Source organism: Pseudomonas sp. B21_DOA, assembly GCA_030544685.1.
GTDB classification, from domain to species: Bacteria; Pseudomonadota; Gammaproteobacteria; order Pseudomonadales; family Pseudomonadaceae; genus Aquipseudomonas; species Aquipseudomonas fluorescens_AO.
On record CP086683.1, the window covers coordinates 4,892,756 to 4,950,426 of the forward strand.

44 protein-coding genes and 7 pseudogenes (2 of these 51 running past the window's edge) are annotated in these 57,671 nt (G+C 58.5%); 21 read left to right on the forward strand and 30 right to left on the reverse strand.

Annotated elements, in window-relative coordinates:
- The 3 genes from LJU32_22615 to LJU32_22625 form a co-directional block, all read right to left on the reverse strand.
- On the reverse strand, nt 1-696 hold the 5' portion of the coding sequence (locus tag LJU32_22615) for a DUF4435 domain-containing protein (protein WKV88247.1). 363 nt of this gene lie to the left of the window's left edge; 696 of the gene's 1,059 nt are visible here — the first part of the coding sequence; it begins with the start codon at nt 694-696; its stop codon lies beyond the left edge, outside the window.
- A gap of 25 nt (nt 697-721) precedes the next feature.
- Nucleotides 722-2,128 (reverse strand): ATP-binding protein, encoded by a 1,407-nt coding sequence (locus LJU32_22620; protein WKV88248.1) that lies wholly within the window; start codon nt 2,126-2,128, stop codon nt 722-724.
- Between the two features lie 115 nt (nt 2,129-2,243).
- Nucleotides 2,244-3,332 (reverse strand): site-specific integrase, encoded by a 1,089-nt coding sequence (locus tag LJU32_22625; GenBank protein ID WKV88249.1) that lies wholly within the window; start codon nt 3,330-3,332, stop codon nt 2,244-2,246.
- A gap of 102 nt (nt 3,333-3,434) precedes the next feature.
- Here LJU32_22625 and dusA point away from each other — a divergent pair, with 102 nt between their 5' ends.
- Both dusA and LJU32_22635 read left to right on the forward strand, forming a co-directional pair.
- Entirely contained in the window at nt 3,435-4,454 is a 1,020-nt protein-coding gene (gene dusA / locus LJU32_22630) for a tRNA dihydrouridine(20/20a) synthase DusA (protein WKV88250.1), read from the forward strand.
- A 27-nt stretch (nt 4,455-4,481) separates the two neighbouring features.
- A complete protein-coding gene (locus LJU32_22635; GenBank protein WKV88251.1) occupies nt 4,482-4,901 on the forward strand; it encodes a DUF2388 domain-containing protein in 420 nt (139 codons plus the stop codon).
- Here LJU32_22635 and LJU32_22640 read toward each other — a convergent pair whose 3' ends face one another.
- Nucleotides 4,902-5,735, reverse strand: a complete 834-nt coding sequence (locus LJU32_22640; protein WKV88252.1) for an undecaprenyl-diphosphate phosphatase — start codon at nt 5,733-5,735, stop codon at nt 4,902-4,904.
- Nucleotides 5,736-6,225: 490 nt separating this feature from the next.
- On the opposite strand from LJU32_22640, the gene LJU32_22645 reads away from it, so the two are divergent.
- The 3 genes from LJU32_22645 (at nt 6,226) to LJU32_22655 (ending at nt 9,684) form a co-directional block, all read left to right on the forward strand.
- Nucleotides 6,226-6,966, forward strand: coding sequence for a winged helix-turn-helix domain-containing protein (locus LJU32_22645; GenBank protein WKV88253.1), 741 nt, complete (start codon nt 6,226-6,228; stop codon nt 6,964-6,966).
- 276 nt (nt 6,967-7,242) lie between these two features.
- Entirely contained in the window at nt 7,243-7,902 is a 660-nt protein-coding gene (locus LJU32_22650) for a helix-turn-helix domain-containing protein (protein WKV88254.1), read from the forward strand.
- 387 nt (nt 7,903-8,289) lie between these two features.
- Nucleotides 8,290-9,684 (forward strand): undecaprenyl-phosphate glucose phosphotransferase, encoded by a 1,395-nt coding sequence (locus tag LJU32_22655; GenBank protein WKV88255.1) that lies wholly within the window; start codon nt 8,290-8,292, stop codon nt 9,682-9,684.
- 525 nt (nt 9,685-10,209) lie between these two features.
- Here LJU32_22655 and LJU32_22660 read toward each other — a convergent pair.
- From LJU32_22660 to galE, 6 genes are all read right to left on the reverse strand, one after another.
- Nucleotides 10,210-12,288 (reverse strand): YjbH domain-containing protein, encoded by a 2,079-nt coding sequence (locus LJU32_22660; GenBank protein WKV88256.1) that lies wholly within the window; start codon nt 12,286-12,288, stop codon nt 10,210-10,212.
- Nucleotides 12,285-13,046, reverse strand: coding sequence for a capsule biosynthesis GfcC family protein (locus LJU32_22665; GenBank protein WKV88257.1), 762 nt, complete (start codon nt 13,044-13,046; stop codon nt 12,285-12,287). The genes LJU32_22660 and LJU32_22665 overlap by 4 nt, the downstream gene beginning before the upstream one ends.
- Nucleotides 13,043-13,708 (reverse strand): YjbF family lipoprotein, encoded by a 666-nt coding sequence (locus tag LJU32_22670; GenBank protein ID WKV88258.1) that lies wholly within the window; start codon nt 13,706-13,708, stop codon nt 13,043-13,045. The genes LJU32_22665 and LJU32_22670 overlap by 4 nt, the downstream gene beginning before the upstream one ends.
- A 12-nt stretch (nt 13,709-13,720) precedes the next feature.
- Nucleotides 13,721-14,785 (reverse strand): polysaccharide biosynthesis/export family protein, encoded by a 1,065-nt coding sequence (locus tag LJU32_22675; GenBank protein WKV88259.1) that lies wholly within the window; start codon nt 14,783-14,785, stop codon nt 13,721-13,723.
- Nucleotides 14,786-14,925: 140 nt separating this feature from the next.
- Nucleotides 14,926-15,162: a hypothetical protein gene (locus LJU32_22680; protein WKV88260.1), complete on the reverse strand. Its 237-nt coding sequence runs from the start codon at nt 15,160-15,162 to the stop codon at nt 14,926-14,928.
- A gap of 230 nt (nt 15,163-15,392) precedes the next feature.
- Nucleotides 15,393-16,409: a UDP-glucose 4-epimerase GalE gene (gene galE / locus LJU32_22685; protein WKV88261.1), complete on the reverse strand. Its 1,017-nt coding sequence runs from the start codon at nt 16,407-16,409 to the stop codon at nt 15,393-15,395.
- Nucleotides 16,410-16,796: 387 nt separating this feature from the next.
- Here galE and galU point away from each other — a divergent pair, with 387 nt between their 5' ends.
- Both galU and LJU32_22695 read left to right on the forward strand, forming a co-directional pair.
- Nucleotides 16,797-17,630, forward strand: coding sequence for a UTP--glucose-1-phosphate uridylyltransferase GalU (gene galU / locus LJU32_22690; protein WKV88262.1), 834 nt, complete (start codon nt 16,797-16,799; stop codon nt 17,628-17,630).
- A 31-nt stretch (nt 17,631-17,661) separates the two neighbouring features.
- Nucleotides 17,662-18,075, forward strand: coding sequence for a mannose-1-phosphate guanylyltransferase (locus tag LJU32_22695; protein ID WKV88263.1), 414 nt, complete (start codon nt 17,662-17,664; stop codon nt 18,073-18,075).
- Between the two features lie 103 nt (nt 18,076-18,178).
- Here LJU32_22695 and LJU32_22700 read toward each other — a convergent pair whose 3' ends face one another.
- From LJU32_22700 to LJU32_22735, 8 genes and pseudogenes are all read right to left on the reverse strand, one after another.
- Nucleotides 18,179-19,309 (reverse strand): GDSL-type esterase/lipase family protein, encoded by a 1,131-nt coding sequence (locus tag LJU32_22700; GenBank protein WKV88264.1) that lies wholly within the window; start codon nt 19,307-19,309, stop codon nt 18,179-18,181.
- Nucleotides 19,310-19,532: 223 nt separating this feature from the next.
- A complete protein-coding gene (locus tag LJU32_22705) occupies nt 19,533-20,579 on the reverse strand; it encodes an acyltransferase (protein ID WKV88265.1) in 1,047 nt (348 codons plus the stop codon).
- A 12-nt stretch (nt 20,580-20,591) separates the two neighbouring features.
- Entirely contained in the window at nt 20,592-21,695 is a 1,104-nt protein-coding gene (locus tag LJU32_22710) for a hypothetical protein (protein ID WKV88266.1), read from the reverse strand.
- Nucleotides 21,686-22,885: a phosphoribosylaminoimidazole carboxylase gene (locus LJU32_22715; GenBank protein WKV88267.1), complete on the reverse strand. Its 1,200-nt coding sequence runs from the start codon at nt 22,883-22,885 to the stop codon at nt 21,686-21,688. Before LJU32_22715 ends, LJU32_22710 begins: the two co-directional genes overlap by 10 nt.
- Nucleotides 22,886-22,914: 29 nt before the next feature.
- A complete protein-coding gene (locus LJU32_22720; protein WKV88268.1) occupies nt 22,915-24,027 on the reverse strand; it encodes a polysaccharide pyruvyl transferase family protein in 1,113 nt (370 codons plus the stop codon).
- Between the two features lie 15 nt (nt 24,028-24,042).
- Nucleotides 24,043-25,053, reverse strand: coding sequence for a glycosyltransferase (locus LJU32_22725; GenBank protein ID WKV91177.1), 1,011 nt, complete (start codon nt 25,051-25,053; stop codon nt 24,043-24,045).
- 110 nt (nt 25,054-25,163) lie between these two features.
- Nucleotides 25,164-27,385, reverse strand: a pseudogene (locus LJU32_22730) (polysaccharide biosynthesis tyrosine autokinase).
- A 39-nt stretch (nt 27,386-27,424) separates the two neighbouring features.
- Nucleotides 27,425-27,864: pseudogene (locus tag LJU32_22735) on the reverse strand (low molecular weight phosphotyrosine protein phosphatase).
- 289 nt (nt 27,865-28,153) lie between these two features.
- Here LJU32_22735 and LJU32_22740 point away from each other — a divergent pair.
- Nucleotides 28,154-29,109, forward strand: a pseudogene (locus LJU32_22740) (cellulase family glycosylhydrolase).
- Nucleotides 29,110-29,311: 202 nt separating this feature from the next.
- Nucleotides 29,312-30,238, forward strand: a complete 927-nt coding sequence (tal, locus tag LJU32_22745) for a transaldolase (GenBank protein WKV88269.1) — start codon at nt 29,312-29,314, stop codon at nt 30,236-30,238.
- A gap of 129 nt (nt 30,239-30,367) precedes the next feature.
- Here the strand turns inward: tal and LJU32_22750 are convergent, their stop codons facing one another.
- The 3 genes and pseudogenes from LJU32_22750 to LJU32_22760 all read right to left on the reverse strand — a co-directional run bounded on the left by LJU32_22750 (nt 30,368) and on the right by LJU32_22760 (nt 33,064).
- Nucleotides 30,368-30,850, reverse strand: a complete 483-nt coding sequence (locus LJU32_22750) for an STAS domain-containing protein (GenBank protein WKV88270.1) — start codon at nt 30,848-30,850, stop codon at nt 30,368-30,370.
- Nucleotides 30,847-32,029 (reverse strand): annotated as a pseudogene (locus LJU32_22755) (SpoIIE family protein phosphatase). Before LJU32_22755 ends, LJU32_22750 begins: the two are co-directional and overlap by 4 nt.
- A gap of 345 nt (nt 32,030-32,374) precedes the next feature.
- The gene (locus LJU32_22760) at nt 32,375-33,064 is read right to left on the reverse strand and encodes a VacJ family lipoprotein (protein ID WKV88271.1); all 690 of its coding nucleotides are present in this window, start codon (nt 33,062-33,064) and stop codon (nt 32,375-32,377) included.
- A 198-nt stretch (nt 33,065-33,262) separates the two neighbouring features.
- On the opposite strand from LJU32_22760, the gene LJU32_22765 reads away from it, so the two are divergent.
- The 3 genes and pseudogenes from LJU32_22765 (at nt 33,263) to LJU32_22775 (ending at nt 34,415) form a co-directional block, all read left to right on the forward strand.
- The gene (locus LJU32_22765) at nt 33,263-33,883 is read left to right on the forward strand and encodes an HAD family phosphatase (protein WKV88272.1); all 621 of its coding nucleotides are present in this window, start codon (nt 33,263-33,265) and stop codon (nt 33,881-33,883) included.
- A 108-nt stretch (nt 33,884-33,991) separates the two neighbouring features.
- Nucleotides 33,992-34,255 (forward strand): DUF4404 family protein, encoded by a 264-nt coding sequence (locus LJU32_22770; protein ID WKV88273.1) that lies wholly within the window; start codon nt 33,992-33,994, stop codon nt 34,253-34,255.
- A 55-nt stretch (nt 34,256-34,310) separates the two neighbouring features.
- Nucleotides 34,311-34,415, forward strand: a pseudogene (locus LJU32_22775) (metal ABC transporter ATP-binding protein).
- 25 nt (nt 34,416-34,440) lie between these two features.
- Here the strand turns inward: LJU32_22775 and queF are convergent.
- Together queF and LJU32_22785 are read right to left on the reverse strand one after the other, a co-directional pair.
- Complete coding sequence (gene queF / locus LJU32_22780; GenBank protein ID WKV88274.1) at nt 34,441-35,271, reverse strand: NADPH-dependent 7-cyano-7-deazaguanine reductase QueF; 831 nt, start codon at nt 35,269-35,271, stop codon at nt 34,441-34,443.
- A gap of 61 nt (nt 35,272-35,332) precedes the next feature.
- Entirely contained in the window at nt 35,333-35,866 is a 534-nt protein-coding gene (locus tag LJU32_22785) for a cupredoxin family protein (protein WKV88275.1), read from the reverse strand.
- A gap of 166 nt (nt 35,867-36,032) precedes the next feature.
- Between LJU32_22785 and LJU32_22790 the strand changes: the two genes are divergently transcribed.
- Nucleotides 36,033-36,713, forward strand: a complete 681-nt coding sequence (locus tag LJU32_22790; GenBank protein ID WKV88276.1) for a heavy metal response regulator transcription factor — start codon at nt 36,033-36,035, stop codon at nt 36,711-36,713.
- On the forward strand, nt 36,713-38,059 hold the full coding sequence (locus LJU32_22795; protein ID WKV88277.1) for a heavy metal sensor histidine kinase: 1,347 nt from the start codon (nt 36,713-36,715) through the stop codon (nt 38,057-38,059). The genes LJU32_22790 and LJU32_22795 overlap by 1 nt, the downstream gene beginning before the upstream one ends.
- A gap of 119 nt (nt 38,060-38,178) precedes the next feature.
- On the opposite strand, the gene LJU32_22800 is transcribed toward LJU32_22795, so the two are convergent.
- The 3 genes from LJU32_22800 to LJU32_22810 all read right to left on the reverse strand — a co-directional run bounded on the left by LJU32_22800 (nt 38,179) and on the right by LJU32_22810 (nt 41,428).
- Nucleotides 38,179-39,423, reverse strand: a complete 1,245-nt coding sequence (locus tag LJU32_22800) for a lipoprotein-releasing ABC transporter permease subunit (protein ID WKV88278.1) — start codon at nt 39,421-39,423, stop codon at nt 38,179-38,181.
- 63 nt (nt 39,424-39,486) lie between these two features.
- A complete protein-coding gene (lolD, locus tag LJU32_22805) occupies nt 39,487-40,170 on the reverse strand; it encodes a lipoprotein-releasing ABC transporter ATP-binding protein LolD (protein ID WKV88279.1) in 684 nt (227 codons plus the stop codon).
- A gap of 7 nt (nt 40,171-40,177) precedes the next feature.
- On the reverse strand, nt 40,178-41,428 hold the full coding sequence (locus tag LJU32_22810; protein WKV88280.1) for a lipoprotein-releasing ABC transporter permease subunit: 1,251 nt from the start codon (nt 41,426-41,428) through the stop codon (nt 40,178-40,180).
- Between the two features lie 94 nt (nt 41,429-41,522).
- Here LJU32_22810 and LJU32_22815 point away from each other — a divergent pair, with 94 nt between their 5' ends.
- Both LJU32_22815 and LJU32_22820 read left to right on the forward strand, forming a co-directional pair.
- Nucleotides 41,523-42,104 carry a PilZ domain-containing protein gene (locus LJU32_22815; protein WKV88281.1) on the forward strand — a complete coding sequence of 194 codons (582 nt, stop codon included), beginning with the start codon at nt 41,523-41,525 and terminating at the stop codon, nt 42,102-42,104.
- Between the two features lie 14 nt (nt 42,105-42,118).
- Nucleotides 42,119-42,841, forward strand: coding sequence for a glycerophosphodiester phosphodiesterase (locus LJU32_22820; GenBank protein ID WKV88282.1), 723 nt, complete (start codon nt 42,119-42,121; stop codon nt 42,839-42,841).
- 42 nt (nt 42,842-42,883) lie between these two features.
- Here the strand turns inward: LJU32_22820 and sthA are convergent, their stop codons facing one another.
- Both sthA and LJU32_22830 read right to left on the reverse strand, forming a co-directional pair.
- Nucleotides 42,884-44,278, reverse strand: coding sequence for a Si-specific NAD(P)(+) transhydrogenase (sthA, locus tag LJU32_22825; protein WKV88283.1), 1,395 nt, complete (start codon nt 44,276-44,278; stop codon nt 42,884-42,886).
- Between the two features lie 200 nt (nt 44,279-44,478).
- A pseudogene (locus LJU32_22830) lies at nt 44,479-45,395 on the reverse strand (FAD:protein FMN transferase).
- On the opposite strand from LJU32_22830, the gene LJU32_22835 reads away from it, so the two are divergent.
- Complete coding sequence (locus tag LJU32_22835) at nt 45,373-45,582, forward strand: hypothetical protein (GenBank protein WKV91226.1); 210 nt, start codon at nt 45,373-45,375, stop codon at nt 45,580-45,582. The pseudogene LJU32_22830 and the gene LJU32_22835 overlap by 23 nt on opposite strands.
- A 16-nt stretch (nt 45,583-45,598) precedes the next feature.
- Nucleotides 45,599-46,898: pseudogene (locus LJU32_22840) on the forward strand (MFS transporter).
- 180 nt (nt 46,899-47,078) lie between these two features.
- Here LJU32_22840 and LJU32_22845 read toward each other — a convergent pair.
- Entirely contained in the window at nt 47,079-48,542 is a 1,464-nt protein-coding gene (locus LJU32_22845; protein ID WKV88284.1) for a glyceraldehyde-3-phosphate dehydrogenase, read from the reverse strand.
- Nucleotides 48,543-48,895: 353 nt separating this feature from the next.
- On the opposite strand from LJU32_22845, the gene mfd reads away from it, so the two are divergent.
- From mfd to LJU32_22860, 3 genes are read left to right on the forward strand one after another with little or no spacing between them, the layout of a single operon-like run.
- Nucleotides 48,896-52,345, forward strand: coding sequence for a transcription-repair coupling factor (gene mfd / locus LJU32_22850; protein ID WKV88285.1), 3,450 nt, complete (start codon nt 48,896-48,898; stop codon nt 52,343-52,345).
- A 10-nt stretch (nt 52,346-52,355) separates the two neighbouring features.
- Nucleotides 52,356-52,922, forward strand: a complete 567-nt coding sequence (locus LJU32_22855) for a peptidoglycan binding protein CsiV (protein WKV88286.1) — start codon at nt 52,356-52,358, stop codon at nt 52,920-52,922.
- 11 nt (nt 52,923-52,933) lie between these two features.
- The gene (locus tag LJU32_22860) at nt 52,934-55,624 is read left to right on the forward strand and encodes a DEAD/DEAH box helicase (protein ID WKV88287.1); all 2,691 of its coding nucleotides are present in this window, start codon (nt 52,934-52,936) and stop codon (nt 55,622-55,624) included.
- Between the two features lie 148 nt (nt 55,625-55,772).
- On the opposite strand, the gene LJU32_22865 is transcribed toward LJU32_22860, so the two are convergent.
- Nucleotides 55,773-57,671: the 3' portion of a DEAD/DEAH box helicase gene (locus LJU32_22865; protein WKV88288.1), read on the reverse strand. 1,395 nt of this gene lie beyond the right edge of the window; the window shows 1,899 of its 3,294 coding nt (coding positions 1,396-3,294); its start codon lies off the right edge, out of view; it ends in the stop codon at nt 55,773-55,775.

Here is a 57,671-nt window from a genome sequence, read left to right on the forward strand (position 1 = left end):
GTCATAAAAGTCAATTAATGAATAATCAATAGATTCAGGCCACCCTACTAGCTCATAAATATTATTATCTTTAGCGACAATAGAGTCACCTTCAAACCTTAAGTACTTGCGAATTTTATTTTCAATCCCAGAAAGAGGGATTTTATTTTTGCGCGCATAATATATTATATTATTAACTGGTCGCATCACATCAACAAACTCGTTGAGTCTAGCCTCATAGTGATGCACTATCGCATCTATACACTCAGCATCATTGCTCGACTCGCACTTATACTCCGACGCCAACAATTCACGAAGGACGTCAGTACCGACCATTTGATTTTCTATTGAGTATCCATCGGTACAATATATATCTTCGCCTTCGGGGTAACCTTTATAACCATCAAAGTCCCGATCTATGAAGTATGCAATATGGGGATCGTCCTCCGCTCTCTTCGTAAGCAATTGCCTGAAGGCGAGAAGCTGTTCTTTACCTTTAGATAGAATTGGCGCAAACGCATGATCATTAGCAACAATCTTAAATACAGTTCCATAATACGGAAGATCATCATTACCTTCGAAAACACAAATTAACGATTCTTTCCCCTTGCTTCTAATACTACTATACTGCTGCAAAACTACTTGAGGAATCTCTCGAGCCTTACGCATTGAATCAATTAAGCCAGCCCCGTTTGTCTGGTTGGGTAGTTCGACCACGCTCATTCCTGCGGCCTCTCATATTTCACCAACAACGGTTCTGCAAAAGGATCCAGATCGTTATCAAATATAAAGGGGAGTGCGTGATCGCAATCAGCTGAGCACAACTTGGCGCAGAGAGGATATCCATCAAAAAAAGCCGCTGCCACGCCAACGACAGAGAAAGCTCTGGCTCATCAATCAAAACTATGTATCGGTTGCCTCGACTCAAGTGCAACCTAGCAAAAATAGATACAATCTGTTTTTCACCTGAAGACAAATCGTTCAAGCTCAATGGATCTGGACTATAAGGAATTCTTACATCGACCGACAGCGCCAACTTATCAAATACCACTTTCTTTTCAGGTTTGGAGTTCGTCTCAAACGCAGATGTTTCCCAGTAGTTATTAATAACTTGTGCGAAGCCTTCAATAGACTGCTCATCAGCTTGGGTTTGCGTATAAATATCTAGCATTTGAAACAAGTAAGACCGAAGACTATCATAGTTAGCATTATTAATCTCACCACTCTTAATCAAACTCCAGAGCTTTTCAGCGGTAGCTCCTTGCGCCTCCCCTAAGCGAGTAAGAACCAGAGTCAACTGCGTATGGAGAACTCTATCCTCAAAAGCAATTGGAGGTGGCGATTTAGTAGTGGGAGACAATAGATCCTCAAGCGACTTAACACTCAGACGCGAATATGCATCAAAAGTTTGAGCCTTAATTCTCTCCCTGATAACTTCGAGACGCTCCTCAACATCTGCCATACCGAACCAGATCAAAGTGTCATCGTTTTTTGATTCACTTTCGAATAGTATTGGCAACCTATTCCTTCGACTCTTCCGGAAATTAAACTCAGAAAACTCTGCTTCAATGCGCCTAAATGTGGGCAGATATAAAACTTCAACACCATCTAACCCACGATCCACATAAGAAACCAATGTTTGATACGCAGCGTTATTCTCTATTCTAGGCATTGCTCGTAGAAACAGATCTTCCGTATCATCCGGATCATATGGACCATTTATGTAAACTTTATTATAAGCCTCCTCCGCGCGAAGGCCATCATAATCGGCATGAGTATATTTAGAAAAAATGTAGTTTATATCTTGAGGAGTAAGCCCCCATTCAACCAGCTCATCAACTGCGGAGCTTTCCTGGCTCTTTAGGCTGGAACTGAATAATTCCTTTTTTGAAACGACAAGCACACCAAGATTCTGAAACTTGATAACGAGCTCTGAAAAATCTATTAAAGACAATTTTGTAAGCTTCTTGGAGAGCACGGCATACAGCGCGTTAAGCAATGTGGTTTTGCCAGTTCCATTCTCCGCCGCTACAATTTTTATTGAGCTAGTTATTCCCAATGTCAATTGCTTATATTTATTGACCCCTCGAAGCTCAAAATATTCAAGTAGAGGATGAGGAAGATCATTTACATCTAACTTTATGCGCATTTTGCATCTCCATTTGCATTGAATAATTCAGTCGTCTTAGAGACTGCGGGGGCTTAGAATTCATAAATCTCAAATATAGCACCCATTTCCCCAGCTTCACTCATCATCTCTTATATCATACCAGCCGCCTCACCCACTCCAGACCTTTGTAGGAGTCGCCCCGCCCTTTCAAATGCGTATAACGCCTCAATGAATTCCAATCTCTGTGACCGGAAACACTCGACACTCTAGGGATATCCCAGTCCATCTCAAACAGCCGGCTCACACCCTCATGCCGCAGATCGTGGAAATGCAGATCCTCAATACCGAGCATCGGGCAAGCTCGGGTAAACGAGGCGGACACCGACCTGGCGTTGTAAGGGAAGATCTCCCTCTCGATCCGCGGCATGCTTTGTAGTATCGCCCAGGCCTCGTCCGGCAAATAACACCACACGTCATTGCCGATCTTCTGCCCGGGGTTTTTCATATCGCGCACCAGGACAGCATGCCGCGACTCGTCGAGATCAGCCCAGCGAATCCGCGTAATTTCTTCCTGCCGGCGAGTTGAGAAAAGCGCAAAGGCGATCACCTTCGGCATGTGGATCTGAGCCTTGCCACGTTCCTGCATTTCGAAGAAATGCGCCATGAGCTTGTCCAACTCCTCGAGCGTCGGCCGGCGGTTACGCTCTTTGCTCTTGCTCACCATGCCTAACTTGCGCAAAACCTTTCTAGCATCAGGCATGGCCAGCGGATCTACCTCATAACCCCACGCTGGACGCGCCACGGACAACACCGCTCCCAAGTGCGAGAGGTCATTGCCAACCGTCTGCGCCTGAACGCCGCCGCCCTCTTTACTCATCCGCCACTGTGCGAATTCTACGAGCTTCTGACTGGTCAGCGCCGAGTCATCGAGATCACCTAACCAGGTGTCCTTGATCGCATTGAGTGTGGCGTTCTTTGTCTTACCCAACGGCCGGATCTTTTCGTACTCGTCCAGGTACTGCTCGATCATCTTTCTGATCGTTACACCTTTACGGTTCGCTCGCTCAATCGCACCAGGCTCGGCCAGCTCCGTCTCACGCCGCTTGATCCACGCCTGAGCGACCTGCTTGCGGTCGAAGGTTTGGCTTTCCTGATAAACTGTGCGCCCATCCCGATTGATCCGTATCTGCGCCGTGTAGGCCGTCGAGTTGTCCTTGCGCTTACGTGATGTAATCGTGCCCATTTCCAGTTGCTACATTGCTAAATTCGCTTGCTACATTGTAGCAACCGACTTCAGAAAACAAGGAAAAATGGGTAAAAACCGCTGTATAAAAGATCAGTATCAATGAATTTCGAAGAACCTGAAGCGCCCGTAAACACTAGCCACGCCCGCTCCGAGCCGTCTCGCCGCTTCAGTGTAGCGCCGATGATGGATTGGACGGACCGCCACTGCCGATACTTCCTGCGCCTGCTGTCCAAGCACGCCCTGCTCTACACCGAAATGGTCACCACCGGCGCGCTGCTCAACGGCGATCACGAACGTTTCCTGCGTCACAACGAAGCCGAGCACCCGCTGGCGTTGCAGCTCGGCGGTAGTGTTCCGCTCGATCTCGCCGCCTGCGCGCGCATGGCTCAGGAGCACGGCTACGACGAGGTGAACCTCAACGTCGGCTGCCCAAGCGATCGTGTCCAGAACAACATGATCGGTGCGTGCCTGATGGGACATCCGCAGTTGGTGGCTGATTGTGTGAAGGCGATGCGTGATGCGGTGTCGATTCCGGTAACGGTGAAGCATCGCATCGGCATCAACGGTCGGGACAGTTACGCGGAGCTATGCGATTTCGTCGGCACAGTCCGCGATGCCGGCTGCACGAGTTTTACCGTGCATGCGCGGATTGCGATTCTCGAGGGGTTGTCGCCGAAGGAGAATCGCGACATTCCGCCGTTGCGCTATGACGTGGCGGCGCAGTTGAAGGCGGATTTTCCGGAGCTGGAGATTGTGCTGAACGGCGGGATCAAGACCATGGAGGCCTGCCATGAGCATCTGCAGACGTTCGATGGCGTGATGTTGGGGCGTGAGGCTTATCACAATCCTTATCTGCTAGCGGAGGTCGATCAGCAACTGTTCGGCAGTACCGCTCCGGTGATCAGTCGGGCTGAGGCGTTGGCGCAGTTGCGGCCTTATATCGCCGAGCATTTGCTGGCCGGTGGTGCGATGCATCACATCACTCGGCATGTGCTGGGCCTGGGCACAGGGTTCCCCGGGGCGCGCAAGTTTCGTCAGTTGTTGTCGGTGGATATTCACAAGGCCAAGGATCCGCTGGCGTTGCTGGATCAGGCGGCTGAGTTGCTTGAAGGGCGTTGATTGATGGTTTGAGTGTGCGGGCGGCGCATGAGCGTTGCCCGGTATTTTGATGTACTGACAGGATGTCTTTTGTTTATGCCCGCGTTTACTTTTTCAGGTTTCAAGCGTTTCACCCTCCTCGCTTTGTTCAGCTTCACTTCCAACGTTTATGCGCACTGCGATGGCTTTTGCATGGGCCGTACCGATACGCCGTGGGAGGTGACGCAGCTTTCCGGCTTCACTTTGGTGTCTTTAATCCTCGCACCTATTTCGTCTAGCCAGGAAACGACCGACAGTCACAAACGTGTTTACTCTGCCGAGGAGCAAGAAGACGCGCGACTCTATCTGGCCAGCGACGGCATGCTGCAAGCCGCGTATTTCACCTCAGCCTTGCAGCGCTTTCGGCAGCAGTCGGCGGATTCGACGTTAAACGATCTCGCCGTGGCGGCGTTGATCAGCGCGCAGTGATCAAGCGGCCGCAGCCGCGGTCCAGTTCACCCAGCCAAACAGCCAGGTTGCCAGAATCAACAAACCAAAACCGATCCGGTACCACGCGAACGCGGCGTAGCTGTGGTTGGCGATAAATTTCAGCAGACCACGCACGGCGATCATGGCGAAGATGAATGCGGTGACGAAGCCGAGGGCGAAGACTGGCAGGTCGTTGGGTTGGAACAGGTCGCGGTATTTGTAGCCGGAATAAACGGCGGCGCCGACCATGGTCGGCATGGCGAGGAAGAACGAGAACTCGGTGGCGGCTTTGCGCGAAAGGCCGAAGAGCAGACCGCCGATGATGGTCGAGCCGGAGCGCGAGGTGCCGGGAATCATCGCCAGGCACTGTACGAAACCGACCTTCAACGCGTGGGACCAGCGCATGTCGTCGACATGTTCGACGCTGACTACATGGCTACGCTGTTCGGCCCACAACATGACGATGCCGCCAACAACGAGGGCCACCGCAACGGTGATCGGGTTGAACAGGTATTCATGAATCGCGTCGGCGAATAACACGCCGAGGATAACGGCCGGGAAAAACGCGATCAGCAGATTGAGGGTGAAACGTTGCGCGTTGCGCTCGGTGGGCAGGCCTTTGACAATTTCGAAGATCTTCGGACGAAATTCCCAGACCACAGCAAGAATGGCCCCCAGTTGAATAATGATGTTGAACGCCATGGCGCGCTCACCGCCAAACTCGAGCAGGTCGGCGACAATAATCTGGTGACCGGTACTTGAAATGGGCAAGAACTCGGTCAAGCCTTCTACCGCGCCTAATATCAACACCTGGAAAGCGGTCCAGAAATCCATTAATCCTCCGTCAGAGCACTCAGGGTGAGCGACCGGTTCAATAACACTCAGGGGTTGAGTATCTGAAGTATGCATACAGCGATTCGCCGATCCGGAAGAATAGGGTTTATGCAGAGTTAGACTCAAGGACTGTTAGTAATCGTCGGCCGACGAACTAAACGGAAAAAATTTACATCTATTACAACAAATATTTCAGTTCAGATATGAAGTGTGATCAACCTCACACATTGTTGACATGGCCAATCAGTGGCAAAAGGACATAGACAAAGCCATCGCCACAAGCTCAAAATAGTGGCACCATTGCATATAGCCATCACCTACGCATTAGTTCACAAGCCCGAGAAAATCAACTAAAAGCCTGAAAAGCTTAGTTATTGTTAGAAAACTCGGGAGACACGTCTAAAATCCGCGCAAATGTTACCAATTGTCAGTCACAGATGAGAACCGGTGCTTTAACATCCCGATGTCAGCACCTAATTCGAGTCAACGCATGATGCTCTCAGGGAACTTGGCGACTAGAAGTCCGCGCCCGACAAATGATGAATCCGGTGTTCTTGCTCTGGGTCGTACAATGGGTGTGGCTGATCATTTCAGATCGCTGATCGCAAAGCACGTGCAGCCCGATATGACCCTGGAAACAGGTGCTTTCACTAGTTCATATAAACAGCGCGGCTACATAGGTTCCTACCGCGCCATTTTCGTCATCATCGATAGTCCACAAGCCATCGAAGAAAATCTGGCCCTGGTGCAGACCCTGCGCGATGACAACTTGAAGCCACTTATTTGCGCTGTCGTTACCGGCCGCGGTGCCGTCAACAAGATCAAATATTTCCTCGCCGGGGCGGATGCCTGTATCAAGCTCAACACATTGAGCGATGACAGCGAAGACTTGCTGGCGGAATTCTTCAACAGCGAAGACTGGCAACGAGATATCAACCTCACGCTTGATCCGACGCGGATCTGCCTGATGGACAGTCGGCGCAAACTGGATATCTCTTTCGCCGAAATGAAGATCCTCGAGGCCTTTGCGCACACAGGCAATCACATTCTGAGTCATGATGAAATCGCCGGCATCATGGGCCTCAACGCCAATTTCTACGACCCTCGGGCACTGGAAAAATCAATCAGTCGCTTGCGTGGAAAAATCAAGGACATGTATGGTACAAACGCGATTCAGAGCATCCGCGGCTACGGCTATCGCCTGATGCGGGGCCTGATATCGACTGCCTGAGTCTCGGGCAGTCTTCCCTTTGCATACGTACGAAGGATCGTCTGATGCAGCCATATCGTTTCAATAGCGCCTCATACTTATTAAAACTCAAGCACTTGAATGAGCACGGCATCACGCCACATAACAATAAAACTCCATAACATAGCAGCAGATCGAGTGGAATTTATCGATGGCCATTTTCGGCCAGAACCCTGCCTACGATTACTTCCGAGGAAGTCATTGCTCGCCTGCCGATTTATCTTTTAGCCAATTTTGGTGTGTATTTAGGAGAGAGACATGGAAACGAGTACAACCCTCCCCAGAAAATATTTTGTTGTTGTGACGCACAGCACAACGTCGCAACGTGAACTGGAAAGCATCTTGTCCAGTGAGCGTTTCAATTCGTTTGGCACGTCGCAGGCACAAATGTTTGTTGAAGGTGTTGCTTCGCCCTCTTCCGCCCCGATGGTCATGGAGTTCAGTTACCCAAGCCTCAGCCGAAAGAATGTTGCGCGCAGTATCGAACATGATACCCAACGCATACTGGCCACTCTTGAAAATGAATGGCGAGCCGCGCAAACAGACAATCCGTTTCAAAGCTTCCCGACCCGCAGTGCAGAACGCGCTCATATCTCCAATGTCACCGAGAGCACTGAGCCTTGCAGTGACACCTGGCATCTTGACGATGAACAAGGCGTGCTGCTCAAGGACAATGTTGCGATCAGCCTGACTGGTCTGGAAACCGCTCTGGTCAGAAAAATGCTGAGCCATGATGAGCGTGTGGTCAGTCGTGATGACCTGATCATCAGCATTGGTCGGGAACCCGAGCAATACCGTGGCCTGGAAATGTGCCTGAGCCGATTGCAGGACAAGTTCAAGAGTGCGAGTAATGGCGAGCGATTGTTCCGAGCCGTAAGAAATCGCGGATATTGCCTGATCCAGGAAGTCGTTGCGTAAGCGAAGACGACTTAAAACCAAGACAAACAGATATAAAGTGCGACTACAACAACAAGAAGAGCACTCTGTTTGGTTTTCCTCCCTGATTCGATAAAAGCTCCCTGCCTCCACCCTTCAACAGTAACAAATACGCCCTCGCTTTTTCATCCCCCTCTCTACGACCTTTTCTAACAGCTATCTATTTAATTATTAAAAAGTTGGCACTGTGCCATCTTGTTAGAACTCGTCAGACACCATTCCCGGCAATAACTTAGTCTATTGGCTGACGACAGTTCGGCTCTCGATGTTGTTACCTCAAGACACTCGCTAAAACAAAAACAACAAGTCTGCATAACAACTCGGCTTTCAACTGTTGAAACCTGAATGGACGTCTTTTGGGGATATCGTATGGATCTTTCTCTCAGTATTAATCGAAGCACGGGCCTCAAGGGACTGACCTTTTGGGGCCAATGGGCGCTGGCACAGGCTTTCGTTGTGACGTTGCTGTTCATTCTTGCTGAACAGCACACCGGCACCGTCGCGTTCTACTACCGAATGTGCGCCACCCTCGCCGTCCTGGCCTCGGTGCCCGCTTACACATTCACGGGTGTTTATCGCAAACGCGACAACTACCTGACTGGCCTCGGCCGCCTGTTCATGGGCTGGTCGATGACCATGGCCGCGCTGGCGTGCATTGCGTTTGTCTGCCAGGCCGATGAGCTGTTTTCCCGTCAGGTGATCTTGAGTTGGGCGGTATACGGCTTCCTCGGTCAGGCATTCCTCTATGCGCCGTTGCACGCGTTTTCCAAGTACTACCAGCGCTCGCGTAAAAGCGAACACCGGACGCTGATTGTCGGCACTGGCGAACTGGCGTTGGGCCTGGCGAAGAAACTCAGCCAACTGGAAAACCTGCCGCTGATTGGCCTGGTCAGCAACGGTGACAAACCGGTCCTCGCTTCCGACGCACCGCGTGTCGTTGGCGCTCAGGACGAGTTGCTTGAGCTGATCGAGGCCCACGACATCCGTCGTTTGTACATCACCCTGCCGCTATGCGAAGCCGCGAAAATCGAAGCGATGTATGTCGATTTGCTCGGGGCCAACGTCGACGTGGTGTGGGTACCGGATTTGAACAGCCTGACCTTGCTCAACCATTCGGTGAAAGTCGTGGATGGCCTGCCGGCGATCTACTTGAACGAAAGCCCGCTGACCAGCCGCCCGACCGCTGCCCTGAGCAAGAGTCTGGTTGAGAAAACCGTGGCATTCCTGGCGATCATCGCCCTCAGTCCGCTGCTGTTGATCATCGCTCTGGCGGTAAAACTCAACTCGCCCGGCCCGGTGTTTTTCAAGCAGGACCGCCATGGCTGGAACGGCAAGGTGATCAAGGTCTGGAAATTCCGTTCGATGCGTGTCCACGATGACCGCGAGGTGAAACAGGCCAGCCGCAATGACTCGCGTATCACCGCAGTAGGTCGTTTTATCCGCCGTACTTCGCTGGACGAACTGCCGCAGTTGTTCAACGTATTGCAGGGGCACATGGCGCTGGTGGGGCCACGGCCGCATGCGGTGGCGCACAACAATTACTACTCGGGCAAGATCCTCGCTTACATGGCGCGTCACCGAATCAAACCGGGCATCACTGGCCTGGCACAGATCAGCGGCTGCCGCGGTGAGACCGATACCATCGACAAGATGCAAAAGCGTGTCGAGATCGACCTGCAGTACATCAACAGCTGGTCGTTGTGGCTGGATCTGAAGATCCTGGTGAAGACGCCGTTTACGTTGTTGTCGAAGGATATTTACTGAGGCTCAGCGCTTCAAATCACAAGGGGACGAAAGTCCCCTTTTTGTGAGCGGGATTTGGGTAATCAGTATCGACTACAGGTGCGCCCCGTGGGAGCGAGCCTGCTCGCGAAAGCGGTGTGTCAGGCGATGGAGATGTTGGATGTGCCGGACCATTCGCGAGCAGGCTCGCTCCCACAGGGATTAGGGTTTGGGTCGAAAATTGTGGTGTAACACAACCCCTGTGGGAGTGAGCTTGCTCACGAAAGCGGTAGGTCAGGCGATGAAGATGTTGGATGTGCCGGCGCCTTCGCGGGCAAGCTCGCTCCAACGGGAATTAGGGTTTGGGTCGAAAATTGTGGTGTAACACAACCCCGGTGGGAGTGGGCTTGCTCACGAAAGCGGTAGGTCAGGCGATGAATATGTTGGATGTGCCGGCGCCTTCGCGGGCAAGCCCGCTCCCACAGGGGGTTGGGTTATGGCCGGGATGTGTGACGTGACGCAGGCTCACGCCTACACAGGATTTGTTTCGGCTCGGGAGACCAGCGCTTACTCGGTAATCTTTTCGAAATTGCGATAGAACATGTCCCCTTCCCGGCTATCGGTCATCGAGTGCAGTTGATAGCTGCGGCTCAGTCTGGCGCCGCCATCTCGGGTCAGTGGTGCCCAGACCAGGTTGGCACGGCGCATGGTCGACATGCTCATCATTTCGTCGAACGGGATCGACAGGTACAGGCCCTTGTCGAAACTACCTTCGCCATATTCGGCGCTGCTGGCCGTGGTGATGGTCGCCCAGGCACCGACGCGCACACCGTTGAAAAACTCGCGCGAGATGTCCACGGTGGTGCCCCAGTCCCCGGCCAGATAACGACCGACACTGACCGCCGCCAGCGTATCGAACGGCAGATCGGTATAGCCGGTGATATGCCCGGTCACTACCGAGTAATCGCGCAAGGCAAAACCCTGATCGAAATCACGTTGGCGCACCCAGTTCAGATCCGCGCCCAGCGACCAGCGCTCGCCGGTCGGGCGGAACAACACTTCCGCGCCGACACCGGCAAACATCGATTCCAGGTAACCGCCGTACACCATGCCATACAGATCCTTGTCCAACTGCTCGGCATGGCTGAGCTGGAACAACGGCATGGTCGTGTTTGACGTGGTCAGGTACTGGCGCAAATCCGTGCGCACGCGGGGCAATCCGCTCGGCGCGTCGTAGACGAATTTGTCGAAGTTGTTGACCAGGTTGGCGCTGAGCAAACCGCTCCACCAGGTGTTGCGGTTGAAGCGGTATTCCGCGTCGGCGTCAGCACTGAACTGATAGAGCAAACCATCCGGGCCGCCGACGTTCTGCTTGAAGCCCAATCCTACGCCGTAACTGAAATGCTGCGGCGCTTCGCTGTAGAGGGTTTTCTCGTTGTGCGGCATCGCCGGGTTGATTTCGGTGGTGCGGTGCAGCGCCTCCAACGGCTCTTCGTTGTTGATCACTTCGCGAAAGGTCTGGCGCGGCAGGCTGGTTTCTTCCAGCGGCAAGTCATAACGCTTGTTGACCACGGTGAACCAGTCGATGTCGTCGTTGACGCTGTTGTCGAGAATCCGGCTCGCGCGGCCAACGGCTTTGGACGAATGGAAATACCGCTGCTGCTCGCCATAGACGATCAGTTCGGAATCGCGCTGGCTGATGCGCTCGACCTTGTACCCGGCATTCTGCTGCAAACGCCGCGACACATCGGCCCAGTTGACCTGTTCCATCGAGGTCGTCGGCGCCTTCGCCGGCAGCGGTTCGGGAGTCGGATCGTAAGTCTTGGCCGGCGCTTTGCGGCTGACGAAATTGGTGTGAAAGGTCACGCCGAACATCGCCGTATTGCCGCGTTCCCACGCGGCGCTGAGATCGATCGAATCGGTCACCTTGAACACCGCGCCAAGGTTGATCGGCGAGTCCTGTTTGATCTCGTTGTCCTTCGGCTCGTTCTTGTAGTCGTTGCCTTCGAATTCAAGCTTCAGACTGAGGCGGTCCCAAGGCGTCTGGTAGCTCACGCCGCCGAACAGCGAAGGCTTGCCGCGGAAGTACGCGCCGGAGTTGACGTCGCCGGTGCCTTCTAGCGCCGGGCGGGTATCGAAGCGACTGCTGGCATACCCCAGAGGGTTGTCGAAGTCGCCGCGATTACCGATGTAACCCCAGGCAATGCCGGCGCTGAAGTCGAAATTGTCGAAGCGCTTGTTGGCGACGAAGAATTCGCTGGAGAACAAACCGGTACCACCGATATCTCGGAAGCCCAGCGCCACTTCCGGCGCCCAGTGGCTTTCCTGCCACAGGCGCACTTTGGCGTCGACCGCCTTGTCCTTGTAGCTTTGACTGCCGCTGAGGGCCTCCGAGCCGTACGGCCGGTTGGTGATCGCGGTGTAGCGGAACGAACCTTCGAGCCAGTCCAGCGGTTGCAACGACACGCTGTAGCGGCTGTACGGGTCGGTGCGGTTGGCGTTGACGCTCAGCTCGCCGGCCGGGGCCATCCGTGCCGTCGGCGTCTGCAAAAGACCGGCGCCACCGAAGTCATTCTGGGTGATGCGCGGCTCGGCGTGAGCCAGGCCGCAGGGCAACAACAACACAGCTGCAAAACGTAACTTCAACGAACCACCTCGGCCAGCTGCGTGGCAATGAATTCGGCCAACTGCTGATTCAATTCAGGAAGAGGCGGATCAAGATCATCATTTTTTATCGGCACCAGAATCCGGCTGCCGGCCACCGGAAACTGCCCGGACTCGCGATTCCAGTGCGCGATGCCGACGCGCCGCGACACGCCGTTGGGCTGGATCAACCACAGGTAATCGGCCTCGGCATCGTCGAGAATCGAGCAGCCTTCGAGGTATTCGCGGGCCTCCTGCAATGGCTGGTACGGCAAGTGGCACGGCTCGGTGACTGCGCCCAACACCTGCACTTCATCAACCCGTTTCGGATAGATCAGCCGATCGCCGTCATCCAGACGAATGTTGCGCGCGAAGCCGACTTCCACCGCTACCGGATCGAGGTCAGCGATCTGCCGTCCGGTCACTGGCATTTGTCGGACTTCTTCAGCAACGCGCTGTGCCAGTGCCGCGCGGCTTGGCCGATCAAACAGCGTCGCCATGCGTTGCAGCACCTCGAGATCGAACAACACGCCGACCTTGAGCCGCGTCTGTTCCGCGACCAGCGACTGGCGCAACAAGCCGCCTGCCAGCCAGTAGCCTTCGGCATTCGGCACGGCCTCGCTGATCACATCGAGCAGGCGCCCGCCCGGCGGCAATGCGATCGGACCGGGATTGGCGACGTCGCCGGACACAGTGACGGCGGCCTGACTCGCCCCAGCGATCAGCAAAAGACCCGCCGCGATAAGGCCCAGGCGCTTCACGGCAGATGCCTGCGATCAGGAGTCAATTGCACCAGCTTGACGCGCAGTTGCGAGGTCAGTTGTTGCTCACTTTGCAGAATGAAACCGTCACGTGGGTCGACCCAGTAACGGTTGGTCGCGCTGAGGCCGATCGCTGGCGCGTCGATCTGTTCATCGACGCGCAGCACCGAGTAAGCCTTGTCGAGAATTTCCAGGGTTTCGGTGGAACGGCGCGAGAAGCGGCTGTTGACGATCACGCCGACTTCCTGGCCCTTGTACAGATCGATCCAGCGCCGTGTGGTGAAACCGTCGGCGACGTGATGCAGACCCTGTTTGAACGGCGAATCATCGGCCAGCCGCGTGCCATCCAGATCACCTTGCAGGCCGAGGCCGATGCTGCGCACGGCGAGGCCATCGCGCAGCAGCAAAACCTGTTTGCCGGAGGCGACCCAGAACTGCAGATCTTCGCGCTCGCGCACCAGCGCCAGCACGCCTGAGCCGGACGGCGTAGTCAGTTTCAGTTGCGGGTAATTGACCCCGGCGACTTCGGCCGCCGAAACGTCAACCTCGTCGGGGCCGACGACGGCGGCCTTGAGATTGTTCAGCGATGCACTCATTAGCGGATTGCAGCCGCACAGCAACGAGGCCGCCATCAGGCAGACGCCCACTTTCAATAGATTCACAGTCGGGCGGCCTTATTTGCTGTTGTTGCTGTATTCGCTCCAGTTCTTCGCTGCCGAAGCTCCGGTGCCGACAATCGACGCCGACGGCACCAACTGGCTGATGAAACGGTTCCAGCGAGTAACGTTGGCCGGGCCGACGTAGACGACATCCTGCGGCCGCACCTGGAAGTGCGAAGCCAGCGCCATGGCGGTCGGCGATTCGGCTTCGAGCTGATAGATCTTCGCCGGCTCGACGTCGAGATTTTCCACGCCGCGAATCACGTACACCGCGTTACCGTTGGAACTGGTCTGACTCAGGCCACCGACCGAACCGAGCACGTCGGACAGGTTCATGGTTGCGGTCTTGAAGCTCAGCGCGCGCGGCTGGTTGACTTCGCCCATGACGTAGATGCGCTTGTTGTCGTTGTACGGCAGATACAGCTGATCGCCGCCCTTGAGGTAGACGTTCTGCAGTTCGGAATCCTGCTGATTGAGCGAGTCGAGATTGAGCGGATAGACCCGCCCGTTGCGCGTCAGCAACAGCCCGGACAAGTCAGCATTGTTGGTGTCGATGCCAGCGGAACCGAGGGCCTCGACCACGCTCAGCGGATTGGTCGAAATCGCTTGCGGGCCGGCTTTCGTAACGGCGCCGGTGACCACGACTTTCTGGCTGGCGAAGCGCAGCACCGCGACATCGACCTGCGGCTCGGCGATGAATGCCGATAAGCGCTGTTCGATGTCCGCGCGCAGTTGCTGGATGGTCCGGCCGGCGGCCTGGACTTCCTTGATGAACGGGTAATACAGCGTGCCATCGGAGCGCACCAGACGGCCGTTGGCATCGATCTGTTGTTGCGCGCCGGACGGCGCGGTCAGCTCCAGGTGATCCCAGACGGTGATGTACAGCACGTCATTGTTGCCGATGCGATATTCCGCCGGCGTCACCAGCAGCTCCGCCGGCAGCGACTCACGCTTCTGCGTGGCGCGGTTCATGGCGATCAGCTTCGGGGTGATCGGAATCAGCTCGACCCGACTGCTTTCGCTGGCACCCTGGCGGGTGATATCGCTGGTGCTCAGGTACTGGCCGGGGAAAACATGCAACCTTGCAAAGCGAGACTTGCCAACATTAAAAGATAAACACTACGAGTCATAATGGCACTACGCTATTCAAGGGCGAATCCAAAAACAAAGTCACCCGACTTGCGTCGGGCGACTCTGTACTGCACTAACAAATGTTCCTGTTAGTTATGCGTGCCGGTTGTACCGGTGGTACCCGTCGTACCGGTGGTACCACCGTTGGCACTGCCACCGCTGTTGGACGCCGCTACAGCACTGGCAACCATTGCAGTACTGGCCGCGGGCGCTTGCGAAGCCGCCACACTGCCACCTACATTGGTTACCGCTGTCAACGGCGCTTCAGCGGCGGCAGCCCAGTTGCTCAACATCGTCAACAGGGCAACTGCCATCACTTTTTTCATAACAACTCCTTTCTAACATTCGAACTGTTAAAAAACAGGTCTGTGTCAGAGCTGGTAGCTTTCAAGTCCGCAAAGAGCGCGAACAAGATCCGTTGTTCTTTCACAGCGCTACGTAACTGCTAAAGTCGAACGGCAGGTTTATATCTACGGATTTGCAAATGGCATTGCCAGTGTAATTTCCCGACGTTATCTAACAACCTGACTGAAACTAACATCGGACTAAATGGCCATCATCGCGAATAACCATTGGGATGATTCGATTGCCAGCGCCAAGTATCGGCGACCATGTCCTGCAAGTTGCGTGTGGCTTTCCAGCCGAGTTCTTTCGCCGCTTTCGAAGCATCGGCGAAACTCTCGGCGATATCACCGGCGCGGCGCGGCATCATCCGGTACGGCACCGGCCGCCCGCACGCCTGTTCGAAGGCATGCAGCACTTGCAGCACGCTGTAGCCATCGCCGGTGCCGAGGTTCCAGGTGTGGATGCCGGTGCATTCGCTGATCGACTGCAACGCTTTCAAATGCCCATCCGCCAGGTCAACGACATGGATGTAATCGCGCACGCCGGTGCCATCGGCGGTCGGGTAATCGTTACCGAAGATCGACAACTCGCGCAGGCTGCCGACCGCAACCTGGCTGATATAAGGCACCAGATTGTTCGGGATGCCGTTGGGGTCTTCGCCCATATGCCCGCTGGCGTGGGCGCCGATCGGGTTGAAGTAGCGCAGCAGCGCGATGCTCCAGCGCGGCTCGGCGAGGCTCAGGTCACGCAGCACGTTCTCGACGATCAGCTTGGACTGGCCGTAGGGATTGGTCGGATTGCCCGTCGGAAAATCCTCGCGAATAGGCATCTCTTCAGGCTCGCCGTACACCGTCGCCGAGGAACTGAACACCAGCCGGAACACCCCCGCCGCTGCCATCGCCTGACACAGGGTGATGCTGCCGCCGACGTTGGTTTCGTAGTATTCGAGCGGCTTGCGCACACTCTCGCCCACGGCTTTGAGCCCGGCGAAATGCAGCACGGCGTCGATCTGATGCTCGCGGAAAATCCGGTCGAGCAACGGCCGATCGCAGACGTCGCCGCGAATCATCCATGCACTTTTGCCGCAAATGGCTTCAACGGCGTGGAGTGCTGCGTCGCTGCTGTTACAAAGATTATCCAGAACGACAACTTCATAACCTGCTTCAAGCAATGCAAGTGTGGTATGCGAGCCGATATAGCCGGCGCCACCCGTTACCAGAATCTTCATAGCGCGGTCCGTCATTGAATAAATACCCGGTAGCGTGTCAAGCCATGCCTGGTGGAGATGCGGAGCAATTCACACAAACAGGGCGACAACAACCTCAAACAAATTTAGTTCAACCACTGGCAATAATTATTTTTGCCGGTCAAACTGTTTGACGGGTACTTATTAGCACTCCTTGGATACTTATCACTATCGACAGATACCGACTAAAAATAACTTATAACCAAGTAGTCGACATCTCATAACATTAGCGCTTTTTAACAGCTCAACTAATTGCCAGCAACAACCTGACTCGGGTATTAAAGTAAGCCTTCAATAATCATTGAAACTTGCCGCCACTTTGTGGCGCGCAACCGTCGCCTGTGTTCCATGACTGTCCAGGATACTTTTATGATTCGTAAATGTTTGTTCCCCGCTGCCGGCTACGGCACGCGTTTCTTGCCGGCCACCAAAGCCATGCCGAAAGAGATGCTGCCGATCGTCAACAAGCCGTTGATCGAATACGCCGTTGAAGAAGCCCGGGACGCCGGCCTGCAACACATGGCCATCGTCACCGGCCGGGGCAAGCGCGCGCTGGAAGACCACTTCGACATCAGCTACGAACTCGAGCACCAGATCCGTGGCACCGAGAAAGAGAAATTCCTCGCCGGCACCCGCGAGCTGATCGACACCTGCACCTTTTCCTACACCCGTCAGGTGGAAATGAAAGGCCTGGGCCACGCCATTCTCAGTGGTCGCCCATTGATCGGCGACGAGCCGTTTGCCGTGGTGCTGGCCGACGACCTGTGTCTGAACCTCGAAGGCGACGGTGTGCTGTCGCAGATGATCCAGCTGTACAGGAAATTCCGTTGCTCGATCGTCGCCATTCAAGAAGTCCCGGCCGACCAGACTCACAAGTACGGGGTGATTGCCGGTGAGCTGATTTCCGAGGGCATCTACCGGGTCAACAACATGGTGGAGAAACCGGCGCCGCAGGACGCGCCGTCGAACCTGGCGATCATCGGGCGCTACATCCTCACCCCGGACATCTTCGACCTGATCGCCGACACCGAACCGGGCAAGGGCGGCGAAATCCAGATCACCGACGCACTGATGAAACAGGCGCAGAACGGCTGCGTGCTGGCCTACAAATTCAAAGGCCTGCGCTTTGATTGCGGCGATGCCGAGGGTTACTTGCAGGCGACCAACTTCTGCTACGACAACGTGTACCTCAAGGGCCGCTGAGACGGCTCCCCACCACCAGAGGCAGGCAACCATGAACATTGCACAACATTCGACAAAGATTGAACGTGAGGTGGGCAACCTCGGGGTGATGAGCTGGTTGTCGCGCCATCAACCGCTGCCCAGCGCCAACGAGACCTGGCTGGGCACGATTCTGCTGGTGGAGCGAATCGGCGTGTTCCCTGCGTCCGGCGATATTCGCCGACCGATGCGCGATCCCTATCCGCTGCTCGCGCACCTGAAAGCGTTGTATGGCGAACAGGCGCTGGAAATGGATGACCGCGATGGCCTGAAGGTGATCTTCAGCGACTGGCGTTTTCGCGTGCGCATCTGCTGCAACGATCCGGCGATCATCATTAATGTGGAGACACGTTGTGATGCGCGGTTGATGCCGCGCAAACTTGACGAACTGCTGGGGCTCATCGACGCCTTCAAGCGCGACGCCTGATCACCCGGGCTTCACGCCGATCCATTGTGGGAGCGAGCCTGCTCGCGAAAGCGGCGGCACAGTCAGCATTGATCGTCTTCCCACGCGGAGCGTGGGAAGACGATCATGGTGGCGAGTCGTCGCAACCGGTACTCGTACCCGTTATCCAGCCATAAAAATAATCGGCAATCACCTTCCCGCCCGTGGCCGGTAACGGATGAATTTTGTCCGGGCCGATCATCGCGCTGGCGTAGCGTTTGACGTCGGGGCCGAATGCGCATTGCAGGTTGGCGAAACCGAGCTGCTGTTCACGCGCCCACGGTTCGAGCACCTGCGCGTAGGCCGACATCGGATAAGCGCTGGAGCGCGTGGTGTCCTGACGCATGATCAGGTTGATGCTCGCCGCTGGCTGAATCTCGCGCAGCATGCTCACCAGGCCCTGAACGTTTTGCAGGTACTGCGCAGGTTTGACGCCGAAGCCCTGATCGTTGCCGCCGAGCATGATCAGGTAAACGTCGGCCGGGATCTTCGCCACCACAGCTTTCCATTGCGTCTGCCACTGTGGATCCGTGTGATAAAAATCGGCCGATGCCGCGCCGGAGGCCGCCAGTTTCGACACTCGCACGCCTTGCTGAGCGTTGCCCAGCCACAGGCCGAACAGTGTCGGCGCGCCCTTCACCACTTCCAGTTTGAATGACCAGTCTGCGGCTGATGGAGAGCTGGGTAGCGCGACTTCCTGAACGCCTGAGCCTGCCAGTTTCAACGGTTGCCAGTCTTGCGCGGGCGACCAGCGATAGCGCAGCTCATCGGATTCGCCGTTGCCCAGATACAACAGTTTCGCCTGAGTCACCGCGGTATCGATGCGCGGCGAAGGACTGGCATCCACTTGCAACCACGCGCCCGGTTTGCCGCTGATCGTGCGACTGTCCGGGCTGGCCTGGCCCAGCTCGGAAACCTTCCAGCCGCCGCCGAAGTATTTGTCGCTGCTGCGGGTGTATTTGAAATGCGTGCCGCCCAGCGCCGCGCCGTGGTTGAAACCAACGTAACCGGGGCCGGCGAAACCCACCTCGGCGGCCACTCGCTGCACCAGTTTGTTCAGGTAGAAATCCTGCCCGGCGGTGTAGCTGTCGCCAATCACCGAAACCGCCAGCACCTTGCCGGCCTTGCCTTCGCGCCATTGCGCAAAGCGCTGGCGGGCATCGTCTACCTGAACCACCGACGCTGCTACGGGTTGAGCGTCATCCACTGCCAGCATGCAAAATTTCCTTCATCTGTAATAACCCTTCCCGAGCAGGCTCGGCCCCACGGGGTTTATGGTCCTCCGCCAAATCTCTGCACATCGAAACACCTGTGGGAGCTGGCTTGCCAGCGATGGCGGTGGGTCAGTCAATATGACTGCGTCTGACCTGCCCCAATCGCTGGCAAGCCAGCTCCCACAGGGATTGTGTGATTTTGCAGCGAGCCTGCTCGCGAAGCTTTCAGCTGTTCTGCGTCTGCACCACCGGAGCCACAATCACCGGCGCTTTCTTCTTCGCCGCCCGCTCGCCAAGGAACAGCACCGAGGTGAAATCGAACCGGCTGAACACCATCGCCAGCAGCACCGGCCCGAGCAATCCACAGCTCAGACCACCGAGCACCAGCAAGCTCTCATCCTTCACGCCGAGGCGCCCGAGGACAAACCGCGAGGTCGCTGCGAACAGCACATGAAAGAGGAAAATCGCATAGGAATATCCGCCCAGCCAGGTCAGCGCTTTCGAGCGCATGTCACTCGAAAGCAACGCGATGCAAGACACGCACCCCACGGCCAAACCAATCAGGCTGCGGCGATCGACAATCAGCTCACGATCAATCGCCGCGACGTACAGCAGCGTCAGCGAGATCAGCACAAACAACAGCGGTCCGATCACTTTGAAACGCTGCTTGAAAACATCGACATTTTCCTGACCGATCATCCCCGCGACGAAAAACGGCAGCAGGTAGATCGCGCCGTTGATACCGAACGCATCCAGCGGCAACGGCGGCAGCAGGAACAACACCGCGGCAAACGCAAACAAGCCATACAGCCGCGTCGCCGAACGCAGCAGGCCGCGCCATTCCAGCAAGCCGACGAAAATGAAAATGCTGAACACCGCCTGCAGAAACCAGAAGTGGTTGATCGGCACCCAGAACGACAACAACGCATCGATCACGCCGACGTCCTTGTTCACTCCCGGCCCTACCGCTTGCAACACTGAAAACGGCACGCCGACGCAGAACAGTGGCACGATCAACCGACGCACCTTGCCGGCGAAGAAGGCGGAAAAGTCATTGCCGCGAATCTTGTAGATCGAATAGATGTAGCCGGAGATGAACGTGAACAGCGGCATGCGCACATACACCATCGAGTCGGCGATGACCCGGAACGGCGAGCCGATGTCGATCTTCAAGCCGCCGCCCAGCGGGCCGATGACGTGATAGAGCACCAGCAGCAGGCACGCCAGGCCGCGCAGGGTTTCGATTTCCAGGGATTTGTTCTTGCTCGACATAGAGCACCTGCCTTAAGTGAGAATTCTTGATTCGACCTGCACCGGTTTGTTCGCGCGCAGCATCAAGCCCAAGCCGACGAACAACACCGGCACCACCATCGAGAAGTGCCGGGCGAAGGAGCCGAAGTCCGGCTCGAACAAGCCTTGCACCAACAGAAACGCCAGCGGAATCGCGATCAGTTCCTTGGGTTTGGTCTGGATCGGCGCGCCCTTGTAGTCGGTCGAAGTGATCACTTTGAACAGCAGCAACGCGGTCATGATCATCAGCGCAACGAAGATCACCTGCCCCGGTCCGGACAGCAGAATCAGCTCAACCGGAAACGACAGGCGGAAGAAAATGATCATCGAATCCAGTGCCTGGGAGACGAAGTCACTGCCGCTGAGCCACGAGACGATCAGCGATTTCGAGCCCTCCTCGCCCGCCGTGCGCAGCTCGTTGTTGCTCGCGCGGATCGATGACACCGGAAAGCCCAGCGCCAGCTGAATGGCCATGGCCACCGCCAGATAAAACAGGAACAGCATCAGAAAGAAGGTGAAGCGCGAGACGTACTTTTTCATCACGCAGACGCCGACCCACGACAGCGAAAACAGGATCCAGTACGGCCGGATCAACACGCCGTAAATCACCGCTGAGAGGAAAAAACCGCCGCGATATTTGCGCGTCAATGCGCTGAGCAGAATGCTCAACACCGCCACCGACACGATGATTTCCTTGGTCAGGTTCTCAAGGAAAAACGAGCGCACGATGCCCCACAGGCACAGGGTGCCGAAAATGGTCAACGGCATGCGCCGGAACACCACTACCGGAATTGCGGTGAGGAAGAAATTGCAGAACATGCCGTAGGCCCAGGCGTTGGTCAGGTTGATCCCGGTGGGCCGCAGCAGGAACGCCGAACACTCGTAGGACGAGCGATCCGGCGAGAACGGGTTCCAGAAATTGCAGTTGTCGGCGCGCGCATACGACGACCACAACGTCATCGCATCCGGACCCGGATCACGCGGCACCAGCAACGGCATCGCCACTGACAGAAACAGCCCAGTGAACAGGATCAGAAAGGAAATCGACGAATCGAACTTGCGCCCACGAAACTCGATGCGCGGCAGTTTCAGGCCCATGACAGCGCAGCCTTTTTCGCGCCGCTGACACGGGTCAACACTGCAATCACACTGAGCTGCACGACGATGGCGAAAACGTTGCCCCACGCCGCGCCGTAGATCGAGTAATGCTTGATCAGCACATAGCTGACCGGCACTGAAATCAGCAGGCAGAGCGCCGCGCTGGCCAGCGACACCCGGCTGTTTTTCGAGGCAATCAAACCGCCCCAGACGATGTCGCCAATCGCCCGCAAGGCAAAGGAAAAAATCAGCACCGCGAGGAGCGCGTTATCGGGACGCGGCACGCTGGCGGCGACGTAATCGAGCAGCACATTGAAAAACACATAGATCGCCACGGCCACAACCGCAGAAACCACCAGCGAGCGCATCACCCATTTGTTGACGAACAGTTGCCTGACCGTGAACGCCTGTTGATCGGCCTGGAAACGCTTGGCCAGCACCGGAATGCCGACCACTGCCACCACCGCATACGACAACGCCTGCAAGGTGTTGGCCGCCGACCACGCGTACACGTATTTGCCGAGGCTGGCGTAAGGCTCGAGGTCGATGATCAGAAAGCGCTCGGCGTACTGACTCAGCGCGATCAGACCGGTGCCGAGATAGAACGGCAAGCCGGCCTTCCACACCGTCGCGGTGTTCAGCGGCGCGACTTCGCGGCCCTTGTGCACGCTCACCACGATCAAATAACCTGCGACGATCACCAGCACGTTGGCGGCGACCCACAGCCACAACACACTGGCGATGCCCGCGACCCAGCCGAGCACCATGCCGCCCACCGCCAACACCGCCCACAGGCCGGTCTTGATGAAGAACAGCAGAGCACCGGCGGTGGCTTTCTGCGCGGAAAACACGAAGGAATTGATTTCGAACGACAGGTGCTCGGTGAGCAGCACCAGGGTCACGCAAAGGATCAGCGTGACGGTCGCTTCCACCGATTGGAACAGCGAATAGATCAGTACCGTCAGTATCGACAACAACAGCCCCACCGCCAGATACAGCAGCAGAACCTTGTCGACCACCCGCCGCGAACTGCCGCCGACGCTGATCAGTCGGTTGATTTCGGAACTGAAGCCGACGCTGTAGAACTTCGACGCGATCAACGACGCCGCGACCACCACACCGTAAAAACCCAGCGCCTCGTATCCGAGGTAATGGGTGATGGCCAACACCAGCAAGAACTTCGCGCCCAAGGCTCCGCCGCGAAGCAACAGCCGAAATATCATCGAACGACACCCTTGATGATTTCGTCCATGGCCACCGTTTTCGCTTCGATTTCGCGGCAAGTGTCGGTCAGGCGCTTGCCGAAATCCGTCAGCGCATTGGGTGCGTAAACGGTGTTGATGATGGTGTCGACGTCGATGTCGCCGCCGTTGATCACCCAGTCCTCGACGCCCATGTCCTGATAGGCGCCAAAGCCTTTGCGCTCGTAGCTGATGTGATACGCCGGCACGCCGGAGAGCAGCGATTCGATGGCGCCATGCAGACGCACCGAGATCACCAGGTCCGGTTGGTACTTGGCAATGGTTGCCTTCAGCGACAGCAGGTCTTCGTTGATGCCCAGTTCGCGGTAGAACGCGCCGTCATCGTTGCCACGTACGGCGCTTTGCACGGCGCAGACCACTTTGCTTTTGTTCTTCAGACGCTGCAGCAGCAGTTTCAGATTGGCCACGTAAGCGACCTTCTTCTCTTTGCTCCACTCCGGCGGCTTGCGCAGCACCACGCAGACCGTCGCCGGCGAGGCGGCGCAGCGGGTGAATTTCGGTTGCTGCAGAATCTTGCTCGCCAGCGACTGCACGGCCAGATCCGGCGCGCGGTAGACGTTTTCGCAAGCATCAAAAATCGCCGAGGAACGGTTGTCACGCACGAACACCGCATCGGCGCTGGCGTAGTGCTCGACAATCTTGCTGCTCTCGCCGTGGAACGGGCCGATGCTCTGCGGCAGGTACACCGACGGCACTTGGCTGAGGATCGCGGTTTCCAGTTGCTTGGCGTGGCCAAGCTTAAGCTTGATGTGCTCGAAGGCGCTTTTCGAGCGCATGTAACCGCCGCCGACACCGACGATCAGATCGGTTTTCTTCAGCAGATCGGCGAGCCCGGCGTAGGACTGATTGAGAAACACCGCTTGCTTGACCCGCCCCAGACCCTTGGCCGCCATCACCGGCGCATCGAAACGCGGGTGCGGCAAGTAGTTGAACGACTCGGGATCGGACGCCACCACACTGATCGCGGTGTCGTCACCGAAGTTACGCTGCACCAGAGCAATGGCCAGATCGACGAGCAGACCGTCACCGGAGTTGGACGCACTGTAGCCATGCAAAATCGTTACGTTCATAAGCTTGAGTTCTACTTAATAAGTGGGAGCGTGATACAGGTCGTAGGTCTGGCGGATCATCAACGCGGCGCTGAAGCGTTCGCGGACAATGCTCCGGCCTTCGTTGCCAAGGTCGAGCAGGCGCGGCTTCTGGATGATCGTCAACACGTCGGCCAGCGCCTGGTGATCGCCGGACGGAAAGACGTAGCCGGACACCTCGTTGGTGACCAGTTCCGGCAGTGAAGTGCAGTTGCTGGCAATCACCGGCAGCCCCATGGCCATGCCTTCCAGCGGCACCATGGCAAAGCCTTCCCAGCGACTCGGCACGATCAGCGCATCGGCTTTCTGATACAGCGCCTGCACTTCACTCGGCGTCACCCAGGGCAGGTACTCGACCGAATCCATCGGCGGGCACTCGACCGAATCCTCGTTGACCGCGCTGCCGACCACGGTGAGTTTCAAGTCGTTGCGGTTGACCTTGGCGTAGGCCTTTAGCAGCACGTCGAAGCCTTTCTGGTAATCCAGACGCCCGACGAACAACAGATGAATCGGCTCGGCGCCAGCGCTTTTCGGCGCGTCATCCTTGTGATGAATGCCGTTGTAGATCAGCTTCATGCGCTTGCGCTCGATGCCGAAACGCGCGGCTTTATCCAGCTCGTACTGGCTGACGCAGATGATCACGTCGGTGACTTTCTGCAGCACCCGCTCGATCCACGCATAGACCTTCTGCTTGGTCGGCGAGCTTTCCATCAGGAACGAAAACGCATGGGGGCAGTAGACGATTTTCGGCTTGCGCCATGGTCGCAACAGCACGCACACAACACGGCCGATCACGCCGGAAAAGGTGCTGTGCAAATGCACCACGTCGGGTTTTTCCTTGAGCAGCACCTGGCTCAGACGCCAGGCGAAACGCAGCAGAGACGGCACGTTGCGGCCGCTGCGCGGGAAGGTGCGCACCTGCTGCGGGGCGATACCGTGCAGCTCTTTGGCCTGATCCTCGGGCACCAGATAGACCAGTTGATAATTCGCCGCGTCATCTTCGGGGATGCCGAGATCGTGCGGATCACCGTCGCCACGCCACCTTTGATCGTCTCTGCCACGTGCAGTATTTTTTCACAACTCACCCACTTCAAACAGGAAAGAACAATCGGCAACCATCAGGATTTGTCGGACGCGTATTCGTAGTTGTAATAGCCAGTGCCGCCGTAATAGCTGGCCGCACGCTTCTCGACGCCGTTGAACACCGCGCCTTTCAACTCGATGCCGTTCTGGGCGAAGCGGCGAATGGTCAGTTCGATCTCTTTGGCCGGGTTCACCCCGAAGCGGGTGACGATCAGGCTAATCCCAGCCTCGCGACCGACGATGGCGGCATCGGTCACCGCCAGCAGCGGCGGCGTGTCGATGATCACCAGGTCGTAGCGCTCGCTGAGTTGCGCAAGCAGCTCACGGAAGTTGGCGTGCATCAGCAATTCGGAAGGATTGGGCGGCACTTGCCCCCGGCTGATGAAATGCAGGTTGTCGACTTCGACTTTGTTGATCGCCTGCTCAAGGGTGCAGCGCTTGACCAGCAGGTCGGACAAACCATTGCTGATCGGCGTGTTGAGGGTTTTGTGCAGGTGCCCTTTGCGCATGTCGGCATCGATCAGCACCACGCGCTGGCCGCTGAGGGCCATGACCGCCGCAAGGTTGGACGAAACGAAGGTCTTGCCGACCTGCGGGCTCGGGCCGGAAATCATGATGCGGTTGTTGGTCGAGTCGAGCCCGGCAAAGTGCAGGCAGGTGCGCAGGCTGCGGATCGATTCGATCGACAGATCGGTCGGGTTGCGCAGCGCCAACAGATACGCTGGTTTGTCGACGCCATCGCGGGCGCGGCCCTTTTGTTGTCCTCTTCCTCCTGCAAGGCGCTGTAGGGAATCGACGCATACACCGGCAGGCCCAACTGCTCGATGCCTTCTGGACCTTCAAGGCCTCGGCTGAGGGATTTGCGCAGCAGCACCAGCGCCACGCCGACAAACGCGCCGAGCAATGTCGCGATCAGCACGATCAGTGGTTTCTTCGGTTTGATCGGATTGGTCAGGTCGACATCGGCAGTGTCGATCAGGCGCACATTGCCAACGGCCCCGGCGCGGACGATGTCCAGTTCCTGAGATTTGTTAAGCAACTGCGTGTAGATCTGCGAAGCCACCTCGACGTCGCGGGTCAGGTTGAGCAATTCCTGCTGGGTGGCAGGCAGGTCTTGAACCTTGCCTTCGAGGGATTTCTGCTGCTGGGTCAATTCGCCGATCTGCGTCATCAAGGCGCGATAGGCCGGGTGCTGTTTGGTGAACTTGCGATCGAGCTCGGCCTGCTGCATTTTCAGTTCGGAGATGCGCGTTTCCAGCGCTACCGACTGGCCCAGCACCGACTGGGTTTCCAGCGAGATATTCACGGTCTTGCCGTGGGTCTGGTAGGCATTCAAGGCGTCGCTGGCCTTGGCCAGATCACGCTTGACCTGCGGCAACTGGCTTTGCAGGAAGGCCAGGCTCTGCGCGGCTTCCGCCGAAGTGCGGCGTACGTTCTGTTCGACGTAGAGCGAGGCGATCTTGTTGAGGATCTTCACCGCCTCGGCCGCGTCGGAGCTGGCCAGCGCCAGACGAATGATCCCCGACTCCTTGCCCTGTTCGGAGATATCCAGCGCGTCCTGATAGCCCTGAATGGTCACGATGCGTGGATTGCGCACCACTTGAAAACGCGTGCCGGGGTTGGCTGCCAGTTGCGCGATCTGCCCTTCTACGCCGTCGTTGGCAAACGCTTCGCCAGCCACACCTTCGGCGAGCAGATTGTCGTTTTCATCAAACAGCTGGAAGCGCTGCTGCTCGCCGGCGATCAGGGTGAGTTTCTTGCCGAGCAGATCTTTCGGCAACTCCAGCCGAGAGAACTCCAAGCGCTCACCGCCCCAGGCATAACTGTTAAAACCGAAACGCGGCGGCGCAACGCTGGTTTCGCTGTCACCGCGATAGCGCCGCGAAAGGAAGCCGCCGATCACTGGGAAAGTGTTGGGGGTGACGTCGATATCCAGGCGCAGGTCGTCAACGGTTTTGCCGATCACTGCGCGGGATTTGATAATGCCGATTTCGGTCACCGACGGCGATTGCCCGCCGAGCATGCTGTTGAGGTCGGAGAAACCGAGCATGTCGTTCTTTTTCGGTTCGACCTGCACCAGCGCGTTCGCCAGGTACACCGGCGTTGCCAGCACCGCATAGGCGACGCCGGTGACCATGAAGGCACCGGTCAGCGCACCGATCAGCCACTTCTGGTCGATCAGGCTGCCGAAGATGCCGAGCAGATCAATACTGTCTTGATCATTGTCGCGGGTGCCGATTACGGACGGTAACTGCATAAGTCTGTTCTTACCATTTACTGTTCTGAAGAAGATTCATCAATTCGCGAGACGCTTCGCCCATGAACTAACCGCATCTTCAATCAATGCGTGGGCATGAATAAACGCGGCTTTGCCTTGACGATACGGATCATGTATTTCGCGCTCGCTCTGCCATTTACCGAGCAGAAACACTTTGCCTCTGGCGTGTGAGGCAATCTTCAGCACTTGATTAATGTGGGCCTTTTCCATGACGAGGATCAGGTCCGAGTCATTGACGATATCCGACGTCAACTGCCGCGCCTTGAAGGCCTCGGCACAATGCCCGTGTTCTTCGAGAACCTGCCGCGCTGAGGCCTCGACCCCTCGCCCACGCGCGCGGACAGGCCAGCGGAGGACACAGTGATGGCGGCAGGGGCCAGCGCGTTGCGCAGCAGCAGTTCAGCCGTCGGACTTCGGCATATATTGCCCACGCAGACAACGAGGATCTTTTTGAACAAGTCTTGCATTCCTGTGTAATATCAAACAGCCAACATGCCGTGAAAGTTAATGAACCCTCACGACTTTCCTGCACTCAGAAATAGCTTCGCCCTGTTAGTACAGGAACATTAAGTACCACAGCGTTTTAAGCCGCCCCAACCACAATTAGCGGACTAAAAATAACTGTGATTTTCAGTTGCTGTTTTCCTGACAAAAAATAACATTCACGCACTTAGTGCCATCATCGTTATCGGAAATTGAGTAACGGGATAAACATTCGTAGTTGTCATTCTCTTCAGGAGAGCAGACATGAAAACAGCACAGCGCAATAAACTCGCCGCCTTAGCCCTGATGGCGCTCGGTGCCACCAGTCAGGTTCACGCCAGTGAGCTGTTCCCCAACCTTCCAGCGAAAACCATCGGCGTTCAGGTGAAGATCCAGAGCTTCACCGCTGCCGATGCCGCGCAAATCAAGGCAGCAGGCTTCAGCTTTGTGCGCTTCGGCGTGTGGAGCGACAGCCTCACCGCCAAGACTTATCAAAAACAGGTCAGCGACGCCTTCGCCGCCGCCGCTTCCGCCGGGCTTCCGGTGCTGCTGACAGTGCGCGCAATCAAGGCACTGCCGGCCACATCGCCCGAGGAGCTGAACGCCGCCGGCGGTAAGTTCGCCAACGCCGTGACCGGGCTGGAAAAATCCTGGAGTTCGCAATTGGTGGCGATCGAAATCTGGAACGAACCCGACCTGGAAACCTATTGGCCGACGCGCAATTTCGACACCACTTTCGTGCCGTTCATGGCTGGCATGTGCAAGGCCTTCGAAGGCCAGCCGCAGATGACACCACGGGTCGGCTTCGGCTTCGCTCGGCCGCCAAGCGCAGGCTCGGCTTCGACGGTGGCGATGAAAAGTATCGTCAGCGATTACCCCAAATGCCTGAACGCCGTTTCCTATCATCCTTATGGCATGACCGCCACGCAGATCAGCAACGCGCAGACGTTCATCCAGCAGAATTTCAATCTGCCGGGGGTGATCAGTGAATGGGGATTTCGGCCCTCGCCTCAAACGGCGGGCCTGAGGGACAAGCGACCAAGATCAACGCGTTTATCGCTGACGTTAAACGTCTGAATATCCCGCTGACTTCTATCTATGAATGGAGGAACAGTGATTCCGGCAGCAATGATCGTGAGAAGAACTTCGGCTTTCTCACCTCCGACGGCCAGCCAAAACCGGCACGCTTGTCCGTGGAAGGTCTGTTGAACGCCGAGTAGGTCGTGGGCAACCGGTCTGTTCACAGGTCGGTTGCTTTGAACCTGTGGGCTGTTTTGGCATCGTATTCAGCGACACCGCGCCCCACCTTTCAAACAATCGTTTTCAGGTTGTTGCCGCAGGGGCCATCGATCCACGAATGCACCCTTGAGTGCCCGTCAGCGCTCGGGTAATGTCTTCAGACCCATAGGATAGAGCACGCCCATGACTTCCAAGCTGGAACAACTCAAACAGTTCACCACCGTGGTTGCCGACACCGGCGACTTCGAAGCGATCGCCCGAGTCAAACCGACCGATGCCACCACCAACCCTTCCCTGCTGCTCAAGGCTTCGGCCATTCACGGCTACGCCGAACTGCTGAACGATTGCGTTCGCGACTGCAAGGGCGATGTCGGCCTGGCCAGCGACCGTTTCGGCGTCGCAGTGGGCAAGGAAATTCTCAACGTGGTTCCGGGCCGCATCTCCACCGAAGTGGATGCGCGTCTGTCCTTCGACCAGGATGCGATCCTCAAGCGTGCGCATCGTCTGATCGAGCTGTACGACAAGGCTGGCGTCAGCCGCGACCGCGTGTTGATCAAGATCGCCTCGACCTGGGAAGGCATTCGCGCTGCCGAGATCCTCGAGAAGGAAGGCATCCAGACCAACCTGACCCTGCTGTTCTCCTTCGCCCAGGCCGCCGCCTGCGCCGATGCCGGGGTGTTCCTGATCTCGCCGTTCGTGGGCCGCATCTACGACTGGTACAAGAAGGCCAACGGCAACGACTACACCGGCGCCGATGATCCTGGCGTGCAGTCGGTGACGCGCATCTACAACTACTACAAGGCCAATGACTACAAGACCGTGGTCATGGGCGCGAGCTTCCGCAACATCAACCAGATCGAACAACTGGCCGGCTGCGATCGCCTGACCATCAGTCCGGAACTGCTGGAGAAGCTGGCCGCCGACACCGGCAAGCTGGAACGCAAACTGGCGCCGGGCAATACCGGTGAAGCGCGTCTGAGTCTCAACGAAGCGCAATTCCGCTGGTTGTCCAACGAAGACGCGATGGCCACCGAGAAACTGGCTGAAGGCATCCGTCAGTTCGCCCGCGACCAGGAGAAGCTGGAAGCGTTGCTGCAGGCCAAGCTGTGATTTGAGTTTGTAGAATGCAAAAAGGGCGAACCTGTGAGGGTTCGCCCTTTTTTATGGTAAGCGCTGATCAAAATGTGGGAGCGAGCCTGCTCGCGAAGAGCCCGGCCCATGCTTCCTCAATTCACTGGATCAATGCCGCTCCAGCGCATTCACCAGATCATGAAACGCTTCCCGATTGGAATCGTTCAGGCCCATGAGAATCTTGTGCGCTTCCAGCACTTTGATTCGCACCACTTCTTCCGACTGATCCTGATCCGGCAGGTCGTCCAGGCACTCCGGGCACGGCACCGGGTGGTTGACGATGTTGAACACCTGCTCAAAGCCCATCGATTGCAGCAGACGGGTGATGTCTTCGTGGGTGGTGACAACCGTCGGCAACAGACCGACCTTCTGCCGCGACAGGATCGACAGTTTGGCCAACAGGCCCAACGTCGTGCTGTCGATGCTGCGGGTTTCGGTCAAATCGATCACGATCGCGTTGAAATTCAACGCGGTGAAGATTTTCTCAATAGTCGCATCCAACGCCGAACACAGGGTCAGGCGAACTTCACCGACGAACTTCAGGACAAAGGTGCCGTCCTGCTCGGCGAACTGGATTCTACCGGTACTCATTGAAGATTCCTGCTCAACACCAACAGGGCGATATCATCCGGCATCTCCCTAGCGTGGCCAAACCAAACACTTGCCGCAGACCATCCAGGCTGCCGCCCGCTGACTTCACCCGTTCAGGCAAAGCAGCCTCTTTTTCTTTGAGCGTTGCTTCTGGCAAAAGGTCCAGAATGCCATCAGACATCAGCGTCAGGCTGAACGTCGGCGGCAGCTCAAGCACGTGGTCTTCGTAGGTGGCTTCATTGAACAGCCCCACCGGCAGGCCACGGCCCTCGAGATAACGAACACTGTCAGGCGTGTACAACACAGGCAAAGGCAGATGGCCGCCAATGCTATAGGTCAACAAACCGGTCTCCTCGTCGATGACTCCACCGACCATTGTGACGTGTTTACCCAGCTTACAACTGATCAGCCCCGGTTGATATGACCGAGCACTTCCGAAGGTTTGAACTCCGGCAAGGTACCGCTGCGTTTCGATTCGAAGAGCAAACGCGTGGTCATGAACTTCAACAGCACGGTGACGAAGGCTGATGACGCGCCATGCCCGGAAACATCCGCCAGGTAAAACGCGACCCGGCGCTCGTCGACGCGGAAATAGTCGACAAAATCACCCGACAGGTACAACGACGGGATGATCTGGTGGGCAAAGTGGAATTCGTCGATGCTCCACGGGCTTTCCGGCAGCATGTTCATCTGCACCTGGCGACCGGCGTTCTGGTCCTCCTGGAGCAGGTTCAGGCTGGCTTCGAGCTCGCGGTTGGCCTTCTCCAGCTTCTCGCGGTAACGCTGGTTTTCCAGCAGCAGCCGCGCTCGATCCAGGGCCCGACGCACAGAATGCTCGAGCACAGCCAGATCTTCGAGAGGCTTGATCAGGTAATCCGCCGCGCCCAGGCGCAGGGCCTCGACCGCGTCGTTCATCACCCCGGCACCCGAGACGACGATAACTGGCGTCTCTGGCGAGCGCTCGGTGACCTGACGGATCAGTTCGAGACCGCCCATCTGCGGCATGCGCAGATCGCAGATGACCAGATCGGGCTCGTCTTGCTCGAATACCTGAAGACCCTGTTGACCGTTGCCGGCCTGCAGGACGCTGAAACCACTGTCTTCCAGATAGGCCGCGAGGCTCGCGCGCACTACCTCGTCATCATCGATTATCAGCAGCGTGGCACTGGTTTTTGGCATGTGGGCAAACGGCGCCAGAATTAGGTTGGCGTAGTGAGCGGGGCAACGGCCCTGCGCAGACTACTGGATTCGCTTTCTAGCCTCTCTGCTGCAGCACTTTCAAGCATTCGCCTGGCGCGCGGTTTTAAACAGAGGTGCCCTTCTAAGGCGCAGACGGTACTCCCATCCGCAGAGCGTTTCAAGCATGCGCCGATTGTCGCTTGACGACTTTGTTTGTCAAATCACCGGGAGTTATAAGAACCGCCCCAAGCGTAACCCGATGGAAGGTAGCGACGGTCACTGGCGTTGCTCTGCCGCGCACAAAAAAGGCGACCCGAGGGGTCGCCTTTCTGTCACCGGTCGAAATCAGAAATCGTCTTCGACCTGACCGTCCTTCACCTTGAACTCGCGGTTCTGCAGGTAAGCATTGCGGATGAAGGTGTATTTGTCGCCACTGATCAGCTTCTCGCTCGACAGCAGGCTGGCGCGGGTGTCGACGATGTTCAGGCCGAAGATCGAGTTACGCGTCGGCACGTGATCGATGTAGCGGTACGCGCCGGTGAAGCTGTCGACGTATTTCGACGGTGCGTCACGCAGGGTGCTCGGCCCCATCAGCGGCAGCATCACGTACGGGCCGCTGCCTACGCCCCAGTAGCCCAACGTCTGACCGAAGTCTTCGTCGCTGCGGTTCAAGCCCATCTTGGTGCCGACGTCGAAGAAGCCGAGCAGACCGAAGGTGGTGTTGAAAATCAGTCGGGCAGTATCAACGCCAGCGGCAGCGGGTTTGGCCTGGAGAACGTTGTTCGCCAGGTTGGTGACGTCGCCGACGTTGCGGAACATATTGTGGATGCCGTCTTCAACGAATTGCGGAGTGATGAACTCATAACCCTGCGCCAATGGCTTCAGCGCGTAGGTGTCAACGAAGTCGTTGAACTGGAAAATCGGCCGGTTGACGCTTTCCCAAGGGTCTTCTTCGGTGGCCGCCTGGGTGGCGAACGGCGCCAGCAACAGGCTGGCACAAACACTTAGCTGAGTGAGCGAAGGGCTCCAGCGCATAGAAAAACTCCTTGGATTTGATACTGGCGCGGACGCTCGGCCCGTGCGTTGAGGCCGCTAGTATAAGCGTAAACGGCGATTTGGGCAGTGCGCCGCAGCAAGGATATGCAGGAAGTTTCCTACGCCGACTTTCACAGGGCTGTCATGCAACTGTCACCCGCGCGCCCTAGCCTTGAGCGTTATTTCAGGGACGTTGCCATGACACACGCCGAAACCTTGCCCGTCGCCGCGCCCCGCCTGACGGCCGTACTGTTCGGCCTCAGCGGCTGCCTGGTGGATTTCGGTGCACGGGCCGCGCAGCAGACCCTCGCCCAGACGCAACACACCGAAGCCACCCCTGGCGCACTCGATAGCCTGAAAAGCTTGCAGCGTCAGCAGATTCCCTGCGCATGGCTGGATGAGTTACCCCCTGCCCTCGCTCAGTCACTGGCCGCCTCGCTGCCGGACTGGATCAAGCCGACGCAACATTCAGCAACAATGAATCCATGGCCGGCGCCCAATGCATGCTGGCAAGCCTTGATGGATCTGAACATCGACCGACTCGATGGCTGCGTGCTGGTCAGCGGTGAGCCGCGCCTGTTGCAGGCCGGCCTGAATGCCGGGTTGTGGACGATTGGGCTGGCATCCTGTGGCTCGCTGTGCGGCCTGAGCCCGAGCGAGTGGCAGGCTCTGTCGCAAAAGGAGCGCGAACAGTTGCGCGGCAAGGCAACCGTGCAGCTGTTCAGCCTGGGCGTGCATTCGGTGATCGATCATCTCGGTGAACTCGACGCCTGTCTCGCCGATATCAGCCTGCGCCGCGCCAAAGGCGAAAAGCCCTGATCGGCGTCATGCAGGTTTACCCAGAGTGGATTAATCTAAAGGTCAGCCATAGACCTTTGGCGCGCGGCTGCGGTCAATGCCAGTGCCTATTGATAAAAGGAAACCACCATGCCCGCCCAAGAACTGCAAAAACAGCTCGATACCCTGCGCGAGCAGCTGGAACACAATCCACCGCTGTCGGAAGCCGAGCGTGAGGATCTGCATGCGCTGATGGCGCAGATCGAATCGGAAATCCAGCTGGAAACTGCCACCCAGGACGCGAGCATCGCCGACGGCGTGAACCTGGCGGTCGAGCGCTTCGAAGTCGAACACCCGGCAATCGCCGGCACCCTGCGCAACATCATGAATACGCTGGGCAGCATGGGCATCTGACGCCCGCCGCACAAAAAAGCCCTGCCAGCGATGGCAGGGCTTTTTCATTTGCAAAATGTGCATGCAAGCCCTTGTGGGAGCGAGCCTGCTCGCGAAGGCGTCGTGTCAGTCGACATCATCGTTGAATGACACACCGCATTCGCGAGCAGGCTCGCTCCCACATTGGATATCGCACATTCCGGATCTTATTGACGTACGAGGCGATGATTCGGCAGCTGTACGCTTTCGGTACTGCGATACGGGTTGATATCCAACCCGCCGCGCCGAACATAGCGCGCAAATACCGTCAGTTTCTCCGGCTTCAGCAACCGCTGCAGATCAAGAAAAATCCGCTCAACGCATTGCTCGTGGAAATCCGAGTGCTGGCGGAAGCTGACGATGTATTCCAGCAGGCTGGCGTGATCCAGCGCCGCGCCGCGATATTCCACCACGACGCTGCCCCAGTCCGGCTGGCTGGTCACCGGGCAGTTGGATTTGAGCAGGTGGCTGTGCACGCTCTCCTCGACCACGCGGGAATTGTCGCAACGCAGCAGCTCCGGACGCGGGTGCTCATAATTGCTCACGCTGATATCCAGATCATCGATGCACACGCCCGGCAACGCCACCACGCCTTCAGCTTCCACGTCTTTCAGACTGCGAACGCGAACGCCCACCGGTTTGCCGGCAGCGGCGGACAGATCCTTGACCAGCGTCGCTTCCAATGTGCTGACGTCGGCGAATGGCGTCTGGTTCAGCGAGTTCAGGTACAGCTTGAACGACTTCGACTCGATGATGTTCGGCGAGTCCGCCGGAATGCTGAATTCGGCGATCGCCACCACCGGTTTGCCCGAGGGAAGCAGCCACGACAGCTCGAAGCAGTTCCAGAAATCCACGCCTTTATACGGCAGGGTTTCGGCGCTCAGGCCCAGCTCGGCCCATTTCGCGGTGCGCGGAATCGGGAACAGCAGGGACGGCGTGTAGGTGGCGATGTATTCGCTGGATTTGCCCAGCGGCGAATGTTCGGCTGCGGGATGCATGGCGGAAACCTGACTGAAGAATCAGCGGATTCTACCAGCCTTTGCCCGCGCCTTTGAGTGCTTACTGACTGACTGTCAGTTTGCCAACCATGCCCGCCTGATAATGCCCGGGAATATTGCAGGCAAACTCGAGCGCCGTGGCCTTGCTGAAGGTCCAGGTCAACTCGGCGGTTTTACCGGGCTCGACCAGTACACTGTTGGGGTCGTCATGCTGCATGCCGTGGCCCATCGCCGCGTGATCCATGCCCGCCATGTCGTGGGACATTTCTTTCATGCCGGTAGGCGTGAGCATGCCGCTCTGCTGCATCTGCAACATTTCCTGCTGGTGGCTGGCATGCATCGCCGCATCACCGAGGTTGAATTCGTGCAGCAACTGGCCTTTATTCACCAGCACAAAGCGAATGGTCTCACCGGCCTTGACCTGTATGGCTTTCGGGTCGAAGTTCATGTCGCCCATGACGATTTCGATAGTCCGCGTGGCTAGGCTCGCGGCTGCCGGCTTGCCGAACGCGAAGGCGTGCGCCGGGGTCGCCGAAACAGGCGAACTCAATGCCAGCAGACAGGCAGCTAACGTCAGGGATGTACGATAAAACATGGTCACGCTCCAACAAGAGAAGGTTCAGCCTGTGGGAAACTCTAACCACCCCGCGCTGGCATCGACCTGACAGGCAGATTACAACTTTGTCAGCTTGGTGCTTATCGCCGGATCTCACGGTATAACGCCCTCGCCCTTCTACATACCATCCCCGCCCGAGTCGCCCATGAAACTGTTGATCGTCGAAGACCAAGCGAAAACCGGCCAATACCTGCGCCAGGGTTTGACCGAGGCCGGGTTCAATACCGAGCTGGTGGCTGACGGCATCAGTGGCCAGCAATTGGCGTTGAGCGGCGAGTACGCGCTGTTGATCCTCGATGTGATGCTGCCCGGGCGCAGTGGCTGGCAGATTCTCCAAGCGGTGCGCAGCGCCGGCCTCGCCACGCCGGTACTTTTTCTTACTGCCAAAGACGCCGTGGAGGACAGGGTTCACGGCCTCGAATTGGGCGCCGACGATTATCTGGTCAAGCCATTCGCCTTCTCCGAATTGCTCGCGCGGGTGCGCAGCCTGTTGCGGCGCGGCAGCGCAGTCGCCCAGGAAACCAGCCTGCAACTGGCCGATCTGCGCCTGGACCTAATCCGCCGCCGCGTCGAACGCAACGGCCAGCGCATAGACCTGACCGCCAAGGAATTCGCCCTGCTGGAAATGCTCCTGCGCCGTCAGGGTGAGGTCCTGCCCAAATCGCTGATCGCCTCGCAGGTTTGGGACATGAATTTTGACAGCGACACCAATGTCATCGAAGTGGCGATCCGCCGCTTACGCCTGAAGATCGACGATGACTTTCCCAACAAGTTGATCCACACCGTGCGCGGCATGGGCTACGTGCTCGAAGTGCGTTCGCTGTGATGCGTCGTTTGTCCTTGAGCACGCGCCTGGCCCTGTTGTTTGCCGCCTGCACTGCGGTGGTCTCGCTGTTCGCCGGGGTGCTGTTCGACCGCGCCAGCGAGGCGCACTTCATCGAGCTTGATCAGCAACAACTGGAGACGAAACTGATCGGCCTGCGCCGCGCCTTACAGGATCTCCAACCTGCCCAGCGCGAGGCGCGGCTGGCCGATGAACTCAGCCGTCAGGCCGATCTGTCGTTGCGCATCACCAGTGGCGATGGTCAGCACTGGTATGACAGCTCGGTGCAGATTCCGAAGAATCTGCCGCTGCAAACCGGCCTGTCGACGATCAGCCATGACGGCACCGATTACCGCGTATTGCGCGCCCCACTCTATCCGGACACAGCGGATTCGCCGCAACTCACGCTGCTGCTGGACATCACCCATCACCAGCATTTCCTTGCGCGCATGCAGCATCTGATCTGGCTGACCGTCGGCCTGTCAGCGCTGGCTACCGCCCTGCTCGGTGCCTGGGCCGCGCGCAGTGGTCTGCGCCCGTTGCGCCGAATGAGCGCCGTGGCTCGTGGGATTTCCGCGCAATCGCTGAATGCCCGACTGCCTGAAGAGAAGATGCCGCCAGAACTTGCCGAAATGGCCTACAGCTTCAACGCCATGCTCGCACGCCTCGACGACTCGTTTCAGCGCCTCTCGGCGTTCTCCGCCGACATTGCCCATGAGCTGCGCACACCGTTGTCGAATCTGCTGACCCACACCCAGGTCACCCTCACCCGCCCACGGGCACTGGAGGACTACCGCGAAGCGCTGCACAGCAACCTCGAAGAACTGCAATGGATGGCGCAACTGGTCAACGACATGCTCTACCTGGCCAAGGCTGACCACGGCTTGCTGATGCCCAAGCGCGAACCGCTGGAACTGGCGGATGAAGCTGACATGCTGCTGGAGTTTTTTGCGCCATTGGCGGAAGACGCTGGCTTGAGTCTCAGCCGTGAAGGTGAGGCGCGAATCGACGGTGATCGCGGCATGTTACGCCGGGCCTTGTCGAATCTGCTGGATAACGCGCTGCGGTTCGCCCCGGCTGAGGGATACGTTCGCTTGAGCATCGTCGACGAGGCGAAAGCCGTGCGCGTCTGCGTCGAGAACAGTGGTGAGGGGATTTCAGCGCAGGTGCTGCCACGTTTGTTCGACCGCTTCTATCGGGCGGATCCGGCGCGGCAGGAAGGTAGCAGTGAACATGCGGGGTTGGGGCTGGCGATTACTCAGTCGATCGTGCGGGCACATGGCGGGACGATTCATTGCGAATCTGAGGCGGGCTGGACGCGGTTTGTAATCGAGTTGCCTCGGACCTGATCGTTCCCACGCTCTGCGTGGGAATGCAGCCCAGGACGCTCCGCGTCCCTTCAAGAGCCGAACGCAGAGCGTCCGTTGAGGCATTCCCACGCAGAGCGTGGGAACGAGCATGGAGTCGCTTACGAATATCTCAACGCATGCGCCGGCTCGATCTTCGCCGCCCGCCACGCCGGATACACCGTCGCTAGAAAGCTCAGAATGAACCCCGCCGAGCAGATCAACAGCACATCCCCACCCTGCAGTTCCGAGGGCAGATTGCTGACGAAATACACGTCCGAACTGAAGATATGCTGCCCGCTGACTCGCTCGATCCAGCCCACGATCTGACTGACATTCAGCGCGGCAATCACGCCCAGCACGCCGCCAATGATGGTGCCGACAATACCGATCACCGTGCCCTGCACCATGAAGATCGCCATGATCTGGCGTGGCGTGGCGCCGATCGTGCGCAGGATCGCGATGTCGGCGCCCTTATCGTTCACCACCATGATCAGCGTCGCGATGATGTTGAACGCCGCCACCGCGACGATCATCAGCAACAGCAGGCCGATCATGGTTTTTTCCATCTTCATCGCGCTGAACAGGCTGCCTTGGGTGTGGGTCCAGTCGTCAGCCTTGAAGTCGGCACCGAGGCCACCGGCAATGTCTGCGGACACCTTTGGCGCCGCATACAGATCCTTGACCGCCAGGCGCACGCTCTGCACCTGATTCGGCTGCCAGTGCTGCATGGTCGCGGCGTCGGCGACGTGGATCAGGCCCATCGAGCCGTCCAGCTCGGCGCCGACCTTGAACACGCCCACCACATTCAGGCGCTGCATGCGCGGGGTGATACCGCCCGGCGCGGTGCTGACTTCCGGGACGATCAGGGTGATCTTGTCGCCGACATTGAGGCGGAAACGCCGCGCAGTGATTTCACCAATCACCACACCGAATTCGCCCGGCTTCAAGGCATCGAGACGACCCTGGACGATATGCTGGGCAACGATCGACACCTTGCCTTCCTGCGCCGGATCAACGCCGCTGATCTGGATCGGCTGCATCGAACCCTTGTAGGACAGCATGCCTTCCATCTCGGTGAACGGCACGGCGGCGGTCACTTCGGGATTTTTCATCGCGGCAGCGGCCACCGGCTGCCAGTCGTCGATCGGCTTGACGCCAACGATGGTCGCATGGGGCACCATGCCGAGGATGCGCGAGCTCATTTCGCGCTGGAAGCCGTTCATCACCGACAGCACCACGATCATTGCCAGCACGCCGAGGGCGAGGCCGATCATCGAGGTCATCGAAATGAACGAAACAAAGCGATTGCGGCGCTTGGCGCGGGTATAGCGCGTGCCGATAAAGATCGATAACGGTCTGAACATTCGCTGGGGCACCGTATAGAAATAAAAGACCCGGCGCCGTTACGAGCGCCGGGTTTCAGCCAGTCAGATGGGAGTCAGGCAGCCTTCCTGCAGCTGCAGGACGCGGTCCATCTGGCGAGCCAGGTTCATGTCATGCGTCACCACCAGGAACGCCGTGCGCATCGACGTGCTCAGCTCCAGCATCAGGTCCTGAATGCCTTCGGCGGTGTGCAGGTCGAGGTTGCCGGTCGGCTCATCGAGCATCACCAGCCCCGGGTTGTTGACCAGGGCGCGGGCGATGGCGACGCGCTGACGTTCGCCACCGGACAGCTCGGCCGGTTTGTGTTCCAGACGATGGCCGAGACCGACGCGCTCCAGCAATGCCGTGGCACGCTGACGCGCCTCCGGGATGGCGGTCTTGCCGATCAACAGTGGCATGCAGACGTTTTCCAGCGCGGTGAATTCCGGCAGCAAATGGTGAAACTGATAAACGAAACCGAGGGCGCGGTTGCGCAGCAGGCCACGCTTTTTCTCGCTTAATGCCGACAGCTCCTCGCCGTCGAGCCAGACACTGCCTTTGCTCGGCGTATCGAGACCGCCGAGCAGGTTGAGCAAGGTACTTTTGCCGGAACCGGATTTACCCACGATCGCCACACGCTCGCCCGGGTGCAACTCCAGTTGCAGGCCGGCCAGCACTTCTACCGACTCAGGGCCCTCCTCGTAGGATTTGCCCAGGTTACGGCAGCTCAGAATTGCTTGTTCACTCATGCCCGACTCACTCATAACGTAACGCCTCCGCCGGCTGGGTGCGCGCGGCACGCCAGGCGGGATACAGGGTGGCGAGGAAACTCAGGACCAACGCAGCGGCGCAGACCATGACGACGTCCTGGCTCTGTACCTGCGAAGGAAGATAATCAATGAAATACACGTCAGCATTAAGGAACTTGTGGCCGATCAGCCCTTCAAGCGCCGAAATGGCCGCACTGACATTCAGCGCCGCAAGGATCCCGACTACCGCGCCAATGGCCGTGCCGACCACCCCGATCACCGTGCCCTGCACCATGAACGTGCGCATGATCGTGCCCGGAGTGGCGCCAAGAGTACGCAGAATGGCGATGTCGCCCTTCTTGTCGTTCACCACCATCACCAGCGTGGAAATGATGTTGAACGCGGCGACGGCGACGATCAGCAGCAACAGCAGCCCGATCATGGCTTTTTCCATGCGGATCGCCTGATACAGGTTGCCGTGGGTGCGGGTCCAGTCGCGGGCGTAGTAATGATCTTCGCCGAGCTGCTGGGCAATGTTCCACGCCTCGCGCGGGGCCTGGAATAGATCGTCGAACTTCAGCCGCAGGCCCTGCACCTGATCGGCTTTCCAGCGGTGCATTTTCGCCAGATCCTGCAGATTGGTCACGCCGAGGTAGCCGTCGAGCTCACCGGCGCCGACATGGAAAATCCCGACCACGGTGAAGCGCTTCATGCGCGGGAACATCCCGGCCGGGGTCACGCTAACCTCGGGCGCAACGAAAGTAACCTTGTCGCCGATGCCGACGCCGAGCTTGGTCGCCGCCTTGTCGCCGATGACGATGCCGAAGCTGCCCGGTGTCAGTTCGTCGAGTTTGCCCTGCTTCATGAAGTTGTCGATGATCGACACATTGCGCTCGAGCGCAGGATCAATGGCATTGAGCAACACCTTGGAAACCTGACCGTTGTTGGTCAGCAGGCCCTGCATCTGGGTGAACGGCGCCACCGCCGTCACCTGCCGGTTCTGCCTAACCTTGTCGGCCAGGCTCTGCCAGTCATTGATCGGCTCGCCGGTCTCGAGAGTAGCGTGGGGCACCATGCCCAGCACGCGGGTGCGCATCTCATGATCGAAGCCGTTCATCACCGACAGCACGACGATCATCACGACCACGCCAAGGGCGAGCCCGATCATCGAAGTCAGGGAAATGAATGACACAAAATGATTGCGACGCTTTGCACGGGTATAACGCGTGCCGATAAATACGAAGAGAGGTCTGAACATGTCGGGGCTTGTTCGGAGGGAAAAGGAACGTCCTTGTGGCGGGGGTCGAAAACCAGCTTTACACTCAGACCACCGCCGCTACCATGGGTTCGCCATGTCGACATTAGATGAAGAAGATCGCCGCGAATACTACCGTATCGAGGACACGATCGCACTGGAAATTCGGCCCCTGTCCGCTCCCGAAGCCGCAGGCCAGGAAGTGTTGCAGGATGCTTCCCCGCTCTTCAACCTGCTCAGCGAACTGCACCTGAGCGAATTCGAGTCGCAGCACCTGTTGCGGCAGATCAGCGAGCGCGACCGCGCCATCGCCGCGTTCCTCAAATCGCAGAACAAACGCATTGACCTGCTCAGCCAGGTGATCGCCCTGACCGTGCTCGGCCACATCGGCGAGCCGCAGCCGGTGATCATCTCCGAGGGCGGGATCGACTTTCAGTACCCGACCCCGATTGCCACCGGCGCGCACCTGTCGGTAAAACTGGTGCTGATGCCGCAGGCGCTTGGCCTGCTGCTGCGCGCTCGGGTCACCCATTGCGACCCCAAGGGCGATGGCTATGACGTCGGCACCGAGTTCGAGCGTCCGACCGATGCTCAGCGCCAGTTGCTCGCGCGCTACATTTTGCAGAAGCAGGCCCAGGAACGCCGTCTGGCCCGCGAACAGAACGAATCTGGCATTTAACTTAAGGAAGCACCGTGACCCTCATCTACGGCCACCGCGGCGCCAAGGGCGAAGCACCGGAAAACACCCTGAGCAGCTTTCAGGAATGCCTCAAGCACGGCGTGCGCCGCTGCGAACTGGATCTGCACCTGTCCAAGGACGGCGAGCTGATGGTCATTCATGACCCGACGCTCAAGCGCACCACCGAGCGTCGCGGCAAAGTCGTCGAGCACACCGCCGCCGAACTGGTCACCTACGACGCGCGCAAGGGTGGCCCGGGCTGGATCAAGCCGTGCCCGATTCCGACGCTGGAAGAGTTGTTCGAGAAATGTGATTTCGAGCATTGGCAACTGGAAGTCAAAAGCGCTTCACGCACCCGCGCGGCGACTACCGTGCTGGCGATTCGCGAAATGGCTCAGCGCCACGGCCTGCTCGACAAGGTGACGATCACTTCGAGTTCGCGGGAAGTCTTGAAGGCAGCGCTGGACCTGGTGCCGGACGTGTCGCGTGGACTGGTGGCCGAATATGCCTGGCTCGACCCATTAAAGGTTGCAGCCAGTTATGGCTGCGAGATTCTCGCGTTGAACTGGACGCTGTGTACGCCGGAACGCCTGCAGAAGGCGCAGCGGCAGGGCCTGCATGTGTCGGTGTGGACCGTCAACGAGCCTGCACTGATGCGCAGACTCGCCGACTTCGGCGTTGACAGCCTGATTACAGACTTTCCCGGTTTGGCCACTGCCACCCTTGAGAATTGCTGAAATCGGTCTCCCCGGCCGGCTCAGGCCACCGGCCGGAGCCCGTCAAAAAAGCCGGTTGAGGCCGTCGTACGCCGCTACCCGATAGGCTTCGGCCATGGTCGGGTAGTTGAACGTCGTGTTGACGAAATACTTCAGGGTGTTCAGCTCGCCCGGCTGGTTCATGATCGCCTGACCGATGTGAACGATCTCCGACGCCTGATAACCGAAGCAGTGCACGCCGAGCACTTCCAGCGTTTCGCGGTGGAAGAGAATCTTCAGCATGCCCTGCGGCTCGCCGGCGATCTGCGCCCGCGCCATGCTCTTGAAGAAGGCCTTGCCGACTTCGTACGGCACCTTGGCCTGAGTCAACTCCTGCTCGTTCTTGCCGATCGAGCTGATCTCCGGAATGGTGTAGATGCCGGTCGGCACGTCATTGACGAAGCGCCAACTGCCATTGTCGACGATGCTGCCGGCGGCCGAACGACCCTGGTCGTGGGCGGCACTGGCCAGGCTTGGCCAGCCGATCACGTCACCGGCGCCGTAGATGTTCTCTATGCAGGTGCGGTAGTTCTGGTCGACTTCGATCTGGCCACGGCTGTTGACCTTGACCCCGATGTTTTCCAGACCCAGCGTGTCGGTGTTGCCGGTACGGCCGTTGCACCAGAGCAAGGCGTCGGCCTTGATCTTCTTGCCGGATTTCAGGTGCAGGATCACGCCGTTGTCCACGCCTTCCACGCGGTCGTACTCTTCGTTATGACGCACGGTGATGTTGTTGTTGCTGAAGTGGTAGCTCAACGCCTGGGAAATTTCCGAGTCGAGGAAGCTCAGCAACTGGCCACGGTTGTCGACCAGCTCGACCAGCACACCCAGACCACTGAAGATCGATGCGTATTCGCAACCGATCACGCCGGCGCCGTAAACGATCAGTTTGCGCGGGGTGTGGCCGAGGCTGAGGATGGTGTCGCTATCGTAGATACGCGGGTGGTGGAAATCGATGTCCGCCGGGCGATACGGACGCGAACCGGTGGCGATGATGATGTGCTTGGCCACCAGCTTCTCGACCACACCGTTGCCGCAGACCACTTCGATGGTTTGCTCGTCGGCGAAGCTGCCGGTGCCGAAGAACACGTCGACGCGGTTACGGGCGTAGTAGCCGGTGCGCGATGCGACTTGTTTGGAAATGACTTTTTCGGCGCTTTTCAACACGTCCGGAAAGGAGAACCAGCGTGGCTCGCCGATCGCGCGGAACATCGGGTTGGTGTTGAACTGCATGATCTGCCGCACCGAGTGACGCAGTGCCTTGGACGGGATGGTGCCGAGGTGGGTGCAGTTGCCGCCGACCTGACGACGGCTGTCGACCATCGCGACCTTGCGCCCCGCTTTGGCGGCGTTCATTGCCGCGCCTTCTCCCGCCGGGCCGGAACCCAGTACCACCACGTCGTAGTTGTAGACAGCCATGCGTACTCCTCAGAACAGGCCGCGGTGCCAGCAGCACCGGCGGCTAAATCACGCCGAACGGCGGCGCGAAGGAACAATTGGGGGCCAGTAGAGAACCCGGACACAGTCTATAGAAGCGTCAACGCCGCGCACATTAACCCTTGGTCGCGTCGTAGGCTACTTTTGCCTGCACTACAACGCCAGCTTTCGTCTTGTCTTCGGTCAGTTTTTTCACCGACAAGCTGCGTAAATGCCTGACTGCTGCGGGTGACGAAACCTGTATCGGCACGCAAGACAAAGAATGCAGCAATGTCATGCTCTTGGGCATAGTCCCGCGCCCTTTCCGGCCCAAGAATCAGCAACAGCGTCGATAGTCCATCGGCCATCAACGCAGAAGGATGAATCACTGTGACTGACGCCAGGTCGTGTAGGACAGGTCGCCCGCTGCGTGCATCGAAGGTGTGGGAATAACGCCGCCCGTCCTGCAGAAAATAGTGGCGGTAGCCACCGGAGGTGGATACGCCGTAGCCATCGACATCGATAATCCGCTCCGCCACTTGCTGGTCATCGCGAGGCTCTTCGAGAGCGATGCGCCACGCTGAGCCATCCGGCTTCTTGCCGCGGGCTTTGAGTTCGCCCGTGGCTTCAACCAGATAATTGTCGATGCCCATGCCCTGCAATCTGGCGGCGATGGCATCCACGGCGTAACCGGCGGCAATACTGTTGAAGTCGACTTCGACGGCGGCGTCCTTGCACAACCGCTCGCCATCGATGCGCAGATGCTGATGGCCGACCCGCTGCATGACCTCGGCCACAGCGGCCGCATCAGGGATCTTTTCTTCGCGTCCTTGCGGGCCAAACCCCAGAGGTCCAGCAGCGGTTCCACGGTCAGGTCGTAGGAGCCTTCGCTTTGCGTTGAAAGCTGTTCGCCGATGCGGACCAATTCGAGCACCGCTGCCGGCATGGATTGGCAGCTGTCGGCAGGCAAGGCGTTGAAACGCTGGATGGCGGAGTCACTGCGGTAAGTCGACATCTGTTGATCGACGTCGCCGAGGATGCGCTCCACTTCACCGCGCACTTGCGCAGGATCGGCAACATCGGCGTGGCGCACGTACTTGACCGACCAGGTGCTGCCCATGGTCGAGCCGCCGACCTGTTCCAGGGAATCGCCGTTGTCGCAGCCGACCAAAGCCGCCGCCAAGACCACAAGCCCCCACCAGCGTCCAGTTAACAATTCTTCATCTCCCCGCAAAACCACGGCGGCCATTATGAACTACAAGCGCCCGCTCGCTTCCCCATGGCTGCAACGCCTTTATACAAATTGAACAGTGAGTACCTCCCATGTCCTCCACCACGGGCAAAGGCAAAGCGATCTTTCGCGTTGTCAGCGGCAACTTCCTCGAAATGTTCGACTTCATGGTCTACGGCTTCTATGCCACGGCTATCGCCAAAACCTTCTTCCCCACCGACAGCGCGTTTGCTTCGCTGATGCTGTCGCTGGCGACCTTCGGCGCCGGTTTCCTGATGCGCCTGCTAGGGGCGATTTTCCTCGGTGCCTATATCGACCGTCACGGACGGCGTAAAGGCCTGATCATCACGTTGGCGATGATGGCCGCCGGTACGGTGCTGATTGCCTGCGTGCCCGGCTACGCGACGCTCGGTGTCGCCGCGCCGCTGCTGGTGTTGTTCGGCCGTCTGTTGCAAGGCTTCTCGGCAGGCGTGGAACTGGGCGGTGTGTCGGTGTATCTGGCGGAGATTTCAACGCCGGGTCGCAAAGGCTTCTTCGTCAGTTGGCAGTCGGCCAGCCAACAGGCAGCCGTGGTGTTCGCCGGTTTGCTCGGCGTTGGCCTTAATCACTGGCTGAGTCCGGAGCAAATGGGCGAATGGGGCTGGCGCGTGCCGTTCCTGATCGGCTGCATGATCGTGCCGGTAATTTTTTCATCCGTCGCTCGCTGGAAGAAACCCCGGAATTCCAGGCGCGCACCCACCGCCCTACCCTCGGCGAGATCGTCCGCTCGATCGGCCAGAACTTCGGCATCGTCATCGCCGGCATGGCGCTGGTGGTGATGACCACGGTGTCGTTCTACCTGATCACCGCCTACACGCCGACGTTCGGCAAGGCCGAGCTGCATCTGTCGGACCTCGACGCCTTGCTGGTGACCGTGTGCATCGGCTTATCGAACTTCTTCTGGCTGCCGGTGATGGGCGCGGTATCCGACAAGATCGGGAGAAAACCCTGCTGCTGGCAGCGACGATTCTGGCGATCCTCACGGCGTATCCGGCACTGTCGTGGCTGGTGGCGAATCCGAGCTTCAGCCATTTGCTGATTGTCGAATTGTGGCTGTCGTTCCTCTATGGCTCGTACAACGGCGCGATGGTGGTGGCGCTGACCGAGATCATGCCGGTGGAAGTGCGCACGACCGGTTTCTCGCTGGCCTACAGCCTGGCGACGGCGACGTTCGGCGGCTTTACGCCGGCGGCGTGTACCTATCTGATTCATGTGCTGGACAACAAGGCAGCGCCGGGGATCTGGCTCAGTGGCGCGGCGGTACTGGGGTTGATTGCGACACTGGTGTTGTTCCGTGGCAACCGGCATGAGTTGCGCACGGCGCAGGCTGCTATGGTTGGCGGCGCCCGTTAGATCGCACCCGCCAGCGCGATCGTTCCCACGCTCTGCGTGGGAATGCTTCAAGGGACGCTCCGCGTTCCAATGGGACGCAGAGCGTCCCGGGCTGCATTCCCACGCAGAGCGTGGGAACGATCACTCCACAAACAAAAACGCCCCGACAAATGCCGGGGCGTTTTCATTCAAGCCTGAGGCTTAGCGCGGGAACGCTGGCGGATTCACATCAGCCATGTCTTCCATTACGCGAACCACCTGGCAGCTGTAGCCGAACTCGTTGTCGTACCAAACGTACAGAACGACGCGGTTATCCTGCACGATGGTCGCTTCAGCATCGACCACACCAGCGTGACGCGAGCCGACGAAGTCGGTCGACACCACTTCCTGCGAATTGACGAAGTCGATCTGCTTGTGCAGCTCGGAGTGCAGCGCCATGTAGCGCAGGTACCCGTTCATCTCTTCACGGGTGGCGGCTTTCTCAAGGTTGAGGTTGAGAATGGCCATCGACACGTTTGGCGTCGGAACGCGGATCGCGTTACCGGTCAGCTTGCCGGCCAGCTCAGGCAGAGCCTTGGCAGCAGCGGTAGCGGCGCCGGTCTCGGTGATCACCATGTTCAGCGCGGCGCTGCGACCACGGCGATCGCCCTTGTGGAAGTTGTCGATCAGGTTCTGGTCGTTGGTGTACGAGTGAACGGTTTCAACGTGACCGTTGATGATGCCGAACTTGTCGTTGACCGCTTTGAGCACCGGCACGATGGCGTTGGTGGTGCAGGAAGCTGCCGAGACGATCTTGTCGTCAGCGGTGATTTCACCGTGGTTGATGCCGTGAACGATGTTCTTCAGCTTGCCCTTGCCAGGCGCGGTCAGAACAACGCGGTCGATGCCCGGGCAGGCCAGGTGCTGACCGAGGCCATCGGCGTCACGCCATACACCGGTGTTGTCCACCAGCAGCGCGTCTTTGATGCCGTACTGGGTGTAATCCACCTCGGTCGGGTTCTTCGCGTAGATCACCTGGATCAGGTTACCGTTGGCGGTGATGGTGTTGTTTTCTTCGTCGATGGTAATGGTGCCGTTGAACGAACCGTGTACCGAATCGCGACGCAGCAGGCTGGCGCGCTTGGTCAGGTCGTTCTCGGCGCCTTTGCGCACGACGATGGCACGCAGACGCAGGCCGTCGCCACCACCGGTTTTCTCGATCAGGATGCGCGCCAGCAGACGGCCGATACGACCGAAGCCGTACAGAACAACGTCAGTGCCTTTGCGGGCCGAGGCGTTCTGCTGGCCAACCACGTCAGCCATCTCTTCACGCACGAACTGCTCGGCGCTGCGGCCGTTGCCTTCATTGCGGAATTTGAACGCCAGCTTGCCCAGATCCACCGACGCCGCGCCGAGCTTGAGCTCGCTCATGGCCTTGAGCAGTGGGAATGTTTCGTGGACGGAGAGTTCGCTGTCGTCCGAAGAACGGTGGCGAGCAAAGCGGTGAGCTTTGAGAATCGCGATGACAGACTGGTTGATCAGGCTGCGGCCATAGATCGAGCTAACCACGTTGTTATTGCGGTAGAGCTGACCGATAAGCGGGATCATCGCTTCTGCGAGTGCTTCACGGTCGATCCATTCACCAAGACACTGGTCGGGCTTCTGAGTCACGGTAACCTTCCACATGTAGGGGCAGAAAAAGGGGCTACATTATGCCGCCGACAAGCCCTTTCAGCAATGCGCGCTTGTCGCGCGATCGGTAACAAAATCCCGTTCAAAAAATTTACGCCCTTCTCCAGCCCAGGAAAACCGGGGCTTTCAGCGCAGTCAATTTTTCGACGAGTGTTAGACGATGTCTGTAACCCTCCGTAACACCGCCCGGTTTCGGCACTACATAACCACGAAAAAAGTGCTCGTTTTTATGGTTACCACTACATTTCGTCCAAACCCTGAAGATAGACGCAGTCTGCAACTGACAGGCGGCACCGGAGGCCGCTACAATTACCGACTTTGTCGCAACGCCTGGAGCTCAACCTTCCGTGCCTGTTCTGCGTCTACCGCTACTCCCTGCCGAAGCAGGTAAACAGCACTGGGGCAATCTGCCCGGTGCCGCCCTTAGCCTGGCGATTGCCGAGGCTGCCAGCGCTGCCAAGCGCTTTACCCTGCTGCTGACCGCCGACAGCCAAAGTGCCGAACGGCTGGAACAGGAGCTGAGTTTCTTCGCCCCGGATTTGCCCGTACTGCATTTCCCCGACTGGGAAACCCTGCCCTACGACCTGTTCTCGCCGCACCAGGACATCATCTCCCAGCGCATCGCCAGCCTGTATCGCCTGCCGGAACTGGCCCACGGCGTGCTGGTGGTACCGATCACCACCGCCCTGCATCGCCTGGCGCCGACCAAATTCCTCCTCGGCAGCAGCTTGGTGCTGGATATCGGCCAGAAGCTCGACGTTGAACTGATGCGCGCACGGCTCGAAGCCAGCGGCTATCGCTATGTCGACACGGTGTATGAGCACGGTGAGTTCACTGTGCGCGGCGCGCTGATCGACCTGTTTCCGATGGGCAGCAAACTGCCCTATCGCATCGACCTGTTCGATGACGAGATCGAAACCCTGCGCACTTTCGATCCGGAAACCCAGCGTTCGATCGACAAGGTCGAGTCGGTCAAGCTGCTGCCGGCGCGCGAGTTTCCGTTGCAGAAAGACGCGGTGACCCGGTTCAAGGCGCGTTTCCGTGAGCGCTTCGACGTCGACTTCCGCCGCTGCCCGATCTTTCAGGACCTGAGCAGTGGTATCACCCCGGCCGGTATCGAGTACTACCTGCCGCTGTTCTTCGACGAAACTTCGACGCTGTTCGATTACCTGCCCCAGGACACACAAGTGTTCTCGCTGCCGGGCATCGAGCAGGCGGCGGAGAACTTCTGGAACGACGTGCGCAATCGTTACGAAGAACGCCGTGTCGATCCTTCGCGTCCTTTATTGCCACCGGCCGAATTGTTCCTGCCGGTGGAAGACTGCTTTGCGCGCCTGAAGAATTGGCCGCGAGTCGTCGCCAGTCAGCAAGACGTTGAAAGCGGTGTCGGCCGTGAACGCTTCCCGGCGCACGCGCTGCCGGATCTGGCCATCGAAGCGAAAGCCACGCAGCCACTGGCGGCGCTGGCCGGCTTCCTCGAAGAGTTCCCCGGTCGCGTGCTGTTCACCGCCGAATCGGCGGGTCGTCGCGAAGTCCTGTTGGAACTGTTGGAACGTCTGAAGCTGCGGCCGAAAACCATCGACAGCTGGCCAGACTTTGTCGCCAGCAAGGATCGTCTGGCGATCACCATCGCCCCGCTCGACGAAGGTCTGCTGCTCGACGACCCGGCGCTGGCGCTGGTGGCGGAAAGCCCGCTGTTCGGCCAACGAGTGATGCAACGTCGCCGCCGCGAGAAGCGCAGCGACGTCAGCAACGATGCGGTGATCAAGAACCTCACCGAGCTGCGCGAAGGCGCGCCGGTGGTGCATATCGACCACGGTGTCGGCCGCTATCTGGGCCTGACGATTCTGGAAATCGATAATCAGGCCGCCGAATTCCTCACCCTCGAATACGCCGAGAACGCCAAGCTCTACGTGCCGGTCGCCAACCTGCACCTGATCGCACGTTACACCGGCAGCGACGATTCGCTCGCGCCGCTGCATCGCCTCGGTTCGGAAACCTGGCAGAAAGCCAAGCGCAAAGCCGCCGAACAAGTGCGCGACGTCGCCGCCGAATTGCTCGACATCTACGCCCGTCGCGCCGCTCGTGAAGGCTATGCCTTCGCCGATCCGAAGGCCGATTACGCCACCTTCAGCGCCGGTTTCCCGTTCGAAGAAACGCCGGATCAGCAAGCGACCATCGAGGCCGTGCGCGAAGACATGCTTGCGCCGAAACCGATGGATCGTCTGGTCTGCGGCGACGTTGGCTTCGGCAAGACCGAAGTGGCCATGCGCGCGGCGTTCATCGCGGTGCACGGCGGTCGTCAGGTGGCGATTCTGGTGCCGACCACCCTGCTCGCCCAGCAGCACTACAACAGTTTCCGCGACCGCTTCGCCGACTGGCCAGTGACCGTCGAAGTGATGAGTCGCTTCAAGTCGGCCAAGGAAGTCAACGCGGCGATCGCTGATCTTGCGGAAGGCAAGATCGACATTGTCATCGGCACGCACAAGCTGCTGTCCGACGACGTGAAGATCAAAAACCTCGGGCTGGTGATCATCGACGAAGAACACCGTTTTGGCGTACGCCAGAAAGAACAGCTCAAGGCCCTGCGCAGCGAAGTCGACATCCTCACCCTGACTGCGACGCCGATTCCGCGCACGCTGAACATGGCGGTGTCGGGCATGCGCGACCTGTCGATCATCGCCACGCCGCCAGCGCGACGCCTGTCGGTTCGCACCTTCGTAATGGAACAGAACAAGAGCACGGTCAAGGAAGCCCTGCTGCGTGAATTGCTGCGTGGCGGTCAGGTTTACTACCTGCACAACGATGTGAAGACCATCGAGAAATGCGCCGCCGACCTCGCCGAACTGGTGCCGGAAGCGCGCATCGGTATCGGCCACGGGCAGATGCGCGAACGTGAACTCGAACAGGTGATGAGCGACTTCTACCACAAGCGCTTCAACGTGCTGATCGCCTCGACCATCATCGAGACCGGCATCGACGTGCCGAGCGCCAACACCATCATCATCGAGCGCGCCGACAAGTTCGGCCTGGCCCAGCTGCACCAGTTGCGTGGTCGTGTCGGCCGCAGTCACCACCAGGCTTACGCCTACCTGCTGACGCCGCCGCGCCAGCAGATCACTTCGGACGCGGAAAAGCGTCTGGAGGCGATCGCCAATACCCAGGACCTCGGCGCCGGTTTCGTGCTGGCCACTAACGACCTGGAAATCCGTGGCGCCGGCGAACTGCTGGGCGATGGTCAGAGCGGACAGATTCAGGCTGTCGGTTTCACCCTGTACATGGAAATGCTCGAGCGCGCGGTGAAGTCGATCCGCAAGGGCGAGCAGCCGAACCTCGATCAACCGCTTGGCGGCGGCCCGGAGGTCAACCTGCGGGTGCCGGCGCTGATTCCGGAAGATTATCTGCCGGATGTGCATGCACGGCTGATTCTGTATAAACGCATCGCCTCGGCCACCGACGAGGAAGGCCTCAAGGATCTGCAGGTCGAGATGATCGACCGTTTCGGTCTGTTGCCGGAACCGACCAAAAACCTGGTGCGGATCACCGCGCTGAAACTGCAGGCGGAAAAGCTTGGCATCAAGAAAGTCGACGGCGGGCCGCAAGGCGGGCGTATCGAGTTCGAAGCGCAGACACCGGTTGACCCGATGACCCTGATCAAGCTGATCCAGACACAGCCCAAGCGCTACAAGTTCGAAGGCGCGACGATGTTCAAATTCCAGGTGCCGATGGAGCGCCCGGAAGAACGTTTCAATACTGTCGAGGCGCTGTTTGAGCGCCTCATCCCGAAATCCGCTTGAAGGACGCCCGATGCGCCTGTTCCGCTCCCTGACTTTGTTGCTCGCACTTGCGGCACCGACGGCGTTTGCCGATGACACCTATCAGGTCGAAATGATTCTGGTGCGCCAGAATGCCGTCCCGGCCATCGCCAGCCGCGCCGCCCCGGAAGACTGGGCCGCTGGTGCCCAGCGTTTGGGCGACGACAGCCAGCGCACGCCTGCGCTGAATGATGTAGTGAGCAAACTCACCGCCAGCGGCGAGTACACCGTGCTGATGCACAAAGCCTGGCAGCAGAGCCTCGGCGAAGCGCCGGCGAAAGTCGCAGTGAGCGAAGGTCAGGAGCAGTTCGGCCAGTTCCCTATCGAGGGCACGCTGGAAATGAAACTCGGCCGCTTCACCGACGTGACCGCCGATTTCTGGGTCAATCAGATCGACGCCAATGGCCTGGTCACCGCCAGTGAGCGCCTGCGCCAGGACAGCCACACCAAGAACGGCCAGCTCAACTACCTCGACAACGGCCACCTGGCGCTGCTGATCAAGATCACTTCCCTGACTGCACCAGCGCCTCGCGAAGCGCCTGAAGTCGTGCCGGACTGACCGAAGTCCTTATGCCGCCGCCCCTGAGCAAACCGCTGGCCCCGTCGTGGGTCAGCCGATTCAAAGAACAGAGTCTGGAGCGCGGCCGCCGCTACGCTCTGGAGAATCGGGTGCGCATCGCCCAGGTCGGCGATGCGACCATCACCGCCAGTTGCGAAGGTTCTGGCGGTAGCGTTTATCGGCAGACCATCCATTTGCGCGAATCAGCCAAAGCGACGCTGTTGCTGGTTGACGCCACCTGCACCTGCCCGGTGCGCAGCAACTGCAAACACTGCGCGGCGGTGCTGCTGAAAATCCAGGAAACCCTCGACTACCCCGCCGCCGCGAAAGACGCCGAGCTGCTGGAGAAACTCCAGGCCGTGCTGGAAAACCGCAGCCCGAAAGCGCCACCGCAAGTGCTGGTGGACAATGTGCAGCCGGTGCCGCGCCTGTGGCTGGCGAGCGTCGAGTTCAGCGCCTTCGAGCCGCGCAACGGCAAGATGCAACGCTACATTCAGCATCGCGCGGCGCTGTCGTTCAGCTATCTGGACGAATACGTCAGCGGGCAAAAACACAGCGATATCCTGATCCGTCAGGAAGCGCAGACCCTGCGGATAAAACGGCATCCGGATGTCGAACAGTCCTACCGCGAACAGTTGCGCATCCTCGGTTTCCGCATCGCCACAAGGCAGAGCAAAGCGCTGCCAGAAAGCGCCGGCGAACTCTACGAGATGGTCAACGACAGCGCCTGGCTGACTTTCACCCTGAATGACTTGCCGAAGTTGCGCAGCCAGGGCTGGGAGTTGCAGATCGATGAGGAATTCGGCTTCGACCTGACCGCCGTCGACGACTGGTACGCCACCGTCGAACAGGCGCCGGAGCGCGACTGGTTTGATCTGGAGCTGGGCATCATCGTCAACGGCGAGCGCCTGAGCCTGCTGCCGATTCTGCTGAATCTGATGCGCTCGCACACCGAGATCCTCAACCCGGAACGCCTCGCCCGGCGTCGCGATGACGAGCTGATTCTGGTCAACATTCCGCAACGCACCAGCGAGCATGGGCCGTTGCAAGTGGCGCTGCCGCTCGGTCGCTTGAAGCCGGTATTGATGACGCTGGGCGAGTTCTATTTGCAGGAGCCGGGCGAAACCACCTTGCGTCTGAGCAAGGCTGACGCCACCCGGCTCAATTCGCTGGAAGGCCTGCCGCTGTTGTGGGAAGGCGGCGAGCAGATGCGCACCTTCGCCCAGCGCCTGCGCGACATCCGCGATTTCAGCGCCGAAGCACCGCAAGGCTTGAACGCGACGCTGCGCCCGTATCAGCTTGAAGGCTTGAGCTGGATGCAATCGCTGCGGCAACTGGAAGTCGGCGGGATTCTTGCGGATGACATGGGCCTGGGCAAAACCTTACAAACCCTGGCGCATATTCTCAGCGAGAAGAACGCCGGACGCCTCGATCGTCCGTGCATGGTAGTGATGCCGACCAGCCTGATTCCGAACTGGCTCGACGAGGCGGCGCACTTCACTCCGCAGTTGAAAGTGCTCGCGCTATATGGCGCCGCGCGCAAGAAACACTTCGACAATCTGGCCGATTTCGACCTGATCCTTACCACCTATGCCCTGCTGCCAAAAGACGTCGAACGCTTGGCCAAACAGCCGCTGCACGTCTTGGTGCTCGACGAAGCGCAGTACATCAAGAATCCCAACAGCAAAGCCGCCCAGGCCGCGCGCGAGCTGAATGCGCGCCAGCGCCTGTGCCTCAGCGGCACGCCGCTGGAAAACCACTTGGGCGAGCTGTGGTCGCTGTTCCACTTCCTGCTGCCGGGCTGGCTCGGCGACGTGAAAAGTTTTAATGCCGATTACCGTGTGCCGATCGAAAAGCGCGGCAGTGAAATCAGATTGCAGCACCTCAACGGTCGGATAAAACCGTTCCTGCTGCGCCGCACCAAAGAGCAGGTCGCCACGGAGCTGCCGCCGAAAACCGAAATCATTCATTGGGTCGAACTCAACGAAGCGCAGCGCGACGTGTACGAGACCATGCGGCTGGCGATGGACAAGAAAGTCCGCGACGAGATCACCCGCAAAGGCGTGGCGCGCAGCCAGATCATTATTCTCGAAGCGTTGCTCAAGCTGCGCCAGGTCTGCTGCGACTTGCGCCTGGTCAACGACGCCACCTTGCCCGCGCGCGGCAGCACCTCGGGCAAGCTCGACAGCTTGATGGAAATGCTTGAGGAATTGTTCGAGGAAGGTCGGCGCATCCTGCTGTTCTCGCAATTCACTTCGATGCTGACATTGATCGAAGAGGAATTGAAAAAACGCAAGATCGCTTACGCCCTCCTCACTGGCCAGACCCGTGACCGGCGCACACCGGTGAAGGAATTCCAGAGCGGTACGCGTCAGATTTTCCTGATCAGCCTGAAGGCCGGCGGTGTCGGTTTGAACCTGACCGAAGCCGATACGGTGATTCACTACGACCCGTGGTGGAACCCGGCAACCGAGAATCAGGCCACCGACCGCGCCTATCGCATCGGTCAGGAAAAACCGGTGTTCGTCTACAAAATGATTGCCCGGGGCACGGTGGAAGAGAAAATTCAGCACCTGCAAAAGGAAAAGTCTGACCTGACAGCGGGCGTGCTGGATGGCCGCAAGGCCGGGGACTGGAAGTTACAGAGCGATGATATTGAAGCGCTGTTTGCGCCGTTGCCGGACAAGATCGACAAGCGCTGAAATCGGCGTCGCTGGTTAGATAGCTATCGCTGGCAAGCCAGCTCCCATAAGGTTATGACCTGTACCGAAGATTGTGTTTCAACTCGATACCTGTGGGAGCTGGCTTGCCAGCGATGGGGTCATCCAATATTGCGCAATCACTCAGGGCTCAACCCTTGGAAACCGGCAAAGGCGCAAACAGCGCATCGATATCACTCTGTTCCAGTTTGAATCCACCGGTCGTGCCACCCTCCAGTACCGCCCCCGCCAGCGCCGCTTTCTCCTGCTGCAACGCCTGGATCTTTTCCTCCACGGTGCCTTTGGCAATCAACTTGTAGACGAACACCGGATTGTTCTGCCCGATCCGGTACGCCCGATCAGTCGCCTGATTCTCCACCGCCGGGTTCCACCAAGGATCGAAGTGAATCACCGTGTCCGCCGCCGTCAGGTTCAGACCGGTACCGCCGGCCTTGAGGCTGATCAGGAACAACGGCACCTTGCCGCTCTGAAAATCCTTCACCGGCGTGCGCCGATCGGTGGTGTCGCCGGTCAGCAACGAGTAGCCAAGCCCGCGTTGCTGCAACTCCTGCTCGATCAGCGCCAGCATCGAGGTGAACTGGGAAAACAGCAGAATGCGCCGACCTTCGCCGAGCAGTTCTTCGAGCATCTCCATCAGGCTGATCAACTTGCCGCTGCCCGAGCGCAACGCCTTCGCCGTGAGCGGCATGTTGACCAGGCGCAGATCGCAGCAGACCTGACGTAGCTTGAGCAGCGCATCGAGGATGATGATCTGACTGCGCGCCACGCCACTGCGGGCGATTTCGTCGCGGACCTTTTTGTCCATCGCCACACGCACCGTCTCATAGACGTCGCGCTGACCATCGCTGAGTTCGACCCAGTGGATGATTTCGGTTTTCGGCGGCAACTCGGTGGCGACCTGATCCTTCTTGCGCCGCAGCAAAAACGGCTTGATCCGCGCAGTCAGGTGCTGCATGCGCTGGACATTGCCGTGCTTCTCGATCGGCGTGCGGTAATCGCGGTTAAAGGATTTGCTGTCGCCGAGCCAGCCGGGCATGAGGAAATGGAACTGCGACCACAGCTCACCGAGGTGGTTTTCCAGCGGCGTACCGCTCAGACACAAGCGCTGACGGGCCTGCAAGTCACGGGCGGCCTGGGCGGCTTTGCTCAGCGGGTTCTTGATGTTCTGCGCTTCGTCGAGAATCAGCACGCTCCACGACTGCGGCTGCAACGTCTCCAGGTCCCTGGGCAGCAATGCGTAAGTGGTCAGCACCAAGTCGTATTCGGCGAGATTGGCGAAGTCTTTTTGCCGCCCGGTGCCGTGCAGCGCCAGGACTTTCAACTGCGGCGTGAAGCGCTCGGCCTCGTCGAGCCAGTTGGGAATCAGGCTGGTCGGCATCACCGCCAGTGCCGGACAGTCCAGACGCCCGGCGTGTTTTTCCGTGAGCAGATGCGCCAGGGTCTGCAGGGTTTTACCCAGGCCCATGTCATCGCCCAGAATGCCGCCGACCTCTAGCTCGCGCAGCGTCTGCATCCAGTTCAGGCCTTCGAGCTGATACGGGCGCAGCTGCGCATTGAGGCCGGCCGGCGCAGCAACGTGGGCGTGACTGGAATTCTGCAGACGCTTGGCAAAAGTGCGCAGGCGTTCGCCGCCCTGCCAATCCAGCGGCACACCATCGAGCATGCTCAGACGCGCGGCGTCTGGAGCGGTCAAGCGCAGCGCATCGCCCTGATGACCGCCGAGATACAACTCACCCAGCGTCGCCATCAACGGTTTGACCCGACTCAGCGGCAACGCGACTTTGGCGCCCGCCGGTTCGCCAAAACCGCTGGGCTTGAGCTCGATCAGGAGCTTTTCGTCATCGCTGCGCTGCGCCAGATTGACCGGGTCGAGCAAGCGCGGCTGGGTCCGCAACAGATGCAGAAGGATCGGCAGCAAGCTGTAGCGCTCGCCGTTGACGACGATACCCAACTGCAGATCAAACCACTGATGCGTGGCCTCTTCCTCAACCTCGGCGTACCACTGCTCAACCGGTTGTACATCGAAATG

Coding starts and splice junctions, on each gene's coding strand:
- LJU32_22790 (WKV88276.1), top strand. CDS start 36,033: ATGAAACTGTTGATCGTCGAAGACCAAGCGAAAACCGGCCAATACCTG.
- LJU32_22645 (WKV88253.1), top strand. CDS start 6,226: ATGATGCTCTCAGGGAACTTGGCGACTAGAAGTCCGCGCCCGACAAAT.
- LJU32_22795 (WKV88277.1), top strand. CDS start 36,713: ATGCGTCGTTTGTCCTTGAGCACGCGCCTGGCCCTGTTGTTTGCCGCC.
- LJU32_22625 (WKV88249.1), bottom strand. CDS start 3,332: ATGGGCACGATTACATCACGTAAGCGCAAGGACAACTCGACGGCCTAC.
- LJU32_22765 (WKV88272.1), top strand. CDS start 33,263: ATGACACACGCCGAAACCTTGCCCGTCGCCGCGCCCCGCCTGACGGCC.
- LJU32_22760 (WKV88271.1), bottom strand. CDS start 33,064: ATGCGCTGGAGCCCTTCGCTCACTCAGCTAAGTGTTTGTGCCAGCCTG.
- LJU32_22705 (WKV88265.1), bottom strand. CDS start 20,579: ATGTCGAGCAAGAACAAATCCCTGGAAATCGAAACCCTGCGCGGCCTG.
- LJU32_22855 (WKV88286.1), top strand. CDS start 52,356: ATGCGCCTGTTCCGCTCCCTGACTTTGTTGCTCGCACTTGCGGCACCG.
- LJU32_22810 (WKV88280.1), bottom strand. CDS start 41,428: ATGTTCAGACCTCTCTTCGTATTTATCGGCACGCGTTATACCCGTGCA.
- LJU32_22655 (WKV88255.1), top strand. CDS start 8,290: ATGGATCTTTCTCTCAGTATTAATCGAAGCACGGGCCTCAAGGGACTG.
- galE (WKV88261.1), bottom strand. CDS start 16,409: ATGAAGATTCTGGTAACGGGTGGCGCCGGCTATATCGGCTCGCATACC.
- LJU32_22650 (WKV88254.1), top strand. CDS start 7,243: ATGGAAACGAGTACAACCCTCCCCAGAAAATATTTTGTTGTTGTGACG.
- LJU32_22815 (WKV88281.1), top strand. CDS start 41,523: ATGTCGACATTAGATGAAGAAGATCGCCGCGAATACTACCGTATCGAG.
- LJU32_22680 (WKV88260.1), bottom strand. CDS start 15,162: ATGAAAAAAGTGATGGCAGTTGCCCTGTTGACGATGTTGAGCAACTGG.
- galU (WKV88262.1), top strand. CDS start 16,797: ATGATTCGTAAATGTTTGTTCCCCGCTGCCGGCTACGGCACGCGTTTC.
- LJU32_22720 (WKV88268.1), bottom strand. CDS start 24,027: ATGAACGTAACGATTTTGCATGGCTACAGTGCGTCCAACTCCGGTGAC.
- LJU32_22845 (WKV88284.1), bottom strand. CDS start 48,542: ATGTGGAAGGTTACCGTGACTCAGAAGCCCGACCAGTGTCTTGGTGAA.
- LJU32_22770 (WKV88273.1), top strand. CDS start 33,992: ATGCCCGCCCAAGAACTGCAAAAACAGCTCGATACCCTGCGCGAGCAG.
- dusA (WKV88250.1), top strand. CDS start 3,435: ATGAATTTCGAAGAACCTGAAGCGCCCGTAAACACTAGCCACGCCCGC.
- LJU32_22800 (WKV88278.1), bottom strand. CDS start 39,423: ATGTTCAGACCGTTATCGATCTTTATCGGCACGCGCTATACCCGCGCC.
- sthA (WKV88283.1), bottom strand. CDS start 44,278: ATGGCTGTCTACAACTACGACGTGGTGGTACTGGGTTCCGGCCCGGCG.
- LJU32_22750 (WKV88270.1), bottom strand. CDS start 30,850: ATGAGTACCGGTAGAATCCAGTTCGCCGAGCAGGACGGCACCTTTGTC.
- LJU32_22620 (WKV88248.1), bottom strand. CDS start 2,128: ATGCGCATAAAGTTAGATGTAAATGATCTTCCTCATCCTCTACTTGAA.
- LJU32_22640 (WKV88252.1), bottom strand. CDS start 5,735: ATGGATTTCTGGACCGCTTTCCAGGTGTTGATATTAGGCGCGGTAGAA.
- tal (WKV88269.1), top strand. CDS start 29,312: ATGACTTCCAAGCTGGAACAACTCAAACAGTTCACCACCGTGGTTGCC.
- LJU32_22710 (WKV88266.1), bottom strand. CDS start 21,695: ATGGGCCTGAAACTGCCGCGCATCGAGTTTCGTGGGCGCAAGTTCGAT.
- queF (WKV88274.1), bottom strand. CDS start 35,271: ATGCATCCCGCAGCCGAACATTCGCCGCTGGGCAAATCCAGCGAATAC.
- lolD (WKV88279.1), bottom strand. CDS start 40,170: ATGAGTGAACAAGCAATTCTGAGCTGCCGTAACCTGGGCAAATCCTAC.
- LJU32_22860 (WKV88287.1), top strand. CDS start 52,934: ATGCCGCCGCCCCTGAGCAAACCGCTGGCCCCGTCGTGGGTCAGCCGA.
- LJU32_22695 (WKV88263.1), top strand. CDS start 17,662: ATGAACATTGCACAACATTCGACAAAGATTGAACGTGAGGTGGGCAAC.
- LJU32_22635 (WKV88251.1), top strand. CDS start 4,482: ATGAGCGTTGCCCGGTATTTTGATGTACTGACAGGATGTCTTTTGTTT.
- LJU32_22700 (WKV88264.1), bottom strand. CDS start 19,309: ATGCTGGCAGTGGATGACGCTCAACCCGTAGCAGCGTCGGTGGTTCAG.
- LJU32_22785 (WKV88275.1), bottom strand. CDS start 35,866: ATGTTTTATCGTACATCCCTGACGTTAGCTGCCTGTCTGCTGGCATTG.